Origin of the sequence: Bradyrhizobium mercantei, from assembly GCF_001982635.1 — a bacterium.
GTDB classification, from domain to species: Bacteria; Pseudomonadota; Alphaproteobacteria; order Rhizobiales; family Xanthobacteraceae; genus Bradyrhizobium; species Bradyrhizobium mercantei.
Window position 1 is genome coordinate 1,200,792 of the sequence record NZ_MKFI01000002.1, and the last position, 57,671, is coordinate 1,258,462.

The 57,671-nt window shown below is 59.3% G+C and carries 47 protein-coding genes and 8 pseudogenes (2 of these 55 cut by a window edge); 17 read left to right on the forward strand and 38 right to left on the reverse strand.

The genetic code is table 11. The annotated features are described in order from the left end of the window. The 15 genes and pseudogenes from istB (BI327_RS13175) to BI327_RS13255 all read right to left on the reverse strand — a co-directional run. Positions 1–377, reverse strand: a pseudogene (gene istB / locus BI327_RS13175) (IS21-like element helper ATPase IstB); it reaches 458 nt to the left of the window's first position. A 5-nt stretch (positions 378–382) separates the two neighbouring features. Continuing rightward, positions 383–1,264, reverse strand: a pseudogene (locus tag BI327_RS13180) (Mu transposase domain-containing protein); the annotation flags it as partial. A gap of 157 nt (positions 1,265–1,421) precedes the next feature. Beyond that, positions 1,422–2,783, reverse strand: a complete 1,362-nt coding sequence (locus tag BI327_RS13185) for an O-antigen ligase family protein (RefSeq protein WP_083742045.1) — start codon at positions 2,781–2,783, stop codon at positions 1,422–1,424. Further along, complete coding sequence (locus BI327_RS13190) at positions 2,770–2,952, reverse strand: NAD-dependent epimerase/dehydratase family protein (RefSeq protein WP_143271593.1); 183 nt, start codon at positions 2,950–2,952, stop codon at positions 2,770–2,772. Before BI327_RS13190 ends, BI327_RS13185 begins: the two co-directional genes overlap by 14 nt. 78 nt (positions 2,953–3,030) lie before the next feature. After that, the gene (locus BI327_RS13195; RefSeq protein ID WP_210191189.1) at positions 3,031–3,999 is read right to left on the reverse strand and encodes an NAD-dependent epimerase/dehydratase family protein; all 969 of its coding nucleotides are present in this window, start codon (positions 3,997–3,999) and stop codon (positions 3,031–3,033) included. Between the two features lie 113 nt (positions 4,000–4,112). Further along, positions 4,113–5,096, reverse strand: a complete 984-nt coding sequence (locus tag BI327_RS13200) for a GHMP family kinase ATP-binding protein (protein WP_076860625.1) — start codon at positions 5,094–5,096, stop codon at positions 4,113–4,115. After that, complete coding sequence (locus BI327_RS13205; protein ID WP_076860626.1) at positions 5,093–6,403, reverse strand: HAD-IIIA family hydrolase; 1,311 nt, start codon at positions 6,401–6,403, stop codon at positions 5,093–5,095. Before BI327_RS13205 ends, BI327_RS13200 begins: the two co-directional genes overlap by 4 nt. Then, positions 6,394–7,017, reverse strand: coding sequence for a D-sedoheptulose-7-phosphate isomerase (locus BI327_RS13210; protein WP_083742046.1), 624 nt, complete (start codon positions 7,015–7,017; stop codon positions 6,394–6,396). Before BI327_RS13210 ends, BI327_RS13205 begins: the two co-directional genes overlap by 10 nt. A 122-nt stretch (positions 7,018–7,139) precedes the next feature. Then, positions 7,140–8,078 carry a glycosyltransferase family 2 protein gene (locus tag BI327_RS13215; RefSeq protein WP_076860627.1) on the reverse strand — a complete coding sequence of 313 codons (939 nt, stop codon included), beginning with the start codon at positions 8,076–8,078 and terminating at the stop codon, positions 7,140–7,142. Positions 8,079–8,314: 236 nt separating this feature from the next. After that, positions 8,315–9,136, reverse strand: a complete 822-nt coding sequence (locus BI327_RS13220) for a WecB/TagA/CpsF family glycosyltransferase (RefSeq protein ID WP_210191190.1) — start codon at positions 9,134–9,136, stop codon at positions 8,315–8,317. Beyond that, entirely contained in the window at positions 9,133–10,332 is a 1,200-nt protein-coding gene (locus BI327_RS13225; RefSeq protein WP_083742047.1) for a glycosyltransferase family 4 protein, read from the reverse strand. Before BI327_RS13225 ends, BI327_RS13220 begins: the two co-directional genes overlap by 4 nt. After that, positions 10,329–11,474, reverse strand: coding sequence for an NAD-dependent epimerase/dehydratase family protein (locus tag BI327_RS13230; RefSeq protein ID WP_083742048.1), 1,146 nt, complete (start codon positions 11,472–11,474; stop codon positions 10,329–10,331). Before BI327_RS13230 ends, BI327_RS13225 begins: the two co-directional genes overlap by 4 nt. Positions 11,475–12,127: 653 nt before the next feature. Further along, a complete protein-coding gene (locus BI327_RS13240; protein WP_245334785.1) occupies positions 12,128–13,354 on the reverse strand; it encodes a glycosyltransferase family protein in 1,227 nt (408 codons plus the stop codon). 278 nt (positions 13,355–13,632) lie between these two features. Next, a pseudogene (locus tag BI327_RS13250) lies at positions 13,633–13,909 on the reverse strand (transposase); the annotation flags it as partial. Between the two features lie 64 nt (positions 13,910–13,973). Next, positions 13,974–15,473: a lipopolysaccharide biosynthesis protein gene (locus tag BI327_RS13255; protein ID WP_076860629.1), complete on the reverse strand. Its 1,500-nt coding sequence runs from the start codon at positions 15,471–15,473 to the stop codon at positions 13,974–13,976. A 281-nt stretch (positions 15,474–15,754) separates the two neighbouring features. Between BI327_RS13255 and BI327_RS13260 the strand changes: the two genes are divergently transcribed. Beyond that, positions 15,755–16,825 (forward strand): hypothetical protein, encoded by a 1,071-nt coding sequence (locus BI327_RS13260; protein WP_076860630.1) that lies wholly within the window; start codon positions 15,755–15,757, stop codon positions 16,823–16,825. A 38-nt stretch (positions 16,826–16,863) separates the two neighbouring features. On the opposite strand, the pseudogene BI327_RS13265 reads toward BI327_RS13260, so the two are convergent. The 4 genes and pseudogenes from BI327_RS13265 to BI327_RS13280 all read right to left on the reverse strand — a co-directional run. Continuing rightward, positions 16,864–17,133 (reverse strand): annotated as a pseudogene (locus BI327_RS13265) (DDE-type integrase/transposase/recombinase); the annotation flags it as partial. 106 nt (positions 17,134–17,239) lie between these two features. Beyond that, on the reverse strand, positions 17,240–17,893 hold the full coding sequence (locus tag BI327_RS13270; protein ID WP_076860800.1) for a PIG-L deacetylase family protein: 654 nt from the start codon (positions 17,891–17,893) through the stop codon (positions 17,240–17,242). Then, positions 17,890–18,690, reverse strand: a complete 801-nt coding sequence (locus BI327_RS13275) for a glucose-1-phosphate cytidylyltransferase (RefSeq protein ID WP_076860632.1) — start codon at positions 18,688–18,690, stop codon at positions 17,890–17,892. The genes BI327_RS13270 and BI327_RS13275 overlap by 4 nt, the downstream gene beginning before the upstream one ends. Beyond that, the gene (locus BI327_RS13280; RefSeq protein WP_076860633.1) at positions 18,687–19,982 is read right to left on the reverse strand and encodes a class I SAM-dependent methyltransferase; all 1,296 of its coding nucleotides are present in this window, start codon (positions 19,980–19,982) and stop codon (positions 18,687–18,689) included. Before BI327_RS13280 ends, BI327_RS13275 begins: the two co-directional genes overlap by 4 nt. Positions 19,983–20,291: 309 nt before the next feature. On the opposite strand from BI327_RS13280, the gene BI327_RS13285 reads away from it, so the two are divergent. From BI327_RS13285 to BI327_RS13300, 4 genes are all read left to right on the forward strand, one after another. After that, on the forward strand, positions 20,292–21,242 hold the full coding sequence (locus tag BI327_RS13285) for a hypothetical protein (protein ID WP_076860634.1): 951 nt from the start codon (positions 20,292–20,294) through the stop codon (positions 21,240–21,242). Between the two features lie 114 nt (positions 21,243–21,356). Then, positions 21,357–22,079 carry an SDR family NAD(P)-dependent oxidoreductase gene (locus tag BI327_RS13290; RefSeq protein WP_076860635.1) on the forward strand — a complete coding sequence of 241 codons (723 nt, stop codon included), beginning with the start codon at positions 21,357–21,359 and terminating at the stop codon, positions 22,077–22,079. Positions 22,080–22,163: 84 nt separating this feature from the next. After that, positions 22,164–22,703 (forward strand): dTDP-4-dehydrorhamnose 3,5-epimerase, encoded by a 540-nt coding sequence (gene rfbC, locus BI327_RS13295; protein WP_076860636.1) that lies wholly within the window; start codon positions 22,164–22,166, stop codon positions 22,701–22,703. Positions 22,704–22,820: 117 nt separating this feature from the next. Then, positions 22,821–23,573 carry an apiosidase-like domain-containing protein gene (locus tag BI327_RS13300; protein ID WP_076860637.1) on the forward strand — a complete coding sequence of 251 codons (753 nt, stop codon included), beginning with the start codon at positions 22,821–22,823 and terminating at the stop codon, positions 23,571–23,573. On the opposite strand, the gene BI327_RS13305 is transcribed toward BI327_RS13300, so the two are convergent. Together BI327_RS13305 and BI327_RS13310 are read right to left on the reverse strand one after the other, a co-directional pair. Beyond that, a complete protein-coding gene (locus BI327_RS13305; protein WP_083742050.1) occupies positions 23,521–24,903 on the reverse strand; it encodes a DUF4910 domain-containing protein in 1,383 nt (460 codons plus the stop codon). The genes BI327_RS13300 and BI327_RS13305 overlap by 53 nt on opposite strands. A 6-nt stretch (positions 24,904–24,909) precedes the next feature. After that, positions 24,910–25,962 carry an NAD-dependent epimerase/dehydratase family protein gene (locus tag BI327_RS13310; RefSeq protein ID WP_076860638.1) on the reverse strand — a complete coding sequence of 351 codons (1,053 nt, stop codon included), beginning with the start codon at positions 25,960–25,962 and terminating at the stop codon, positions 24,910–24,912. 682 nt (positions 25,963–26,644) lie between these two features. On the opposite strand from BI327_RS13310, the gene BI327_RS13315 reads away from it, so the two are divergent. Next, entirely contained in the window at positions 26,645–28,321 is a 1,677-nt protein-coding gene (locus tag BI327_RS13315) for a polysaccharide biosynthesis tyrosine autokinase (protein WP_143271594.1), read from the forward strand. 82 nt (positions 28,322–28,403) lie between these two features. Beyond that, positions 28,404–29,642, forward strand: coding sequence for a polysaccharide biosynthesis/export family protein (locus BI327_RS13320; protein WP_076860640.1), 1,239 nt, complete (start codon positions 28,404–28,406; stop codon positions 29,640–29,642). A gap of 175 nt (positions 29,643–29,817) precedes the next feature. Here the strand turns inward: BI327_RS13320 and BI327_RS13325 are convergent, their stop codons facing one another. Next, entirely contained in the window at positions 29,818–30,150 is a 333-nt protein-coding gene (locus BI327_RS13325) for an H-NS histone family protein (protein ID WP_076860802.1), read from the reverse strand. Between the two features lie 702 nt (positions 30,151–30,852). On the opposite strand from BI327_RS13325, the gene BI327_RS13330 reads away from it, so the two are divergent. Continuing rightward, positions 30,853–31,236, forward strand: coding sequence for an H-NS histone family protein (locus BI327_RS13330; RefSeq protein ID WP_076860641.1), 384 nt, complete (start codon positions 30,853–30,855; stop codon positions 31,234–31,236). A 421-nt stretch (positions 31,237–31,657) separates the two neighbouring features. Here the strand turns inward: BI327_RS13330 and BI327_RS13340 are convergent, their stop codons facing one another. Next, positions 31,658–33,052, reverse strand: coding sequence for an undecaprenyl-phosphate glucose phosphotransferase (locus BI327_RS13340; RefSeq protein WP_245334786.1), 1,395 nt, complete (start codon positions 33,050–33,052; stop codon positions 31,658–31,660). Positions 33,053–33,512: 460 nt separating this feature from the next. Here BI327_RS13340 and BI327_RS43100 point away from each other — a divergent pair, with 460 nt between their 5' ends. From BI327_RS43100 to BI327_RS13350, 3 genes and pseudogenes are all read left to right on the forward strand, one after another. Then, positions 33,513–33,908: a hypothetical protein gene (locus BI327_RS43100; RefSeq protein WP_245334787.1), complete on the forward strand. Its 396-nt coding sequence runs from the start codon at positions 33,513–33,515 to the stop codon at positions 33,906–33,908. Between the two features lie 50 nt (positions 33,909–33,958). After that, on the forward strand, positions 33,959–34,831 hold the full coding sequence (locus BI327_RS43105; RefSeq protein ID WP_245334788.1) for a hypothetical protein: 873 nt from the start codon (positions 33,959–33,961) through the stop codon (positions 34,829–34,831). Between the two features lies 1 nt (position 34,832). Continuing rightward, a pseudogene (locus BI327_RS13350) lies at positions 34,833–35,774 on the forward strand (UDP-glucuronic acid decarboxylase family protein); the annotation flags it as partial. Between the two features lie 454 nt (positions 35,775–36,228). On the opposite strand, the pseudogene istB (BI327_RS13355) reads toward BI327_RS13350, so the two are convergent. Continuing rightward, positions 36,229–37,016: pseudogene (gene istB / locus BI327_RS13355) on the reverse strand (IS21-like element helper ATPase IstB); the annotation flags it as partial. On the opposite strand from istB (BI327_RS13355), the pseudogene BI327_RS13360 reads away from it, so the two are divergent. Beyond that, positions 37,011–37,656 (forward strand): annotated as a pseudogene (locus BI327_RS13360) (cupin domain-containing protein); the annotation flags it as partial. The pseudogenes istB (BI327_RS13355) and BI327_RS13360 sit on opposite strands and share 6 nt — an antisense overlap. Before the next feature lie 691 nt (positions 37,657–38,347). Further along, positions 38,348–38,584, forward strand: a complete 237-nt coding sequence (locus tag BI327_RS13365) for a hypothetical protein (RefSeq protein ID WP_076860803.1) — start codon at positions 38,348–38,350, stop codon at positions 38,582–38,584. A 689-nt stretch (positions 38,585–39,273) separates the two neighbouring features. On the opposite strand, the pseudogene BI327_RS13375 reads toward BI327_RS13365, so the two are convergent. Both BI327_RS13375 and BI327_RS13380 read right to left on the reverse strand, forming a co-directional pair. Further along, positions 39,274–39,471 (reverse strand): annotated as a pseudogene (locus BI327_RS13375) (transposase); the annotation flags it as partial. Positions 39,472–39,706: 235 nt separating this feature from the next. Then, complete coding sequence (locus tag BI327_RS13380) at positions 39,707–40,771, reverse strand: hypothetical protein (protein WP_143271595.1); 1,065 nt, start codon at positions 40,769–40,771, stop codon at positions 39,707–39,709. Here BI327_RS13380 and BI327_RS41050 point away from each other — a divergent pair. Then, positions 40,758–41,576, forward strand: a complete 819-nt coding sequence (locus BI327_RS41050; RefSeq protein ID WP_159450442.1) for an SGNH/GDSL hydrolase family protein — start codon at positions 40,758–40,760, stop codon at positions 41,574–41,576. The two genes, BI327_RS13380 and BI327_RS41050, sit on opposite strands and share 14 nt — an antisense overlap. A gap of 20 nt (positions 41,577–41,596) precedes the next feature. Here BI327_RS41050 and BI327_RS13390 read toward each other — a convergent pair whose 3' ends face one another. Together BI327_RS13390 and dinB are read right to left on the reverse strand one after the other, a co-directional pair. Next, positions 41,597–41,806, reverse strand: coding sequence for a hypothetical protein (locus BI327_RS13390; protein ID WP_076860647.1), 210 nt, complete (start codon positions 41,804–41,806; stop codon positions 41,597–41,599). Between the two features lie 189 nt (positions 41,807–41,995). Next, the gene (gene dinB / locus BI327_RS13395; protein WP_076860648.1) at positions 41,996–43,243 is read right to left on the reverse strand and encodes a DNA polymerase IV; all 1,248 of its coding nucleotides are present in this window, start codon (positions 43,241–43,243) and stop codon (positions 41,996–41,998) included. A 433-nt stretch (positions 43,244–43,676) separates the two neighbouring features. Between dinB and BI327_RS13400 the strand changes: the two genes are divergently transcribed. The 3 genes from BI327_RS13400 to BI327_RS13410 all read left to right on the forward strand — a co-directional run bounded on the left by BI327_RS13400 (position 43,677) and on the right by BI327_RS13410 (position 47,760). Then, complete coding sequence (locus BI327_RS13400) at positions 43,677–43,943, forward strand: hypothetical protein (protein WP_076860649.1); 267 nt, start codon at positions 43,677–43,679, stop codon at positions 43,941–43,943. A gap of 178 nt (positions 43,944–44,121) precedes the next feature. Next, entirely contained in the window at positions 44,122–45,255 is a 1,134-nt protein-coding gene (locus BI327_RS13405) for a hypothetical protein (RefSeq protein WP_143271596.1), read from the forward strand. A gap of 255 nt (positions 45,256–45,510) precedes the next feature. After that, positions 45,511–47,760, forward strand: coding sequence for a fused MFS/spermidine synthase (locus BI327_RS13410; RefSeq protein ID WP_083742054.1), 2,250 nt, complete (start codon positions 45,511–45,513; stop codon positions 47,758–47,760). Between the two features lie 60 nt (positions 47,761–47,820). Here the strand turns inward: BI327_RS13410 and BI327_RS13415 are convergent, their stop codons facing one another. The 10 genes from BI327_RS13415 to BI327_RS13460 all read right to left on the reverse strand — a co-directional run. Next, on the reverse strand, positions 47,821–48,483 hold the full coding sequence (locus BI327_RS13415; RefSeq protein ID WP_245334790.1) for a tetratricopeptide repeat protein: 663 nt from the start codon (positions 48,481–48,483) through the stop codon (positions 47,821–47,823). A gap of 47 nt (positions 48,484–48,530) precedes the next feature. Beyond that, entirely contained in the window at positions 48,531–48,929 is a 399-nt protein-coding gene (locus tag BI327_RS13420; protein ID WP_076860651.1) for a hypothetical protein, read from the reverse strand. A 12-nt stretch (positions 48,930–48,941) separates the two neighbouring features. Next, on the reverse strand, positions 48,942–50,609 hold the full coding sequence (locus BI327_RS13425) for a type II and III secretion system protein family protein (protein WP_076860652.1): 1,668 nt from the start codon (positions 50,607–50,609) through the stop codon (positions 48,942–48,944). A gap of 420 nt (positions 50,610–51,029) precedes the next feature. Further along, the gene (locus BI327_RS13430; RefSeq protein WP_394329849.1) at positions 51,030–51,428 is read right to left on the reverse strand and encodes a TadE family protein; all 399 of its coding nucleotides are present in this window, start codon (positions 51,426–51,428) and stop codon (positions 51,030–51,032) included. Positions 51,429–51,448: 20 nt separating this feature from the next. Beyond that, complete coding sequence (locus BI327_RS13435) at positions 51,449–52,777, reverse strand: pilus assembly protein TadG-related protein (protein ID WP_159450443.1); 1,329 nt, start codon at positions 52,775–52,777, stop codon at positions 51,449–51,451. Between the two features lie 8 nt (positions 52,778–52,785). Further along, the gene (locus BI327_RS42285; protein WP_076860806.1) at positions 52,786–53,190 is read right to left on the reverse strand and encodes a hypothetical protein; all 405 of its coding nucleotides are present in this window, start codon (positions 53,188–53,190) and stop codon (positions 52,786–52,788) included. Between the two features lie 130 nt (positions 53,191–53,320). Beyond that, the gene (locus tag BI327_RS13445; RefSeq protein WP_076860655.1) at positions 53,321–54,232 is read right to left on the reverse strand and encodes a type II secretion system F family protein; all 912 of its coding nucleotides are present in this window, start codon (positions 54,230–54,232) and stop codon (positions 53,321–53,323) included. After that, on the reverse strand, positions 54,229–55,155 hold the full coding sequence (locus tag BI327_RS13450; protein ID WP_076860656.1) for a type II secretion system F family protein: 927 nt from the start codon (positions 55,153–55,155) through the stop codon (positions 54,229–54,231). Before BI327_RS13450 ends, BI327_RS13445 begins: the two co-directional genes overlap by 4 nt. Beyond that, positions 55,155–56,597, reverse strand: a complete 1,443-nt coding sequence (locus tag BI327_RS13455) for a CpaF family protein (RefSeq protein ID WP_076860657.1) — start codon at positions 56,595–56,597, stop codon at positions 55,155–55,157. The genes BI327_RS13450 and BI327_RS13455 overlap by 1 nt, the downstream gene beginning before the upstream one ends. Then, a protein-coding gene (locus BI327_RS13460; protein WP_245334791.1) for an AAA family ATPase crosses the window boundary here: on the reverse strand, positions 56,594–57,671 show its 3' portion. It continues 131 nt past the right edge of the window; the window shows 1,078 of its 1,209 coding nt (coding positions 132–1,209); its start codon lies off the right edge, out of view; the stop codon is at positions 56,594–56,596. Before BI327_RS13460 ends, BI327_RS13455 begins: the two co-directional genes overlap by 4 nt.

Genomic DNA, 57,671 nt, shown 5'->3' on the forward strand with positions numbered 1-57,671 from the left:
CCGGATCGGATGCAGCTTCTGGCGATGGCAATGGCCAGGTGGGTCTTGCCTGTGCCGGTGCCGCCAACCAGCACGACGTTGCGTTGTTGGGCGATGAAGCCGCCGCTAGCGAGATCATTGACGAGAGTCTGATTGATCGGCGTGCCGTCGAACTGGAAGTCGGCGATGTCCTTGACAAGCGGCAGCTTGGCAATGGTGAGCTGGCACTTGATCGAGCGGGCCCGCTTCTCGTTGATCTCGGCGTTGAGCAGGTCGCCGACAATGCGCTGGGGTTCGTGCTGGCGCTTGATCGCAGTCGCCATGATCTCGTCGAAGGCGGCCTTCATGCCGTAGAGCTTGAGTTCGCCCATGAGGTCGAAGATTTGGGTTCGTTCCATCAGATGGCCCTCCGGAGGTTGTCGTAGCGGGCACAATCGGCGATTGGCGCATGGCGGAGCGTCAGTGCGGCCGGCGTCATGATGTTGGCCGGTGGGGCGGGTTCGCGTTGCCGGGCCAGGATGTTGAGCACAACATCGGCGGAATGGACGCCGTGACCGAGCGCTTCGGCACAAGCGGCTTCCACCGCCGGCAGACCATCGGACAGAACTGCGTTGAGGATGTCGACCATCTGCCGGTTACCGTCATCGGTGCTGGCTTGCGTCGGATCCGCTCGATCGCGGCCGGCAGCACCCAGTCTTTGAAGGGAGCACCGTTGCGCAAGGCGCCGGGTTTGCGGGCGAGCACCGGCACATAATGCCAGGGTCGTAGACGGTATCGCCGCGGCCAAAGGATGCGGGTGCTCGGCTACGATGCGTCCATCCTGACGGATCACGATGCGATCGGCATAGGCTTGAACCTCGACCGGTCGTCCGACTGCGCTGGCTGCGACCGAGTACTTGTTGTTGTCGAAGCGCACCAGGCAGGTCTTCGAGACCGATGCCGTCACCGCATGGAAGCCGTCGAAGCGACCGGCATAGGGAACGAGTTTGGGGCGTTCGGCTCCGAACACCTCCCAGATCGTCTGATCGACCAACACCGGATGGCGATGCGCCTTGGCGTAGGCGATGCATTTGTCGAGCAGCCAGGCGTTTAACTCGTCGAGGTTTTTGAACCGCAGCCGCGGCGTGAAGAAGTCTTCCCTGACCAGCCCGACCTGGTTCTCGACCTGCCCCTTCTCCCAGCCCGACGCTGGCGTGCAGGCGACCGGATCCACCAGATAGTGGCTGCACATCTGCAGGAAGCGGCGATTATAGAGACGCCCTTTACCGACGAAGATCGCCTCCACCATCGCTGGATGATCTTTGGGGCTCAGGTCAGCTATGCCATGTCGAGGCGCATCGCTCTCCAGCGCTTCCTGAGCGACGGCCGCATAGAGATCGACTCCAACATCGTCTGGCGTTGTCCCTCAATGGGACCATTACAAGCGAGAGATCTTCTCTTTGCTATGAATAAGACGGTCTACTCTCTGGCCGAGACCGCTCCACCAAGCCCCGCCGTTGTGTCAGATAATTCTGCCGCCGCACTGCTCCCATTGCTCTTTCGCACATGAGCCAGAATACGAAGAAGAGAATTGTCCAAGCGCTGGCAAAGTCCATCAAAACCCACTCTGTCACTCCAGTGATTACGATGGCACCGTTGCACAACAATGATGATGTTCCGAGTTCCCTGGCTGACGTTCGCAAGCAGCGGTAGGCCAGCCATACGCTTCTTAAGAAGATGACGGAGATCAAGGTCGTGCCTAACACGCCTACCTCCAACAACATCTCCAATAATCCATTGTGGGCGTGTGCAACACGCCAGCCCAACCGAGCAAAAATCACATTTGCATCTGGATTGGCCACCCCCCAGAATGCGTAATAACCCCAGCCCGCGACTGGCCGCTCATAGATGTTATCTACCACCACAGGCCACAGTTCTGTACGACCTGTTAGCGTTGCGTCTTTTCCGAGTATTTCTATTAACGGATCTGGGAACAGAGCCAAAGCCAGGGCGATCGCTCCCGAAAGAACTGCCAAAGATGTACCCAGAACCCGTGTAAGTCCGCCCCTTCTGTAGAGACAGATGAAAAACGATACTACACACAAATACAGGGTTACCGAGATCGAAGTTGAAGATCTGCTGGCAAGCACCATCACTAGGAACACTATCAAACTAACAACGCCCCAAAATCGCGCCTGCCTGCTCGCCCCGACCCGCAGGAGATGCATGCTAGCAAGTGCACCTGCGGCCACCACTTGACCAAGGATATTTTTTTGGGGGAAGATTCCTCGTAACGCGAGCGTGACCTCGGGCGAGGCCACGAAAGAATCGAACGAATCGGGGAGCGCGAGCGCGCTGCTCGGATAAACGGCCAGCAACACGAGCGAAGCAACGGCCGATAGCAAGCAGGCCGCGCTCATCAAACCCGTGAATTCACGATCAGTCAGACGGGCCGCCATGCCGATCACGCCAAGAACAAAGAACACATATAATCCCCCCCGTCGCGCTGTGGTCCAGGGGTCGACTGACCAAGCGGTTGAGAGCAAGAAAAGCGAGACCAAGGAAATAGCAAGGAGCTCCCCGGTGCTAATATTCTTGGTCGTGCGGAATCTGCCCCAAAACAGCGCAAGACAGGCCACCACGGATCCAAGATTCAAGGCCGCTGCCAATGCCGTCGTGGTCGCGCCGCCGTCTTGAAACTCGCCGTAATACAGCCGAGATAAAATGCCAAACGCGCCAACCGTGTGCAGCACGAAGAAGGCCGATGCTAGATCTGTATAGTTCCATCGGAACGCATAAGTTCCAGATCTTCTAATTGAGCTCATAACTGGCACCGCGAGGCTGACGGTGGAGATGCTCCAAATTACGTTTGGCGCCCGTGACCAGGTTATCAACGTATGGCACTTCGTGCCCCTGCTCCAATAAACGATCGATCAGATGGGAGCCAAGAAACCCAGTGCCGCCTGTAACGACAATGCGTCTGCGGCTTGTCATATAGTCTCGGCATCATCATCTCCTCGGTGCTGCTGCTGCTGCGCCAACACCCGCCATTTGACATTCCGACGCCGGCAGCTACGTGCTTCGTTCCAGCAACTGCGGATGCGCTTGCAGGTAGCGCACCGTATTGCGGATGCCCCGCTCGATAGATACCTGCGGTCGCCAACCAAGCGCCTTGAGCTTGGTCGTGTCGAGATGAACGAATGGCGCGTCGCCAAGCCAACCGCGCTCGCCTCCGGTCGTGACATATTGAACCCGCTTTAGGTTGAGCTGGTCGACAACAATGTCCGCTAGATCCAGGACATTCATAAACGCGTCGTGGCCGAGATTGAAGACGTTCTTGGGGTCGTTAGAGTGTTCAAGCACGTAGAAAATACCGTCAACGCCATCGACCACATCAAGATACGACTTGCGTTGTTTTCCGTCTCCCAACACTTCAAGCATTTGGCTGTTATTTTTAAGCTTTTTGACGAAGTCGAATACGACGCCGTGGGAATAGCGTTCTCCGACCCACGACACGAAGCGGAAGATGTAGCATCTGATGCCAAAGTATTCGGCGTACGCTTGAATCATAGCCTCGCATGCGAGCTTGCTGGCTCCGTAGAGGCTGGTCTGAATCGGCGCATAGGTCTCCGGCGTAGGGAAGATGTCCGGCTCACCATAAACCGTGGCACTACTTGCAAATACAATGTGCTTAACTTCATTGATTCGCATTGCCTCCAAGACATTCCACGTTGCAATGGTATTTTGGTCAAGGTCGATTCGTGTTCGCGTTGCGCCTCCGCGCACGTCGGCATTCGCTTGAAAGTGGAACACACAGTCACAGCCTACCATCTCATTCTTGAGTCGTTCATTATCAAGAACGTCGGCACGCACGACCCGGATCTTCGGGTTCTCAGCATGGTGGCTGATGAACTGCTCCTGACCAGTGCTGAAATTGTCGTAGATAGTTATGTTGGTAGCCGTCTGGGCAAGCCGATCAACAATATGGCTCCCGATAAAACCGGCGCCACCAGTCACGAATGCTCGGTGCTTGTCAGTCAAATTCATAATTCCACCGAAGATTAGGTGCACCAACTGATGAAATTCATCGCCTAGTTCAGAACTGTTGGGGGAGGCCTTTGTACCGAAAGGGGGCAGCGTCTCCCCTCACCTATCTATTCATCCGAAAAGTGAATAATTCGCGAGCCACTGAAGTCGAAACGGAACGAAACACGCCTGAGCCCGCTCATTGCTGCTAGAAAAGAGCTTTGGGCCGGCGGCGGGCAATAGAACAATAGAAACCCGCCCCCCCCGGCACCAACCAACTTCCCGCCCAACGCGCCAGCTTCGAGCCCTCGCTCATAGTGGGCATCGATGGCCCCGTCTGAAATCATTGAGGCCAAGGTTCTCTTCAGCATCCAGGCCTCGTGAAGCAGCCGCCCAAAGCCATCCAAGTCGCCGTCCCGCAAGAGCTGCTTGCCGATCTCAACTTGGGCAACCATAGCCGTTTGCGTCTTGAACATGTTCGTGTCGGATAAATTGCGCGCCTGCTCGTGAAGAATCGTCGAGGCCGAACGCGATGTGCCGAGGTGCAACAGGAATAGAGAGTCTTCCAGTCGCTTGATCGTTTCAGCGGCAAGAAAAATCTTCTCGACCGTTGTCCGGCCATCAGAATGGAAGGTAAAGTGATTAAGACCACCGAAAGCAGCAGCATATTGGTCTTGCTTGCCGATGGGCTCCTTTAGAATATCAATTTCGATATGACACGCGTCCTCGGCCAAGCGGGCCGGTGGAAGAAATCGCTGAAGGCGCGCGTTGAGATTCTGAATTAGTCCAACGGTGAAAGCCGACGACGACCCAAGGCCTGTGCCCCCTGGAATATCAGCGATTGACGCAACTTCTATGCCGCCCTTTGGTGCCAATTCACGAAGAACGGCGCGCAGAATTGGATGCTCGATCTGGTCGACCGAGGGTACAAGCTCGGTCTTTGAATACTTGAGGTGTATGGCGCTCTGATCAAAGTAGGGATGGGTTGTAAGATACATGCTCCGGTTAATCGCAGCGCTGAGCACCGCGCCTGGATGGCGGCCGTAAAAGCCGCGTAAATCGGAGCCCCCACCGAGGAAGCTGATTCGAAAAGGCGTCTGCGTCGTGATCATGGTTGCTCTCTGCCACCGGACGCTAGAATGATGTCCACGGCCTCCCCTAAATCGTCCACGAGCCAATCCGGTGAATCGAGGGCGTCGCAATCGCGGCAGCCGCTACCCGTCTTGACCCCGATCGCGGCGATCCCCATTCGACGCGCCGCCATGACGTCCCTACGGCTGTCTCCAATGCCGTATGAGCCTGCCAGCGAGATATTCCAGTCCCGTATCGCCTGCTCGAACATGCCGGCCTTCGGCTTGCGGCACCCGCAATCGAATTTCAGTTCTGGAACTTCGCCTGCAAAGCCCTTATCCGGGTGGTGGGGGCAGAAATAGAGAGCGTCGATCCAGGCGTGCTCCCGTCCCAGGAGTGTCTCCATCTTGTTGTGAATGAGCCGCAGCGCGTCCAGACTGCACTCGCCGCGCGCGACGACAGGCTGATTCGTCACAACAATGGCCAGATATCCCGCCTCGTTTAGCCGCCGAATGGACTCGGCTGAGCCAGGAATTAGCTCCATCTGCGCTGGATCTGAAAGATGCGCGACCTCTTTGTTAATGACACCATCTCTGTCGAGGAAGACTGCAGGACGCGAGTGGCCTCGACTGAGGCGTGCGGTCTTGCCGCTATCATAGTCCAGACGTACGCGCACCAGCCGGTCAGGCGTCCCGAAATCCTTGAAGTATTCGGACGAGTGATAAGCCCTAAGCCTGCCATCGCGAGCTAAGGCTGGAAAGATGTCTCTTGCGAGATCAAGGTGTTGCCCGGACGGAATCATCGCGAGGATCTTGCGTTCGATCACTGCCACGCCGGCGTTGACTTTATTCGGCAAATATTGATCTTCCGGCCTCGGCTTCGGATAGATAGCGGATATCGTTCCATCCGCGTCGGCATCGACGAGATCGCTGTCGTCTGGATGGTCGTTGGGATGAACGACCAGCGTGGCTAGCGCAGGATTACCTGCATGGTACGCCCAAAGCCGTGCAAGATCGCACTCGCTGAAAACGTCTCCGTAGAGAACGAGGAAGCGGTCCTGCAAAAGTTCGCGCGCATGGTGCAGAGCCCCCGCCGTGCCAAGCGGCGGATCTTCAGCGCAATATGAAATTTCCAAGCCGAAGCGTTTGCCGCAACCGAAATGCGATTCGATGCGATCGGCAAGATGCGAAACCAGTAGGAGAACACTCGTGAAGCCGTAGCGCCGGGCCAGCAGAATCTGATGCTCCAGATTGGGCCGCCCGCCAATAGTCACCATCGGCTTAGGGATCGTTTGCGTATGCTCGCTAAGTCGTGTGCCCCGCCCACCCGCCAAAATAACTACTTGCACGCTACACTCCGACCATAGATATACTGCGCAATGTTGTGCATCAGAATTTGATGACAGTCCTCGACGACACCATAGTTGTGAGCGGCGACGTGAAGGTTGATGTCGGCAAGTCGTGCCGAGTCACCACCGCCAAACCCGGTGAGGGCGATCGTCTTCAAACCCATCGAGCTTGCCTTGCGCAACGCCGCCAAAATGTTTGCGCTGTTTCCTGACGAGGAGATGCAGACCAAAAGGTCGCCGGGTTGGGCCTGCATCTCGATCTGACGCTCGAAACTAACGTCGTAGCCAAAATCGTTGGCGCATGCCGTGAGCAAGGCAACATTGGACACGAGCGAATGAACATGAATGGGCGCCTGGGAGGCAGTGAATGTGCCCTTGACCCAGTCGCACAACAGATGATCTGCGATCGCGGCCGACCCGCCGTTTCCAGCAACCCATAGCCGCGCGCGGCGCTTGCGAGCGCTTTCAATTTCTGAGATGGCACGGTCGAGTTGGTGCCAATCGATCGAAAGCAACGCAGTGCATATAGCGTCCGCATAGGCGCTGACGTGCGCTCCGATGCTCTCAAGGCTAAATTGGCAGTTGAAACGGCGAGGATCTTCGCGCGTAGTCATATCAGTTCCTCTTGGCCAATAATGATTTTACGATAAACGCGGATCGCGGGCACTCCTGACCTCGCTCGAGCGCCTCTCTGCGAACTGCGGATGAGCTGCGCTGGATTGGCATCAACAGACTCCTAGCCGGTCTGAAGGCGCTGCGTGCGTCGCGGCCCGCGGACGAAGCTACGCAGTTGCGAGTGGGCGTCCTGGGAAATTAGCCAATAAGCGAGAAAACGCAGGACTTGCCACACTCCAGGGGAGCCGTTCCGGAACGCACGGTACAGGAGCCTGGGAAAAGCACTGTAAGCTCTCTCCTGAGCCGCGCGAGATCCAACCACGCTCAGACAAAATCCGCTGTAGCCACGCCGGGTGATCATCGGCCCAAAGTCGTCGAGCCATCCGAGCGAAGCCGACCAGGAGGACGTTCTTTTGGTGAGGGAAGGCCGCGGCTCTTCAAAATAAAGCACGACCAGCACCTCTGGCACGGTCTCTATCCTGGCTCCTACCTGTTTCGACAGCCGCAGGAGAAACGCCCAATCGTCATGGCGGCTCTCATTGTCGAACCGTACCTTGTCAAACAGCTGGCGCGGCAGCAGATAGCTGGATGTTTGGATAAAGCCGGTTCCACCGAACAATGAGCGTCGATCGAAAAGGTACTCATCGATCGGTGTAGAATTATCATAGGTCACCTGAGGACAAATATAGCGGTCGGTCGGCGTCACCACTCGACTGAGACAGCTTACAAGCGCCGGAGGCCGACCGGATGTGAAAGCGATCTGTCGTTCCAGCTTGTTCGGCAGCCACTCATCATCGTCGTCAAGAAACGCGATCCATTCGCCTGTTGCGTGATCGGCGCCGGTATTGCGCGCACCGCCCGCCGTCAAAGAGTATGAATTTACGACGAGCCGTACGCGAGGATCATTCACCGATTGAATCGCGGAGATGATATCCCCGCTTGGCCGATCAACAACCACGATAACTTCAATATCCTGATGGGTCTGCCTGAGCACGCTATCAATTGCGCGCAACAGCAATCTCGGCCGATCGAGGGTGGGTATCACAACAGAGACCAGCATGCTCAGTTCTCCAAGAGCTCATGCGCCAGCGGGGAAACCTGATCCTGCTTGATCGTGAGACATGGAGATCGACGATCGAACCTATCTAACTGGATCGGCGGGGGCTGTTCAGTTGGCTTCTGTTTCATCTTCGGCTCTGCTCGCAATAATATGCGTCTCGATGCTGCACACCGTTCCCGGCACTGTTTTTTTTGCCCCGACGGTCGCGATCTTTTCCGAGATGCAGCGCGCAGGGTTTACCAATCTTGAGCGTAGGACTTCCACCCGGCAAGCTGTTGAAACGCCCGGACGACAAAGATGGAGTTGTATACGAGGTAGCGGTGGGCGAGCCGCCGAGGCTCCGTCATGAGACGGAATACCCACTCCAAACCTGAACGCTGCATCCATAACGGCGCCTGAGGCTTCGTGCCCGCGGCGAAATCGAAAGCCGCCCCCACGCCAAGTAACGCAGCGGCCTCAATTTTGCCGACATGGCGCACAATCCATTTGTCTTGCTTCGGCATTCCGAGCCCGACCCAGACGTAGTCGGGACGGGCGTCGTTGATGGCCTGGATGTCGGCGGCGCCTTCTTCCGGCGTGAGCGGCCGGAACGGAGGGGACCGGTAACCAGCGATCGTCAGGCCCGGGAAGCGCGCTACAAGGCGCGAAACCATCGCCTGCACGACATGAGGACTACTTCCGTAAAAATAGTGTCGGTGGCCAGTCTGGGGTGCCCTTGCGCACATCGCCAGAAGCAGATCAGGTCCATAGACGCGGCCAGCATTCGGATAGCCGCCGCGTCGGCACCACCAGACCAGAGGCATCCCGTCTTCCGTCGTCAGACCGGACCGGTTCAGAGCGCTTCGAATCTCAGGATCTTTCTGCGCTTCCACAATGCCGTGAACCGAAGTGCAAAGGACGTATTTGCGGCGCCCTTCAGCTTGCCATTTTTCGAGTATCCCAACAGTCTGTGCAAGATTCACCGGCGTGACACCAACGCCAAGAATGTTCACCCTGGGAATCTCATCCGAAACATTCGCCAGCTGGTTGTTTTCGCGCATATCCGCCGAGTGCTTCACGATATCAGCCCTTTCCCCACCAGCTCCGGGTGGTCAGTTTGGGGCGCAAATAGATTAGCGTGGACCTGCTCCAGTCGAGCAGCATAGCGGCGGACATCGAACCCCTCGAGGAAGCGGTTGCGTGCGCCCCTCGCAAGCCGGCTCCGAAGGCTCTCGTCTTCGATCACGCGGGCCAATGCGTCCGCGAGCGCCGTGACGTCTCCGGGTGGCACCAAGATTCCGGACACTTCCGGCTCGATCACTTCCAAATGCGCGCCGACGGGAGTCGTGACCACAGCGAGCCCATGCGACAGGCCCTCCAGCACTGACATTGCCAATCCCTCGGCATATGAGGGAAGAACAAGGACGTCCGAATTGGCGCATAACTCGCTCACGCCGACCTCGTCGAGCCAGCCGGGAAAGCTAACTTTGTTTAGAATGCCGAGGTCCTTGGCAAGCTTGCGGAACTCGTCAATTCGACCGCCGCCAGCGAGCGTCGCTCGCCAGTGCAGATGCTTCAGGGTGGGGCTTGCGAGGGCGCGCAGTAGCTCCGGTACGCCTTTTCGAGCGCTGAGGTCTCCAAGAAAGAGGAGATGACATGGCTTTCCCAAGACTCGCCGTCTATCGAGATCCGGCTCGGGATCCGCGACGGCGTTGTGCAGGACCGTCACGCGGTCCCTGTCCACTTGGAGCAATTGGGCAACCACTTCCAAGTCTCGCCGCCCAAGCACTATCACCGCCGCCGCGCCACGAAACGTCGTTGCAATCAGCCTTTTGAGAAACGTGCCCCGGCTCCTGTAATATTCACCATAATCGCAGTCGTGGAGATGCAGGACGCAGCGCAGCCCAAGTGCTCGGGCCACGTTCAAAAGAATGATCTTACGAATGGTGCTGCCGCGGCCTGCGATGTTGAAATGCGCCACACAGGGCGACGAAAGACGCACGCGAAACAATGCAAGCATTGTGCGGGCAAGAAAAATAACGGCGCTGGGAACATGCCGTGGTGAAGAGCCAAGGTGCCGCGGGCCACGCGAATCGACGACTCGGTACCGCAGTCTTTGCTCGGTGTGTTGATAGGCCCGGAGGAAATAGCCCATCTGGCGGCCGATACCACCGCCATGCTCCAGTCCGCCCGGGGTGACAATAAGAACGGTGCGCGTCCGCAGAGCGTCAGTCTCAGTGTCGTCGCGCTTCGCGAAAACCGATTTGGAATTCACTGACGTGTTCCCGCCGGTTCAGTCTGTAAGTTATGCAATTCGCCTTTGTTGCGTGCTGACGCGCCACCAGCCGTAGATTCGGCTTGCTTAAGGCTGAATCCCATTCCGACCAAGTGTTCTGCGTTGCGCGGGGCTGGAACACCAGTATCGAGGGGTTTGGCGTCTTTTCCGGCTTGAGGAGCGTTTCTCATAACTTGGGCCGCAATCCACTGGTAAGTCGATTCGAGCCCTGCGCGGAGCGATTGGCTCGGGTCCCAGCCGAGCTTCTCCCTGATCAGGCGGTTGTCGGAGTTCCGACCACGCACGCCCTGCGGTCCGGGCACGTGGTTCTTGCCAATCCGCTTGCCGGCGATATCCGCCACCAGGTCCACAAGCTGGTTGATGGTGACCATTTCTTCCGAACCAATGTTGACCGGGCCGGAGAAGTTCGAGCGCATCAGCCGCACGGTGCCCTCGATACATTCGTCGATGTAAAGGAAAGAGCGGGTTTGCTCGCCGTCGCCCCACACTTCGACATCCTCGCCGTTGCGCGCCATGGCGACTTTGCGACAGACCGCGGCTGGGGCCTTTTCGCGGCCTCCGGTCCACGTGCCCTCTGGTCCAAAGATATTATGATAGCGCGCGATGTGGGTCTGCATCCCGTAGTTTCGCCGATAAGCCAGATACAGGCGCTCGCTGAACAGCTTTTCCCAACCGTACTCGCTGTCAGGCGCGGCTGGATAAGCCGAGTCCTCCGAGCACTTCGGGTTTTTCGGATCTTCCTGGTTATAGGCCGGATACATGCAGGCCGACGACGAATAGAAAATCTTTCTGACGCCGCGCTTGTGACAAGCGTCGAGCACGCTCGAATTGATCGTGACTGAGTTATGCATGACGTTGGCGTCATGCTCGCCGGTGAAAATATAGCCGGCGCCGCCCATGTCGGCGGCGAGTTGATAGACTTCATCAAATCGGCGGTCCACGACGGCGCGACAAAATCCCTGATCCCGCAGGTCGCCGATGACGAAATCGTCGGCGTGGGTCTCGGAGAACTCATGAAACTTCAGGTCGGCCCCGCGAACCCAAAATCCGTCCTTTTTTAATCGCTTGACAAGATGGCCGGCGATAAATCCGCCGGCTCCGCAGACCAGGGCATATTTCATAATTCTCTACCCTTATTCATTGCGTCGAAGTCAAACGAACTGGGACGCCAACAATTAAATCAATAACCTCGGCAGAACACAATAGCGCAAATAAATTAAATATCAACAATTAATGCGTATTAAATACCACGGTTTCTAGCATGAAGCGCGTCAGCTGCGGCAGCTAGGCACACGACAACACCTCGGCCGCTGCCACCTCAAAGCCGCGAAAGGTGATGCCGCCAACGTCATTCTCTCCGCCCTCGGCCGCAATCTGCTGTTGCGCGCCTATTTCGAAGGGCCATCGCGTTAACAAGACGGCGGAGGTCGATGGGCAGCCTCGATAATCCCGTTGCCGGCCGCCGGTCGGATATGCCTCGCGACCGGCCATAGCGTCGCTGGCCTTGCAGGTTCAGGAGATCTTGCATCGCAACCCGCTCAGCGGCCACCTGTCTTGCTTCCGGGTCGTCGCGGCAATCTGCTGAAGGCGAAACCGATGAAGCCCGCGCCGCCTTTCACCAATGATATCACGGCCAAGGCGCCCGACTGTTCACCAAGCGCCTGGAGCGTGGCTGCTTTATTTGGCCGAACCTGGCCGACGGTGTGGTGACGATCTCGTCTGCAATTCGCTTATCTGTTGTCCGGCACATCTGCAGGAGACGTTGCGGCCGATATCAGTCGGGTGAAGCTGATTGTGCTGCCTGTGAGGCGATCTGCTCGAGCCGTTCCGCGCGAGCCTGCATTTTGCAAGTTGGCGCAAGCCCGATAGTATCGAACACGACGCGAATTCGATATAGCCAGTCGTGCCTTCGCGCGGCCTCCCGAACATTGTTGCGCCGAATCGCTCGCAATCGCTCGGGGTCGCCATTCAGGTCCGCAAGGATGTGGACAATATCCGGAGAATCGAAGGGCACTTGGATCACCGCATCCGACCAATCGAACTGCTGTTTGAATTCCTCCGTGCGCGGCGCCTCGCCGATCATTACCGTGCCCGCCGCGGCGCCCTCGTAGAACCGCGCGGAGATTAGATCGCCGCCCGTCGTATCCGGTATATTCACATAGCCGCGATTGGCGATGAAGTAGCGGCTGTGTTTGAGCAATGTCGCAAGCATTCGGCGGTGTTCGTGCGGGCTGTCGACGCGGAAGGTACGGTGCTTCAGGTCCGCGCCACTCGCAGCCACAGTGTCGTAGTAGTAGAAGCTTTGCCGCTGTTCGGCGTCATCGAGCAGCGCCTGATGCGTGACCGGCGAGCGCCGCCCGATGTTGCAGACGTCGATCGGGCGCGGTCGATCAAGCGATGCGGGCGTGAAACGCGGCACGTCAACGGCGAGCGGCAGGTAGGTGCACGGTCGACCGGTGATGCGCGCTACGTCCTTAAGGCTGTGACTGGACCCAATGAAGATGTGGTCAAAAGCTGATAAGAGCTCGAAGAAATACACCGGCAACGAATCCGACGGGACTTCGGTGATAAAGCACGCCGCCTTGCGGCAGCGCTGACGCCAGTTGGGAATCATCGCGAGCGAGTACAATTCGTGGCTAAGGGTGAAAATCGGAAAAAAGAGCTCGAAATCACGCTCCAGGATCACTTTGTTGCGTGGATAAGGCGCGAGCTGGCGCGCAAGCCTGGGCGATCCGGATGCCAGGCGCGCGAGTTTGTAGGCGCGCCGGGAGAACTTCAGAGCCGGCAGGTCGGTCGCGTCGATTCGCTGAGCCTCCGTAACAGCTGCAAAAACGTCCTCAAATTCGTACGCGAGACAATAGGCAACGACATCAGCGATCCGTCGCTGCGACAATAACAATACATTACCTTGCACGAGGTCCGCGCCTCCAACCAATTCAACGTTCAGGATGCAGCACGTTTCGCTCACGGCGACAATATACTCGCCTTTTATCTCCGCCAAGTGCGCTTTCCGATTTGGAAGGATGGCCCGGCGCGTACTTTAGGATAGCTGAACTCCTTCAGCACCTCCGGTGTCGATACCGATCATTCTGGCGACCAGCCGCACCATCGCATGCGGCCCTGTCTTCGGTGCTCGCTCGAGCCGCTCGGCACGTGTCTTTTCGATCGATCTGATCTGCTCACGGACTAGGTGTTTAGTCCCGGCATTTGCTGGAGCGGATTGAATTTGAATCGTTCTGGCTGGGCAGTCCAGCATTTGCAGATGTATTCGCAAGGTGTGACGGCAGCGCGCTTGGCGGCGGGCCCTACCATTTTTTGAAAGGAGCTCGCGAAGGGCAGCCGCATCGAGCATCTGCTCGGCCAGAAGCTTCTTCAGCTTCGCATTCTCCTCCTCCAACGCCTTCGGTCGCTTGGCCTCGGAGACATCCACGCCGCCGAATTTGGCCTTCCAGTTGTGGATTGTCGCTTCGGAGATCCCATGCTTGCGAGCCAGGTCGGCTGTCTTCGCCCTAGCCTCATACTCCTTCAACACAGCGATAACCAGCGCTCGCACCAATCGTTGCCACCTGCGAAAATGGCCGAGCGAACCTACCGTTGCGCGCACCCACTTCGTCCCGCCGCTATCGATTCCTCAGTAGATCCTGCACGACCGAGCCCGCAATCTTAATCGGCTCGGTAAGCCGGAACAGGCCCACAACTATGATTAGGTAAATGCAGATACAGAAGCCCGCCGACAAGAAGATGCGGACGAAGCCGGAACAATCGGTGAGAGCGTTCGTTTGCAGCCACCAGCCCCCAGCCGCCGTGCTGATTGCGCCGATCAGCTGCGGGCCTACGGCCCGAACTACGAGTGTGGCGCCAATGCCTATCGGGCGGCCCGCATAACTGATCGAGGGTACGGCAATGAGGATGCTTGCGATGACGCCCGCGACGGCGACCCCCATAGCGCCAAACGGCAGACCTCCGAGAACCGCCGCGACCTGGACAACGAGCGAAACGACCCCCCAGTTTCGCCAGCGGTCCACCCTGCCAATGGAAAGATGCAGCCAGCCCTGTGAGAGTTCAACGGCATGGAAAATTCCGCGCAAGGCAATAATAGTCAGGAGTGAACCGGTCGCTTGCCACTTTTCCCCCAACAATATAACCGTCAGGTCTTCGGCCGTCACCGACAAGATCGCCGCCATGGGCATGACGAAGAACGCTACTCCAGACAATGCCGTTTCGTACTTTTGCGCAAGGGCAGCTGGATTGGATTGAAATTTGCTAAGGCCCGCGCTTCCGACCGCGTGCAACTGACCGAGCGCCGTTAAGATAGAGTTCTCATAAAGTGTCACTGCGTTTTGATAATAGCCCACCACATCGGGCCGGTAGAACAAGCCCAGCGCAATCCGGTCGACCGCTTTGGCCATAGCATACGTGACTGAAAAGCCGACCACGTGCAGCCCAAAACGGACCATTGACTTCACTTCATCGTCAAAGATGGGAAATCCGGGCCTCCATCGGCAGGCGAGCCACGCTCCGATGGCCACGCATAGCGTGTTCACAATCGGGCGGAGCACCAGCGCCCAGTAACCGTAACCGCAATATGCGATAAGGATGGCAACGGCAATTCCTGCCAGAGTGCCGAGAAACTGTATTTTGGCAACTGTGCCAAATTGCATGGTTCGTCGCAAAAGCGCTAGGTGCTGATTTGACACCCCCCACAGCACGAAGGTAAGCGCAGTACACAGTGCGATAGGCTCTAGCCTAGGTTCGCGATAGATCCATGCAATCAGCGGGCTGCAGGCAGCCACCACCAACGCAATTGCCAACCCAATCGCACTGCTAAGCCAAAAAAGGCTGCTGACCTGGCTTCGAGTTATCTTGCTTCTTTGTATTGTAGCATCTCCAAGGCCAAAATCGATTAGCAATGGCGCAAAGCTCGTCAGAACGGTGACGATCGCAACGAGTCCAAAATCCGCCGGCGCCAAGAGCCGTGCCAAGACGATCGCTGCGGCTATTTGGAGAGCGCCGCTACCGTATTGCATCGCGACCGATGCGATACCGCCGCGCAAAGCTAGCCGCCCCAGATCCCCCGATTCCTTGTGGTCCTCGAAATAAGTTCCCGCGCCTTCGGCCATGCTCGGTCAATCATCCTCGGTCAGCCAGGAAAATGGATGCATACCGCACCTGCTTGCGGAGCCCACTGCAATTTTACGTATATTAATTCCAGCGCAGCACATTTAACTATTGAAAACATCGTATGTCGAGCTACAATTAAAATAAATTAAATGGACATAAAACTCCAAATGATTGGCCTCTATCGAAGCAGGTGGGCTCCTAGCCGCGAGCCGCCCTCCCAGGATACGCGGGTAGATGTGTTTGCGGCGCAACGCTCGGGCCTAGCCCAAGGGGGACGTGTATGACACTGCAAGCAGGGGATTGGGTGGAGGTCCGAAGCAAGGAGGAAATCTTGCGGTCACTCGACAGGAACGGCCGCTTGGAAGGGATGCCCTTTATGCCGCAAATGCTTGAATATTGCGGCCGGCGCTTCAAAGTGTACAAGCGTGCGCACAAGACTTGCGATACGATTAATCCTATTGCAGGTCGGCGGCTTGCCAACTCAGTGCATCTCGAAACGCGTTGCAACGGCAAAGCGTACGGCGGTTGTCAGGCCGAGTGCCTGATATTCTGGAAGGAGGCTTGGCTCAAGCCGATAGAGGAAAAAGCCAGTTCTAATCACGTTTCGAGCGACAGAAACGCGCTTGAACTTGAGGCGCAGATCAATGGGATCGGCTGCTCGGCAGACGACGTGTGGCAGGCTACATGCGTCCGCGGGCGGCAAGATGACGATACAAGATACATGTGCCAAGCGACGGAACTGCCAGTCTTCACGACCCCCCTTTCATGGTGGGACGTCAGGCAATACATGGAGGATTACGTTTCGGGAAACGTCAGCTTGGGCACGATACTTCGTGGTTTCGCATATCTCAGCTACTATCATTTGACACTGGCGAAGAGGGGTAGGTTGGGCCGTCCCGCTCGTTGGCTTTATGATAAGGTTCAAGGGCGCGTCGGCGGGGTGCCCTTCCCGCGAAGGAGCGGAAGCCTTGCGGGTGGCCAGCCTACCCCGGTAGTCGATCTAAATCTGCAGCCCGGGGAATTAGTTCGAATCAAATCGCACAAGGAGATCCTGTCGACTCTCAACGGAAGTATGAATCGAGGCTTGCTCTTCGAGGCTGAACTAGTTCCGTACTGTGGCGGCGTTTATCGGGTCCGAACCCGGGTCACGAAATTTATAAATGAAGCGACAGGAAAGATGTCGACAATGAAAACCCCGGCAGTCATTTTGGACGGGGTATGGTGCCGGTCGCGCTACGCCAATTGCCGAATGTTCTGCCCAAGAAGCATTTATTCTTGGTGGCGCGAAGCCTGGCTGGAGAGAGTCTCTGAAGAGCCCGCGGTCGAAATGAAGTGCGGTGCCAAGAATTAGCTGCGAGCTTTTCGGCCAGCAGAGACGTTTTGGCATCCTCAAATGCCGGGCCAGAGTTCGAAAGAGGTCCGGATTCCAACATTTGCCCTACAAATCTTCGTCGGATCCCCGCCAAAATGCGCCCGCGCCTCCTGCGGCGCCGCGACGCAGAACGAGGTGTCCATCATGTTCGACAGCCGCCACGCCAGCACCGCCCGGCTCGCCCAGTCCATGATCGCCACGAGATAGAGGAAGGCGCGCCCGATCGGAATGTAGGTGATGTCTGCACACCAGACTTCGTCCGGCCGCCCGATCGTGAGACCGCGCAAGAAAATATCCTGTGTCCAGGCACCGGCCTGGCCGTCTCCTCAGATGAAAACCGGAGTTCACCACTAATGCATGAGCCCGCTCGCATGAGCTTGAGCACTGGACCGTTCAACCCAATGCGAGTTTTCTTGCCACAAAAGCCTCCGCATAACCCTCTGGCGCTCGGCATTCCATTCCCCGAAGTCGCGCTAGTCCGCGGAAGACTTCGGGATCGAACCATTGTTTGGACCGCTGGCTTCCGAAGCGCGAAATCAAGAGATCAATTTTGCGCTCTAGCGCCCGAGCCGAAACGGGCGCGTAGAAGTTCGGCTGCCCCAGATCCCCATCCCATTTGGGGATCTCGTATTCCAGGATGAAATGATCGCGGAATGTGTTCCAGGTCAGGCGAGATACCTGTCGATGGTCCTGATGCGCGTCTTCGCTTCGATGCGTGAGAATTAGATCCGGCCGAACGCGCTCCTTTAGGGTCTCGAACCAACCCTTGATCTGCTCGCCCTGCTCCGGAAAGAAGCCATCTCGAAAGTTCATTGTCTCGACTCGAACGCTAGCTGCTTCGGACAGAAACTCCGCCGCGGAAGCCCTCGCCTCGCCCTCGCGCTCGCCCGCCGCACTGAGAACACACCAGTGCACATCGAGGCGAACGCCACGCCCGAGCAGACTCAGGACCGTCGCTCCTGCGCCTATTTCGATGTCATCCGAATGGGCGCCCAGGCAAAGCACGGAAAGGCGGTCTCCGGGTGCGATAAGCCGCAAGCCTTTCATGGCGCCGCCACGGCCCTCGCGCTGACGTCGTCGAGCCGCCAAGGCATTTGTCCACGTTCGATCATCTCCTCGAGCACTTGCTTGTCCCTCAGAGTATCCATCGCACGCCAGAAGCTCTCATGCTTATAGGCCATCAGCTGTCCGCGTTCGATCAGCCGCTTGAACGGCTCAACAACCAGTTCGTCGCCCTCCCGGATGAAATCGAAGATCTCCTTGCGAAAGATGAAATATCCGCCATTTATCCATATATCGGATTCCTGGCTGGCACGAAGCCGCCGCACGGCGCCTTGCTCGTCAAACTCGGCAAGATGAAAACTAACCGGCGGGTGGACGGCGATGAAGGAGGCAATCTTGCCGCTCTTCCTGAAGCGGTCGATCATGTCCGGCAGGTAGGCGTCCGTCAGACCGTCGCTGTAGTTGGCCAGGAATATGTCCTCGTCCTCGACGAGGTGACGGACCGCCATCAACCGCTGTCCGATATTGCGCCAAATTCCGGTGTCGACGAGTGAAACACGCCAGTCCGGCGGCCGCTCACCCAGGATCTCGATCTGCTTGCCGAAGTTCGAAACCAGACAATCGCTGTTTGCGGTCTGCTTGTAGTTTAGGAAGTAATCCTTGACGACGTTCGCCTTGTAGCCAAGGCAAAGAATGAAATCCCGGTGTCCGTACTGACTATAGTACTGCATAACGTGCCACAGGATCGGCTGTTGGCCGATCGGCACCATGGGCTTCGGGACGCTCTCAGAGTATTCACGAATGCGGGTACCAAGCCCGCCGCAGAATAGGACGACTTTCATGGCGCAAAGTCCTGAGGGGAGATGACATCAACGTCGGGGATGGGCACGATCATCTTGCATCCCCACGAGCCGACATGGCGCATTTGCTCGACGATCTCACGCTTCAGATTCCAAGGTAGGATCAGTAGGAAATCCGGCCGGACCTCATCAATCACGGATACTGGATAAATTGGGATGTGCATCCCCGGCGTATACCGCCCGTGCTTGTAGGGATTGCGATCAACTGTGAACTCGAGAAAGTCGGTGCCGATGCCGCAGTAGTTTAGCAGCGTATTGCCTTTGCCCGGCGCACCATACCCGCATATCTTAGCGCCATTCTCCCTGCACTCGATTAGGAATGACAGAAGCTGGCGCTTCGTGCGATGGACTTGCGCGGCGAACCGCGTGTAGCTCATGATATCCTCAAATCCGATTTCCCTTTCATGGGCCAGGAGCGCGTTCACACGCGTGGACGGCTTATGTGCCGCGTCAGCGTGGCACAGATACACACGCAACGATCCGCCATGCGTGCTGAACTGCTCAACATCGAATATTCTGAGATGGTGCCGTCGGGCGAGGCGATCAATCGTGAGCAGAGAAAAGTAGGAGAAATGCTCATGGTAGATGGTATCGAACTGATTCTCGACCATGAGCCGCTCAAGATGGGGGACTTCCAGCGTAATGACTCCTTCCGGTGCCAACAGAAGGGCCATGCCGGCCGCAAAATCATTGAGATCGGGCACCTGCGCCAGGACGTTGTTGCCGATGATGAGGTCGGCCCGCCTGCCCTCCGATACGAGACGACGTGCCAACGCAGATCCGAAAAACTCAACCAGGGTCGGTACGCCTTTTGAGCGGGCCGCTTCGGCCACATTGGCTGCAGGCTCGATTCCAACCACGGGTACACCGAGTGGAAGGAAATGCTGGAGCAGATAACCATCATTGCTCGCGATCTCGAACACTTCGCTGCCTGCTCCGAGCCCGAATCGCGCTACGACCATGTCGCAATAGCGGCGCGCATGCTCGACCCATGACGTCGAATACGACGAGAAATACGCGTACTCGCTGAAGATGTGCTCCGGCTGCACATACGCCCGGAGCTGCACCAGAAAGCACTCCCCGCAAGCCAGCGCGTGGAGCGGAAAGTAAGGCTCCATCTTGTCGATTTCGCTGGCCGGCAAGAAGCTCTCGCAGAGCGGCGACATGCCGAGGTTCACGAAAGTCGTTGCCAGCGGCGCGCCGCATAGCCGGCAGCAACCAAAGCTGGGCGCTCCACGGCGCGCGATCGTCCCTTCTTTAAGAATTGCGTGCATGGGCTCGTCCGGTTCCCGCTGAAAAACACGTCGTTAAGCCGCTCCCCGCACGAGTCTTTCTATGGGAATTTCGGCCACGCTATTTTATAATAAATACAGGTTTTAAATCAACAACTAAATGATGATGGCGATTAAAACAATCCCGAGAGCATTGATTTCTCGTCGCTATTTTCGTTCGCCCAAAAACACCGCGCCGCCACTACATCGCACGCGCCAATTGCACCCCATCTTATTTAGCTATATATATTACGGGCCCTGAATTATAATTAAATAATCAAGACAGAGCAAACGGGAAAACCGGGTGCCCCCATGAGTAACACTGTCTTCCATGACTCGAACGTTTCAGACGATATCCGTCGTCAACGCCTCTACGATGGACAGCTATTCGTCTATTCGACGCGGCCAAGCGTGATCGCTCTCGCCAAATTCGCGAGAGCGATGATCGAAGATGCTTTTGCCGGACTCGACCCCAGAACCGCGCAAAATACCATGGAGGTCGAACGTTATGCCGATCTACTCAGCAAGTTGAAGCCACAATTCATTCATCATCCCGAATCCAAACGTCATCTTCAATCGATCATCGAGGACTTCGGATGCGATCCGGAGAAGACCTATTTCGATGTGCCTAGGATGCGCAGTTCGACGAGCGACAACTATCTCACCACGGGTATCGCGTTCGCATGGCACCCTCACCGGGACACCTGGTACTCTGCCCCAGCGTGCCAGATCAATTGGTGGCTGCCGATCTATGAGATCGAATCGGACAACGCGATGGCCTTCCACCCACGCTACTGGAGCCAGCCAGTGAGAAACAGCTCCTCCGAATACAATTATTATGTTTGGAACAAGCTGCATCGCGGAGAAAGCGTTGCAAAGCTGATTAAGAATGACCCACGCCCGCTGCCGCGCGCTACTGAACCACTCGAGTTGGATCCGCAACTGCGACTCATTTGCCCTGTAGGCGGCCTGATACTGTTCTCCGCTGCGCAAATGCACTCAAGCGTGCCCAACACGTCGGGCGTCACTCGCTTCAGTATCGACTTCCGGACCGTTCATCTAGATGACGCCGCCACAAGGCACGGCGCGCCAAACATCGATTCAGCCTGCAGCGGCACCGTCATGCGCGACTATCTCCGTTGCTCGGACTTGTCAGGAATACCCGAGGAGGTCATTTCGCTCTATGACGATGGCACCGAGAGCGGCGGAGAGCTGCTCTATGTGCCGAAGCCCGCCCGCGAAGAGAATCCACAGGCTTCGTAGAGACAGCGGATATTCCACTCCGCCAGCCGAAGCCGAGCCCTTGCGATCGGCGCTCCAGCCGATAGTTGGTCGGTTTCGGCATATTGAGTTTCTTAACCGCCGGACGATCCGACGATGAGCAGAGAATGGAAAGCGGCGATCACCGGTGCCAGTTCCAGAATCGGCACGGCGATAGCCGCCGCGATCGCTTCTGAAGGCAGCTCTGTCTGTCTAATTGGTCGCGATCTGGCGCGGTTAGAGGCTGTAGCCGGTCTGTCATCCGCGACCGCTCGGGCGGTGTTAGTGCATGAGGCAGATCTAAATGTCGATGGCGCCGTCAAGGAACTGGGGCAACGCCTCAGGGACGAATTCGGGGCACTCGACGTCTTGGTCCACTGCGCTGGGGCCTTCACGACCGGAAGTGTCGAGAAAACGCCGGTGCAACAACTCGACTTGCTCTATCGGATGAATGTCCGAATGCCATTCTTGCTTACACAGGAATTACTACCGCTTCTCAAAGCCCGACAAGGTCAGATTGTGTTTGTCAATTCGTCCCAAGGCCTTCACCCCAAGGCCAATAGCGGACCGTTCGCGGCAACTCAGCACGCGTTGAAAGCGATCACTGATAGTCTGCGCCAAGAAATCAATGTTGACGGGATCCGAGTGCTGAGCATCTATCCGGGACGCACCGCGACCCCAAGAATGAAGGCGCTCTACAAAATTGAGCACCGGAGCTATCAGCCGGAGCTGCTACTTCAGGCAGAGGATATAGCTAAGGTCGTACTAAACTCGTTGCTCCTGCCGCGTACAGCAGAAGTTACAAATGTAGAAATTCGCCCGCATTTCAAACCGTACTAGGAACGCGACTTCATCGGAATAAGCGGAATGCTCGAGGTCGAACAAACGCGAACCGAGAGCTCCGATAATTCTCGGGGCTAGAGAATGGAATTTCGTTCAACAAACCTTGCCGGCGCCTACCTGGTTCAACTCGAGCCGCTGCATGATCACCGAGGGTTCTTTGCTCGCACGTTTTGTGTCGAAGAGTTCGCAACCCACGGACTTGAAATCGGATATCCGCAGCACAGTATCTCGTATTCAGCGCGCAAGGGGACTCTGCGCGGGATGCACCATCAGCGCGATCCACATCGAGAAGCAACACTCGTGCGCTGTACAAAGGGTGTCATTCTTGACGTCATAGTCGATATCAGACCGGATTCATCGACCTTTTGTCGTTGGCAGAAATTTGAGCTCTCGTCTGCGAACGGCCACCAGCTCTACATTCCAAAAGGCTTCGCCCACGGCTTTCAAACCCTCTGCGATGACGTTGAAGTGAGCTACCTGATCTCCACACCCTACGAGCCAGGATCTGCTGACGGCATTCGCTACGATGATCCGGCGCTTGGAATCGAATGGCCGTTGCCGATCATGGAAATTTCCGAAAAAGATCTGCATTGGCCTCCATTTGCCCACTCGGTTCTTTGAGAGCACTGAACCTTCGAGCTACCGGGAGATGACCGACACCGCCGCATTCGTACCACCCGCCGACGCACGGCGACGGGCGTTTTCAGTTCTGCGTGGCCGGAGCAATGCGCGAAGCGGATGCGCACGCAAGCTAGGGCCCTTCTCGTGGCTTGCGCGCTGCCGGCGTTCGGCGTCGACGTTCTCGCGCTTGATCTTTCGACGAAACATGATCCGAGCACAACTGCAAGCGCTCTCACGACCAACCCAGCCTTTCCACTCAAGGTCAGTGCAAACAATCGCTGCCTGGTCGACCGAGATGGCGCCCCGTTCCTCATGGCTGGCGATTCTCCGCAAAGTCTCATCGGCAATTTATCCGAAGACGAAGCGGCGGCGTACGTTGCCAACCGGGAGACGTACGGGATCAACGCTCTTTGGATAAATCTGCTGTGCAATGCTGGCAGCGGATGCGGGTCCGACGGCGCCACCGCGGACGGCCTTGTCCTGTTTACGGTGCCGGGCAATCTCTCAACTCCAAATCCGGCTTATTTTTTTCGGCGCGCCGAAGATGTGATCCGTCTTGCTGACAAGCGTGGGATGGTCGTGATCCTCGACCCTATCGAGACCGTCGGGTGCCTGGGTACTCTGAGGGCAAATGGCGTTACGAACGCATACGGATATGGCCAATACCTCGGCAACCGCTATCGAGACGTTCCGAACACCATCTGGATGCACGGCAACGATTTCCAATCCAGTCAAGACAGCGATGACCGTTCGCTGGTGCAGGTTGTCGCACGGGGAATCCGGGATGCGAACCCGAACCACCTCCACGCGGTGGAGCTCAATTTCCTGACGAGCGGGTCGCTGGAACGCAGTCTCCCCCGGATTGGCTGACTTTTTTCTCGCTGGCCTCGTCCATCGTGAGAAGGCCATGATCTTGCAGCACGAGCGCCGTCCTTCGGATCATTGAGAACGGCAACTGCGCCTTTTCTGCAATGTCCAGGAGCGAATGCTGTCCGTCGGAAAGATTCAAGACCCACAACATCGCCATGTTGGCGGCCGCAGCGTCCTTGTCTCCGCCAATGATCCCATATAGCCGCCGTCGGCCCAGTTGTGGTTCGCATCTGGCCACCATGTTGCGGTACACCGCATCGTTCTCCACGACCTCAATTGCCGAGGCGATCAGGTGGTAAGAAAGAGCCAGATGGTCTGCGCCGATGAAATCGAGATTATCGGCCGAGGTGTGATATTGCGGGATTTGGCCAAACTGGCTGCGCTGAAAGAGACCGACCGGCAGATTGAAACCCGGCGAGCAAAACTGACGCTCGTCATAACCGTAGGGAGAAAATTCGAGAATCGCGGGTGTTAGCCCGCAATGCCGAAGGCAGTGAGTGAGTACCCTATCGATCTTGGCATCGCCTCGCCTGCTCTTCTTGTATGTTGGACCCCCTCCGTCTCCGACCATAGACACAACGAGTCCATGCTTGATGTGCCTCACGTGATCCTCATTACGAGCGAGCCAAGTGATCGCACCGATCGTACCCGGTGCAAACAGGAATCGGTAACTGTATCGCGTTCGGAAGCCCGCCATCCGCTTCGCAAGATGCGTGAGCAGCGCGACACCCGAACAGTTGTCGTTGGCGAGCGAGGGGTGGCATACATGGGCCGAAAGTAGAAACTCATCCTCGATTTCGCCCCTATGCAGATACTCCCCATATGTCAGGTGTCCGTCTGCAAGGGTCGAGTCGATGACCACCTCGTAGGTTTCGTCTGCGAGCCCCTCCAACAGACGGTGAGGCATGCAGAATGCCCAGTTCTCGGCGTAGTACGACGTTCGATAGGGGATGAGGTCGGGCTGATCCGGCAACGTGTAGACGTGCTGCTTTAGCTCTTCCAGCGAGATTCGCTGTCGCACAGGCACGCTATAGCTCATGATGTGCAGGTTTGATCGAGCGAGGTCGAGGATTTTTTCGCCCCGCTCGTTCCTAATATACGCGTCGCGAATATTCCACTCGCGCGGAATGCCCCAATCGAAGACTTGCGTCCCGGTCGGCACCTCGTGCACCTCAAGCTTGATGTGCTCGCCTATCGCGCGTAGCGTCTCCCGGACTCCATGGCCGGTGATACTGCGGCAAATCGGATATATCTCCGCGACAAAGGCGAGGATTTCCTCACCGATGTCCGCGGTGACGAGTTGCTCAAAGAGATATTGCCCATCATTCATGACAATTCATGACGCCGCCTGCCGCTGCAGCTGCGAGTGGCGCAACTTGGGATCAAGAATGCCTTCAGCCAGCAACTTGCTGATGTGGGCGATGCGCTGGTACCGCGGGCCTTCAAATTCCCCCAACGTCAACCCGGATGAACGATAGGCCTTGTAAAGCTGCTCGGCACCCCCGCGCGCGTCCCACTGCGGCTTGAATTCCGGCAGTCTCGTGCGGATCTTTTCGAAACTCACCCGATACGATCGCTTGTCGGGACCGGCATCATCCGCAAACTCGATTGTGCAATTGGGCACGACGCTCGCAACGATCTCGGCTAGGTCGCGAATGCGATAGTTGTGGGCGGTCTGCCCCACATTGAAGGCCTCATTGAATACCCGCTCTGCGGGTGCTTCGAGCGCAGCTATGAAGGCGCGGGAGATATCCTCAATGTGCACGATCGGACGCCACGGCGTGCCGTCCGACTTCAAATGAATTTTTCCGATCGTAAAGGCCCAAGCGACAAGGTTGTTCAAGACAATATCGAAACGCTGCCGCGGCGACAACCCGTAGGCTGTTGCGGGCCGCAAATACACGGGACAGAAACCGTCGCCAGCCAAACGAGAGATGTCGCGTTCGGACATCACTTTCGACTCGCCGTAGGCCGTCACGGGATTGAGCGCGCCAGTCTCATCAATCATGTCCTCGCCGGCTTGACCATAGTTGCTGCAGGATGAGGCAAGCACAAACCGGCGGACGCCCGCTCTCTTCGCCAGTTCAGCTATCCGCGCGCTGGCTTGGTGATTGATCTCGTCGGTAAGATTCGCGTCGAGATCGCCAAGCGGATCATTCGAAAGCGCCGCCAAATGCAGAACTGCATCGAAACCGATAAGGTCGGTGGCCTCGACGTCCCTAACATCCTTGCGGATCGTCGGTACCTCGCAAATTTTGCCGCCCGCGAGATAGGTGCAGCGGGAATATAGATCGCTGTCGAGTCCAGTCACTTTATGACCTGCCTCGACCAGCATGGGTGTCAAAACAGTACCGATGTAACCAAAGTGTCCAGTGACAAGAACGCGCATGAGTGTTCTCCGGGCTAATTGGCAGATATGACGACGAGCAGTGCTCATTGCCTGCTACGAGCGGCTTCGGAAACGCGTGTGACACTGGCACGCCCACGATGTTCGGTCGCGCCACGCCGTTTGACCGGGCTGGCGTTTGTTCCGCGTGCGCGCCCCCCCGACTTTAAAATCCGCACAAATGCTCGACGCGCCGCATCGCTAGGACATACAAAGCCTTTTCCAGCATCTGATCCATTCCATTGGATTTTGCGTCGGCCGAGCCTCGCCATTTTAATTTTGAGCATTTGGCACATTTATCCGACATATCAAATTTAAATGCAACACGACCCGAGCCAGAATGTCAGTTTGGATTGGGCCGATCATCGTGCGGCTGGCGCGGGTGGAAGTCCGAGATCAACTGGCTGGGCGGGCGACCTGACACTTTGGAGAGAGGTTCTGCAAACTGATGGTAGCCGCCAACGTCGTCCCTCTCTGCTGTCGGCTATCTCCGCCTCGTCCTCGCCTGGCTGAGGATGCTCTTGCGCCTAATCCTGATCGCCATGTCGACCTGGGTCGACCTCCAAACGGCGATCAAATCGGCTTCTTGACGCACGATTAAATCAACCAACCTTCATTTAATTTGGACAACCATCATTTTATCCGATATATTTCTTGATGACAGACCTCGGCCGGGACTTAATTGGTGCTTACCGGACCCTATGCTGTTGACGCGGGCGGCAGCGCCATTTTGCGTGTGTCGATGTTCGCAACGCAGCAAGGCGGTGGTTTAGGAGCCGTCGACCCCGACAAGGTCTCGGCCATTGCGGCGCGCATGGGCGCGGGAGAACCATTGATGCTCGATGCGACAAAAAGCAGGCTTCTCCCTATCGACGAAGGAAATTGGCCGGATCAGCAGAGCCCTTGGCGCGAGGGGACCAGCTTCAGGACGCTCGTCGAGAAAGTTAGCCAGCGCCGGCGCATGATGATGGTTCTGACGCTGGTCGGCGCCGTCGCGGGATGGGTCTTGGTCCTCGCCTACGTTACCGTGAGGGTCCCGGCGTACTCCGCTTCATCGGAGCTATTGATTTCGAACACGACGCTGCAGTTGTCCGGCCCAGGCCCGGAGGCGGTCGTGACCCAGGTCCTGGTCGAGAATTCGCTTATCGAGAGCGCGATCGAAGTGCTGAGGTCAGGAAAAGTGCTTGAGCGCGTCATCGACAAGGTCGGATTGGACGAGGTCGCGCGCATATCACCGAGATCGTATGCGTTGCCCTGGAGCGGCCTCGATTCGGAACAAGCGACTTCGGACGCCGGCAGGAGACAGGCAGCGATCGAGTTGTTGAGGTCCAGGACGGTCGTCAAACGTGTAGGCGCAAGCCAAATCGTCTCGGTCCGCGCGAGAGCCCTGACCGCAGCGGACGCGGCGATGCTCACGAATGAGATTGCCGCGGCATTCGTTCAGGAGCTGTACCATGCAAACGCAGTCGTCACCACGAGCGCTCCATTGCGGGAGCGGATTAAGGTGCTCGGCCCGACGGCCCGAATCATTAGCGAGGCCATTCCGCCCAAATCGAAGGAATCACTGTCGGCTGCCGTTGCCATGCTGCTCGGGATCATGCTGGGTGGCGCTTTGGGAGCGGGAAGCGGCCTCGTTTTGACCGCGTTCGATCGCCGCTTGCGCGCTGCAGAACAGGTTGCCGCCGTGACTTCGGTCGAGTGTTTCGGATATATGCCTCGGATCGACCCGCAATCGTCGCTGCCCTCGGAATCCGACCACAACGATCTAGGCTCCATATTGAGGAGGTCGGTATTGCGCCGGGTGCGCTCGGCGGTGCGCGAGCGATCGACGAGGGTCCCCCACATCGTCGGCGTGACGTCCTGTAGCGCCGCTGAGGGGAAGACGACGCTTGCCACAAACCTGGCTCGGTTCATTGCGCGAGATGGCTCGCCCGTGCTTTTGATCGATGCTTCGTGCCCTGATGTGGCGAGTGGTCTGGCAAAAGCCGAGACGCCAGGCCTCCAGAGGTTGCTGCGGGGTACGGCCGCCCCGGACGACGCCATCCTGGACCATATTTGCCCCAACCTCGATTTTCTGCCAGGCGGAGAAGGACTTGGCGATCTCGACCTGATATGGGGCAATCTCGTTCATGCCGTCAACGGCGGGCACGAACGCTATGAGTGGATCCTTCTGGATCTGCCCGCACTCTCCAGCGCGATCGACGTACGCTCTGCGGGCCAGATCATCGATGACCTGATCGTTGTCGTGGAATGGTGCCGCACGTCTGAGGCCCAGCTCGGACAGGCGCTGGGCGCGCTAGGCCCAGTGCGCGACAGGCTTCTCGGCACGGTCATTAACAAAGTTCCGTTGGAGTTCACTTGAGCCCGAAACGGTCAGCCCCACTCAGCTGGCAGGTCGGGCCCTATGATCAGCAATCAGTGATCGCGGTACACGAAGAACAGCCATGACCAAGAGAAAGTCTCGTAAGATTGTTGCGGCCCTGAGCCTCGCGATGGTTGTCGCCGTGGCGCCGGCTACCGTTCTGGCTGGCGATTACAAGCTCGGCACATCCGATAGGGTGAAGATCAAGGTGCAGGAATGGCCGGATCTCACCGGCGAGTATACGGTCAATCCCGACGGTGTCGTTTCGTTGCCCCTGATCGGGAACATCAACGTGGTTGGCCTAAATCTAAACGATCTAGCGCGCGAGATCTCCGACCGCTTGCAGCGACGTTCCGGGGGGACAGAGCGGGCTTTCGCTGCGGTCGAAATCGCTCAGTACCGCTCCTTCGCAATCCTGGGAGACGTTCAAAAGCCCGGTCAATATCCGTATCGGCCGGGTCTTTCGGTGCTTGAGGCGATCAGCGTCGCGGGCGGGTATTATCGACCCGAGTTGGGGATTCTCCGGCTTGGCGCGAGCAGCGACATCACCAGTCAATCAGCCAAGCTGAACCGGCTGACCGCCCGCGAGGCGCGACTGCGCGCAGCGATCGATGGACGCGAGGATATTCCCCTGCCGCCGGAATTCGCGAAGAAGAACGATCCTGAGATCGCAGCGATCATGAAAAGTGAGCAAGCCGCACTCGCGCTGGAGGCCGAGACGAAGCGCATTGAACAGGCGGGATTGGAGACGATCAGGTCGCTGTATCAAAACGAGATGGGATCGCTTCGCGGGCAGGTGGAGGCTCTCACACAGGAGAAGGAAAGTATTGGGACGCAGCTCAACCAGCTGCGGGCGATGGCCGCAAAAGGCCTCGCGCTTTCCCCGACAATGTTCGCCCTCGAGCGATCGTTTGCCCAAGTTTCGAATGAGCAGATGAGCGCAGAAACGGCCATTGTGAAAGCTAAAGAGAACATCTCGTTGGCCGAACAGCGTGTCAACGAGCTTCAGCAACAGAGGCGCCGCGCCGCAACAGGGGAGCTGGAGAAGACAAGAGATGATCTTGTCGACGCGCGCGCAAAACTCATGGCGGCAACGCAGGTGCTTGGCATAGCTCAGACCAGCACGGCCGGCGATGCGCGTGAGCGATCGTCACAGCAGCCCAGTTTCACTATCCTGCGAAAAGAGGGCGAGGCAATGCGGGAGATCGTGGCGGACGAAATGACGCTTGTGGCCCCGGACGATGTCATCAAGATCCCAACTTTCCGCCCTGTTCAAAGTAGCTTCGTCAACATCTCGCGGGCAGCCCCACCGGAACGCTAGGCCGCGGCGACCGCTCCCGTGAATCCTGGAGCCTTTTCCGCTCCGATTGAATCGGAACGGACGCTAGATGGTCTCCAGCACTACAGTTGCATCATTTCGTGAAATGAGCGCGGCCAGCATCGGCTTGGTGAGTCCGCCGCCAGAGCGACCCGCTGGATGAAAATTCAGTGGCAGGTCAGATCCGAAATTCTTCGATTTTGCGTCCCGACTTCTTCGCGGCAACCAACCAGCGGGGAAGTTTGCCGCGGCCGGACCAGGTTTCGGAGGTTTGGGGATTGCGATATTTCGGGAGCACCCGCGGATACTTGCGGCGCCGTTTCGCGTCGCTCAACTGGGCCTCCCCCGGTTGAACGATGGCGCCCACTCCGCGATCAAGGACGGCCAGACGCTTCTCCAACTCCTGCTTTTCCGCCTTGATCCGGTCGGTCAAGATCGCGCTGATCTTCTCGTGGAGCGACCAGAGGTCATCTAACGACATAGACTCGAGTTCGAGCTTCTTCTTCGACAACATTCCGATGCCCTCTAGAATCAATTCGGGTTTCAATATTGCCGCACCCGCGAATAATCAAGAGGGCACAGATTATTACCAACAAAAACAAGAGTAGTATTTGGGTTGGCGACCGGAACCTCAACTTCAACGAGCTGTCCGGAGCAAGCTCTCCAAAACTCGGGTGCGCTTCCACATCGAAGGCGGCTGGCCCCTCGCTCAGCTATATCGATGACGGGTGTGGCCGATGGGTGATCGAGCCCCCGCGGTTGGCGGCTCTTGCGGTATTGCTGCCGGCTTTCGCAACGCATGAACGGCCGCAACTGGCGCCGAATGATCTCGATATCTGTCAGGGCCCGCTGCCGGAGCTCGATCTGCGCCTCGAGAGAGGGCACGTCACAAGGCGCGGTCGACAACAAAACAACTCACAGATTTCTGAAGGCGACACAGAGAGGACTCAATAAAATCCACCTCAATCTCCGAACGCAAAAAAAACCTTTAATAACAATAATCTACCTAAAATATTTCCTATTCCATAAAAAATTCAATTTGGACAAGGGTCAAAAATTCAAAAATAATCATTCCGTTAATATTATAAATAAATTATATAATTTATCCGCGGAATTTTTAATTGGCAGGCCGTGTTTATCCCGCTTCCACCCCGAGGCACGCATAGCATTGAGGCAACCCCGACCAAAATCTCAACCTAAATGGGTGGCGAGAATGCGCAAATTAGATCTGGACGCCATGGATTTTGATGAACTCTGGCTCCTGCACGAGCAGCTCGCGCAAATCCTCTCGGAAAAAATCCGTGCAGAAAAGCTCGAACTTGAAAAGCGTCTCGCACAGCTCAACAGGCCCGAGCCGATCGGCGAGACCAAGAGTCCCTCGGCCGAGAAGCAGACCGACCGGCCTCCACGACGCAGATATCCAAAAGTTCTACCGAAATACTGTAACCCGGCGGATCCGGAGGAAACCTGGTCCGGTCGCGGGAAGCAACCGCGCTGGCTCGTCGCGGCGCTCCAACCTGGGCGCCGGCTTGAGGAGTTCCGGATATCCGATCCCGATCAGCCGCCCAAGGATGAGACCGACCACGGCCAATCCTGAAACGCGCCGCTCATAGTGGGCATTAGATCAAAGCCAGTGGAGGCTCGCGGGTGCGCCGGAAATCCTTGGCAAGGCTACTGCGAATGCCTGAAATCTCGCCAAGGAGAATGTCACAGAGCTCGATTCGCGTGGTGAGCACATTCGCCGTTGTGGTCACGTCTGTCAGGGCATGAAGCCGGACGTGGGTCTGCCTAATAATGCTTAGGGAATCGCGAACCGGACAGCTAGACGACGTCCCCAAATCGCTGATCCTTGTCATGAACACCTCCTCAATCTGTTCCTCAAATAGCTTTCGATCGCTCTCTGCGCCCCTCGCCGAGGTGAGGCGCAAGACGCCAGGTGCGACACGAAGGATGCCCAAGTCCAACACGCCCAGCGATTCACCAATCGGCGAGCAGAAGATGCTGCAGGCGCAGCCGCGCTAATAAGCATTCCAGTACGCCTTTCTGGAAAACAAGGTCATGACGATAATTTTGAGATCGAGAAGGAGTGACCAGTTGTCGATATAGTGCAGATCATGCTCCAGACGGCGCTGCATCTTCTCGAGGGTATCGGTGTCGCCGCGGTACCCATTGACCTGAGCCCAGCCCGTAATGCCAGGCTTGACGTTGTGACGACGGTAAAATGACGAAATCAGCTCAGCGAAGGTCTCATTTTGCGCGGTTGGATGTGGACGGGGCCCGACCATTGACATGTCGCCGCCCAGGACATTGAACAACTGCGGAAGCTCATCGATGTTGGTTTGACGCAAAACGCGTCCCAGACGGGTCACACGTGGATCGTGTCGAGCGACTGGTCTGAAATTGTCGCCCTCCTCCATCACGGACATCGATCGGAATTTCAGCACGCGAATGGGCTCGTTGTTGTAACCGTGCCGCGTCTGCCGAAAAAACACCGGCCCACGGGAGTCAAGTTTGATTGCGAGCGGAACGATGACGAAGAGCGGGCTAGCCAAAATAAGACCAACGATTGCGGCGACGATGTCGAGTGCTCGCTTGATAGCCCGATTGAATGGAGTAAGGGGGGACTGGAAGATGCGCATCGTCACCATGTTGCCGAACTGAGTGATCCGCGACACGGCCATCAGATCGATGGATCCTACAGGAACGACGTGAACATCAACTGGCAGGTCTGATAGGACGCTGGCAAGCGCGAGAGCAGAACGAACATCCGATTCCGAAGTCAAAATGACAATGTCATTCGCTCGAAGGGGGCGGCACTCTGTGGCCAGTTGGAGGACATCAGGTAGCGCTTGGACCGCACCGGGACGCACCCGTCCCGAGCAGTCTTCGCGAACCACCGGAAAGTCGAAGCAGCGGATGGTCCGAATTCCGGTGGCCATTGCACGAGCGGAAAACTGCAGGCAGTGATCCGGATCTCCGATAAGAATGATGCGCCTCGCGTCGATCAGCCCTGACGCAATGGCGGGCTGTAGTAGTGAGTACCATATTGTCCGTGTGCACAGGACCGCGAGCGTGACACTTGCGGCTTGGACGATGACAATTGCGCGCGAGTAGTCTGCGGAGATTTTCAAAAGGAATATCGTCGAAAGCAAGAAGGAGAATACGAGGAAGACGCCGCTGGCGCCGCTCCACAGGAATGCGTGGCGGGGCTGCGTCTGAATCCGCGAATAGTGCCGGAGTCCTATTGATACAAGCAACTGCAATGTGGAAATCAGAAGGGATTCCTGGATGTACAGGGCGGCATCCGGCGAGTGCAGCAGGATCAGCCGATAATAAAGTACGGCAGCGAAATAAGCCGCGCCGGCCACGAGCAGGAATTCGGTACTTGCTGCCAATACCAATAGGGCGGCCAATCTGCCCCTTCCAACGCCTGCTGGGGCTGCCCTGCCGCCACCCACCGAGTGTGCCGGAAGCCTGGTAGAGTCCGGCAAATTGGTTAAGGGCACATAACTCATAGCACTCAGCCACCCAGTCACTTCGGCTCCTTGGCTGAATCAGTACATTCCCGGTCACTGGATGGAATTGCTAAGAACGGGATGGAATTGGCGAAAAGTGGGTAACTACGATGGCCCCATTGAGCCGCGGCAGTGCGTGGCTAAAGTTCGAGCGGCAATCCCGCTCGAGTGCCCATCCCATGGCTCTGATGGGAATGCGAATTGAAAATCAATATGGAAACCCGATGAATCGAACATAGCCAGGAAGGCACTGAACGGCTCCGCGCAAATGAGGAAACAGAACGTCAGTTTTACGGACCGCCTGTCTGGACGGTTGCTCGGGCGCAGGCGAGTTGACGTGTTGGAAGGATCTCACGCGGTGACCGCGTTCAATATCGACCTTGGCTGTTGCTTCAAATGGGGCCTGGTAACAGTTGGCCTGACATTTCCCGTCATTTTGTTGCCACTGGTCGGAATGCTTCCAGTGGCCGGCCTGCCCTTTCCGCAGATCCAAGCCAACATCGCGGCCGCACTGGCGAGCAAGATGTATCGATACAGAATGCCGGACGGCCGTGAGGCCGTCATCGTGATTGACGCAGATGAGGTTACGGCGATCGTGGCGGAATACAGGCCCATATGCGTAAACGGGGACGTGTCGAAGCCGGGTGGTTTCCCTTGTCGTCCGTCTGTCGCCGCACGCCAGCTTGTCGCTGTGGCGGGCAGCTACGACATGATGCGCATCAGAATGAATAACCCATCGAGTCAGCGGACTTGAGAAGCAAGTATGGATCCCTTTGGACCGAATTCGCCAAGGAGCAGGCGCGCATGTGGCGCATCAACAGTGAGTTCGGAGAGGGGGCGCAGATCAATCCAGGCGCTCTGACGGACATGCCCATAGCTCGATCGGCGATTTCGGAAATCGTCAACGCAGAAACGGAATATTTGAAGACGAAGCAGAGTGACAACCAGCAGGAGAAGGCGTTCCTTCAGCGCGGCGTCCGCCAGGGAGACGACGAGGTCCGCGTGCTTTCAGAGCAGAAGAGAGATGAAGAGGGACTTCAGTCAGACCTCGAAGACCTGCAGAAAACCACCGAGCTCTTCGGCAAGGGTTCCTTGATCAGTTCTCGCGTTACGGATACGCGTCGCGCCGTGCTGCTGTCATCAACCCGGAAGCTGCAAACCTCCGCGCAACTACTGCAGGTCAAGAAGCAGCAGGGCGAATTCGTCAGAAAGCTGGCAGAGCTCGACGACCAGCGTAGGCTCGACCTGCTCCGTGAGCCGCAAGACACTAGCGTCAAGCTCAACCAAATTCGCGAGAAGCTGCAGAGCGTCGGCGAGCTTCAGTACACCGCGATGGTTCGATCGCAACTCGCGCGAGGAGCCAGCAGTAAGCCGGACATTGCCATCATCAGAAAGGGCGGGAAAGGACAGGAGCGGATTATCGCAAGCGAAGATACCGAGCTGCAGCCGAGTGACGCCGTCGAGGTCACCCTGCGATACCAGGACGGGCCTGATGCCCCTCCCCGAAGGCAAACCAGTTCCTTAACTCTCCCATCAGTGATGGGCCGCGCCGATACGGCCGGGGGGCGATTCGCTGCGCGAAATGGCCCCGGAACGGAAGGGCGCTACGTCTGGGAGGTGAGTGGCGACGCTGCTGACACAATGCAGCGTCGGCCTATTATTTCGAACGGAGAATAACATGCGACGCAATTATGATACTTGCAAACGCGTTTTGGTCACCGGAGGAGCCGGCTTCTTGGGCTCCCATTTAATCGATCGACTGCTCTCCGACGGCCATGAGGTTGTCTGCGTAGACAATCTCTTCACCGGAACCAAGCACAACATTGAGCATTTGCACGCACACCCGCGCTTTGAATTTTTGCGCCACGACATCACCTTTCCCCTGCACGTCGAAGTCGATGAGATCTACAACTTGGCCTGCCCCGCGTCGCCGGTCCAATACCAGCACGATCCGGTGCAGACCACAAAAACATCGGTGCATGGCGCGATAAATATGTTGGGCCTCGCCAAGCGGCTGAAATGTCGAATTCTGCAGGCTTCGACAAGCGAAGTTTATGGCGATCCGGCGGTTCATCCTCAACGCGAGGATTATTGGGGCCATGTGAATCCCATCGGTCCTCGGTCTTGCTATGATGAGGGAAAGCGTTGCGCCGAGACCCTGTTCTTCGATTATCACCGACAGTGCGGCGTCGAAATCAAGGTTGCTCGCATCTTCAACACATACGGCCCGCGGATGCATCGAGCTGACGGTCGAGTGGTTTCGAATTTCATCATTCAGGCACTCAGCGGCGAGCCGATCACGCTCTACGGTGAGGGCAATCAGACTCGTTCGTTCTGCTACGTGGATGACTTGATTGATGGTCTCGTGCGCCTGATGGAGAGCCGCGCTTCGTTCACCGGACCGGTCAATATTGGAAATGTTGGAGAATTCAGCATTCGAGAGCTCGCGGAACTGGTGCTTGCTGAAACCGGCTCCTCTTCAAAACTCGTCAATTTACCGTTGCCCCGCGACGATCCATGGCAACGTCGACCCGATATTTCCCTCGCCAAGGCCGAATTGGGCTGGCAACCGACCATAAGGCTGCAAGACGGATTGAAGCCGACCGTTGCATATTTCCGCCGCGATCAGGCGCGTCGATCGTGCAAGCCGGAGGAGCAATATATCCGATCGCCGTCGACGAACGGGATTAATGGATCAATTCCATCGCGTGCGACATCCTCGAAGCTGAATGATCGCTCGCACATCGTGGAGGTTTCGGCCGTTCCAAATATCGACCGAACCCCGGCCCAGCACCACGGGGGCGACGTTTGACGCGATCCGGGAATGGTGCGGCGGCCGTCAGGCCGCCGCCATACATCGGACGATTCAGTGCCCGACCTAGGCTAGCTAAGCTCGTGCGCCCCCAAGGCTAAAAAGCTGGCAATCTCGAATGCCGTTGGCCGAGAAAGGCGTGGAGGTAAGCCGGCGAACGCTGCAACGCGCCGTGCAGCCCTATTGTCAACGGGCAGCGAACTTTCCGCGAGAATGAGCTTCCAAATTTCCCTAGGTGACGGCGATTGTGGTTCGGGGATCGGCCGCTATCGTGATCGTCATTGGTCCTTCCAGGCGGGCGGCCGCGGCGCTTGGGCGGCGGCGGGTTTGTGAGCGCGCGCGAGCGGACGTTTTCCGGTACGAGGGCGGCGTGCTGGCGGAGCCGATAGCTCGATCCCTCGATTTGGATAACAACGGCGTGGTGAAGCAGACGATCAAGCAATGCTGTGGCGACGACGGCATCACCAAAGACCTCGCCCCATTCGGCAAAGCCGCGGTTCGAAGTGAGGATCGTCGCACCTTTTTCGTAGCGGGCGTTGACCAACTGGAAGAACAGATTGCCGCCGCCGGGCACGACCGGGAGGTAACCGATCTCGTCGACGACAAGGAGGGAGGCACGGGCGAGGAACCGCAGGCGCTCGCGCAAAGTGCCTTCGCGTTCGGCTTTTGCGAGGGTGGTGACGATGTCGGCGAGCGTGGCGAACGCGACGCTCTTTCCAGCCTTCACGGCCTCGACCGCGAGCGCCGTCGCGAGATGGCTCTTGCCGGTGCCGGGCGGCCAAAGCAGATGGACCACCTCAGCGCGGTCGATGAACTTCAATTCGGCAAGCGCCAGGATGCGATTGCGATCGAGCGAGGGCTGGAACGCGAAGTCGAAGCCGGCGAGGGTTTTGACGGTGGTCAGGCGAGACATTCTCAGCGCGGTGCTGACACGGCGATTGTCGCGTAGCGTCAGCTCCTCGATAAGCAGCGGATCGAGCGCCTCAATCCAGGTGACCTCACCTGTTCGACTAGCCGGAGCGTAGTGTCCAGTATTTCCAGCGCACGTGGCTTGCCGCGGTGGTGCCGGTGGCGTGCGGCTGGTCCGACATCGGCTCGTGGCGTCAGGTCTGGGAGCTGTCCGACAAGGATGGCCTCGGCAACGCGGCGCGCGGCACCGCGGTGTTCGAGGATTCCCGCAATTGCAACGTCTCGACCGACCGGGCGCTGGTTGCGCTCGAGGGCGTCGACGACCTCGTCGTGGTCGCAACCCAGGACGCCGTGCTGGTGTCACGCCAGAAGGACGCCAACGGGCTGAAGCGGCTGGTCGCGAAATTGAAGGTTTCCGCACCCGCGGTGACCGAGAACCATATCAAGGTGCACCGTCCCTGGGGCTCCTATCAGTCGGTCGACAATGGCGACCGCCACCAGGTCAAGCGCATCGTCGTCAAGCCGGGCGGGCGGCTGTCGTTGCAGAAGCACCATCACCGCTCCGAGCACTGGATCGTCGTGCGCGGGACCGCGCAGGTCACCGTCAACGAGCTGATCAAGACGGTGCACGAGAACGAATCGATCTACATCCCGATCGGCGCGGTGCATCGGCTGGAGAATCCCGGCAAGATTCAGCTCGAGTTGATCGAGGTGCAGACCGGCAGCTATCTCGGCGAGGACGACATTTATTCGCATCGAGGACGACTATCGACGCGCCTAGTCGCGTGGGTTCCAGTGGAGGCTCGCCACCGGCCAATCCGTATCTGAGTACGGAACGCCGCGATGCCGTGAGCTTCTTCCGGAAGGGTGCGCATGAAATGGCAATCCCGAACTCCTTGTTAGGAAGGTCGCCTTTTCCGCCGGGCGCACTGTCGGCGCCGTCTCATGATCTTCGCTACCCGGATAGGCCAAGATCTGATTGAGAGGCATGGTGGTAGCTCGAGTTCATCTTGACTGGGGTGGCTGAGCCACAGCCCTAACCACATTTTACGTTCGACAGAATACCTCGGAATTTCCAGGCAGCTCTCTGCAAAGAAGAGTAACTATTCCACGCTCGCTTCATTGCAGCGAGATTGGATTGTGCATTGCTAGTCTTCGATCGGCCGCAAGATGCGGACGACGACATTTACTTCATACTACGGGAGGTCTTTTGATCTTGGATAGGCGGTCGGTGCGAAACCGGTGAGAATGCGATCACTTATTGCGAGATGCTGATCCGCGGCTTTCCGTTCGAAACTACAGATCGTCGCCTTCAAGACTGCCCAGGGATGGTTGCATAAAATCACGGCCGAAGTCCTCGCTGGGTTGAAGCGGCGCAGAGACAGCTGCAAAATTATCCCCGGCTCTCTGCAATTTTTTTTGAAAATGGCCGGGAGATATCAGCCTATTTCCGGCCCCGCCAGGAGATGAAGATGACCGACGAGCAGTTGATGCGCCTGAAAGTTTACGGCAACAATGTCCAGCGCTATCGCCGATTGCTCAATGGCAACCTGACCGAACAAGAGCGTCAGTTCGTCGAAAGGCGCCTCACGGAAGAACAGTTGGCGATCCAGAGCCTGACGGGCGATGGCCTCCCACTCTGCACGTCAAAGGCTTATGTGAAGAGGTCGCCTTCTTCACCCAGACGCCGTCCGCGTGGTGAAGCATGAACGAGCGGGCAGATGCCGAAGGCCGCCGCACGAGCCGCAGGCTTCTGCCCGCGGATAACAACGAGGGCTTGAACGATTTCGTTGCGGGGTTTGAAGGGACTAACGAATGACTTTTCACGGTCACGTCGTCCACATTGGCCGAACAGCGCAGATCTTCATCGATCGCAGCTCTCGGCGGCCGGCGCATCAGGAGACAAGCAGGTCGCCGAGGAGGTCAGAGGATCACCCCGTGCTGCGGAGCCTACGTCCGCAAGTAAAGACACCGGAAACCCTGATCGGACGAGCGTGAGCGAATTGTTCCGCGAGCAATTAGTCAAATGTGCGGAGAGCGCTTCGGTTATCGTTGGGAGGCTCGGGGCACTTCAAAGCGAAGGCAAACAAGAGAAGCGCCGTGTGACGCTCCCTTAGAGCACAAAACGCCTGTTTCAGCCTTGAGGTGGCTAAAGTCCGTCGCCTTGGGTGAGCGGGCCTACCCGCGAGCCTACGACACCTCAGACCAGCGTGCCAAAAACCTGCCAATCTGGCTTCATCACTACAATTGGCATCGATCGCACGGTAGTCTGCAAGCCAAACCATCCATCAGCCGCCTCCGCCTCCCGGAGGACGACCTTTTGAGATTCCACAGTTAGCGGCTCCCGCTACCAATTTTTGCGATTGCCCAGCCCTGACACATAGGTAACGGATCGTACCTAAGACGTGGGTGACAGCGTGGTGCCGAACGGGTTGTCGAGGGGTTGCAAGGCTTTCTGCTCCAGGTCGACGTATCCCCGATCATAGTGCATGAAGCTGACGAGCCAAATGCCGTGGTCGACTTCCTTGATGCCGAGGTTTTGGCCGACCAATACGTTGGAGATATTGATCCGCTTGACCCGACCACACACCGACACAGAAGGCCTGCTCACATTGGTTATCGTCGGATTTTTCTTGACCTCCCGGTACACACGGCGAGCACACGGCGCCTTCTAATAGTCGAGAAACCTGAACTCTCGCTTCAATCCACCACCAAGCCACAACTGGATTTATCCATTTTCATATCTTAACCGCGTCATTCGATGCCCGTCAGAGGTTAGAGCATTGCGTTCCTGAAGCGGGCATTCGCCATTCGCTGGCACCCCCGCCCCATCAATCAGGCATCCACCTGATGGAAGCCGGGTTGGTGGGCCGCGTGGTCGTGTACGTGATCAGATCGTAGCCGCGCTCGACGACGAGATCGGCGACTTCGATGAAGCCTTCGTCATTGTCGTCCTTCGAGCTATGAAGGGTAACGTCGCTGATGGGAACGTTCTGGTTGGTCAGAGACAGCTTGACGAACCCCTGATGATCTCGAATTGGCTTGCAGATCGGAATCAGCCTCGCCTCGAAGTTCGTCGGGTGATAGGGCTTGAGGCGCAGGTTCTTGTGGAAGGTCCTGTCTCCCTCAATCGACAGCACGCTCTTGCAAGCCGCCGAATTGACCATCATGCCGCGGATCGATGCATCCGACCCGATGTAGACCGGATAGGTTTCTCCGCGCCCGAACCTGACGCCGGAGAAACTTATCAGTCTCGATGAGTATTCAACCGGCGTGCCCGGCACTTGATCCCTGAGCGGAACGCGTTCGTAAGCAGTGAATGCAAACGTGCGTTTGCACTTTGTCGTCGCGGTCGTTCTTATCTTAGTCAAGAAATTGCCAAGGTGCGTCGCTATCACCCCCGAGAGGAGTTCGGCCGGATGACTGCCGTCTGCGTAGAGTTCCTTCGCGTCAACGTTGTTGGACTTGGCGACGGCAGCAATGACGTCTCGCACATCAAGGTAGTACCAGTCCTGCTTCTGGCAGACTGAAATGCAGGCAGAAATGATCGTCCTTGATGCGTTGATGTCGCTCACCGGTATGCAGACAAAGACCGGTTCGCAATTTGCGCGCTTGGCGGAATGGCCAATCCACTCAACCCACTTCACAACATCGTAGTAATCGATGGCATTGGCCGACAGCAGCGAGAAATCGATGACGCACGTATCGACGATGCAGAACTCCGAGCCCTGAAAAAAGTCGCCCTGGGCGAAGTAAGGACCGAGCAAGGACGGCGACGCCCCGATCCTTCCCGCTGATTTCACGGTGATCGTGTCGTCGGCATCCAGAAACTTCTGAAAGAACCCCGCCTTCAAGATGCTGTTTGACTGTCCCAGGATCGAAATGTTCAGCGACATCGGATTGACCGCCCTCAGATGGAACCGCTCAATGACATCGAAAACACCCGATGGAGAACTTCGCCACACCGCGTCAACGACATCGATGGTCTGTGTCGCGGCGACGTTATCAATTGTCGCGGCGCTCTGTCTACCATCCGCGGACCGCGCGCAGCAGAGCCCGAGATCCGCATGCGACAAGACCGACACGCAATTCGCCGTATCACCGTCGGTGCCCGACAACGCGGATGCGCTCCGCAAGTATGAAAGAAATGTGTCCGGACTAACCAGTGACGTCTCAACGGTGATGCTTGGCGACTCGCTCGTCGAGGCATGGCCGAAAGATTTGTCGGCGACGCTCGGCGCCGGACCCGTGGCCAATCTCGGCGTCGGACGCGACAGGATTCAAAACACGCTCTGGTTCATCGAACACAACCGCGAGCGACTGCGACAGATCAAGCCGAAGACAGTTATCGTGCTGGTCGGGACCAACAACATCTATCTCGATAAGCCGTGCGGAGTGATGGAATCGTATCAGAAGCTGTTTGGAGAGATCAGGTCGATCTGGCAGAACGGCAGGATCTACAGCATCCACATTCTGCCGCGAGGCGAACAAATGAAGGGAGCGGCCGAGAACATTGCATATGTCAATTCCGAACTCAGCAGGAGAAGCAAGGAGCTCGGAATCAGAACGATCGACGCCTCTGACATCGCATGCGGAAAGACGACGCCATGCGCCAATTACAAGGGCGATCTCCTGCACCTGACGCCTCCGGGATACGAAATCCTCACCAGGATCACCCGGGCCAGCATTGGCGCACCATAGCGTGCGCGCGAGCCGATCTGCTAGGTAAGCATCGAGATGATCGATTGCAGCTGATCGGAGGCCGACGACACGAGGCCGTCGAACGACGTCTGGCCGTGGGCCGCCGCGCGCAGGATCGTTTCGGCAACGGCGGCCTTGAGACCGAACACGGATTGATCCGGTGGTACGCTTGCCATGACCGCGTCCAACGCATCGCGCATGGTCTGGATCAGCTCGGAGCTGTACTTCATGGCTTGTCCTCCGCATCTCCAGAATAAGCGGCGTGCGCGCGGTCACCACTCACAAGGCCGCGATTCCAGATTGCCTTTTCTTAATGCGCTAAAGCGCGATGGGATCGGTTTGAATCGTCATCGCGCTTTAGATTCTTGTTTTAGCATGATCTTTTCGGAAAACCGCTTCGCACTTTTCCGGATCATGCTCTAGAGATCCTTCTCGGCAAGCTCGCGAAATGCGTCGGGCACCGAGCGAGGCGCCTCCAGCGCGGCCGAGCCGTATCCGATCGCCTCCCAGCCAAAGCGATCGCGGATCCTGTCGATCGCGCAATCCGCCGCAAAGCGCGCCATCCCTGTCGGACTTCCCGGGCGAAGCGCCTCATCCGCCAGCCCAAGCGGAAGCTCCAGCGCAAGATCCCAATGCTCCTCGAGATGCGACACCGAGATCGCCAGCAGCGAGATGATCTTCTCGCGGGGATATTCAGCCAGGATCGCGCGCACAAGACCGTCGGCGAGCCGCGCGAGAATCATTGTCGAGCAGACCGGCGCGTCGAGCGTGATCGCGCGCGTCACCGACTTCAGATCGGCGAAACGAACACGCACCGTCACGGTTCGTCCGGGCCGGGATTTCGCCCGAAGCCGCGTGGCGACGCGGTCGGCAAGATGAAGCAGCGTTGGCCGGATGACCTGCTCGGTCGCAGGCGTTCGGCCGAGCGCCGATTGCGCTCCTGCCGAGCGCGCACGCCGGTGCGGCTTGAGTTGTCGCGGATCGCGATTCCAGGCCAGCGCGGCGAGCTTCTCGCCCGCCGCCGGACCGAGCAGGCGCGCCAGCGAGCGTTCCGACAATCTGGCGAGCTGGCCGATCGTCGCGACGCCGATCGCCTCCAGCCGTGTCCTTGTGACCGGCCCTACTCCCCACATCAACTCAACGGGCAATTCGTGCAGGAAGCCGAGCTCGGCGCCGGGATCGACGACGACGAGACCGTCGGGCTTTGCAACCTGCGACGCGATCTTCGCCAGATGCTTGGTGCGCGCGACGCCCACCGAGATCGGAAGGCCGAGCTCGCTGCGCACGCGCCGCCGGATCGTCGCGGCGATTTCGGCGGGCGTCCCGAACAGATGCGTGCAGCCGGCAACGTCCGCAAATGCCTCGTCGATCGAAATGCGTTCGACCAGCGGCGTGAAGTCGCCGATCACCTTGATCGCTGCGTCACCCAGCCGCTTGTAGTCACTGAAATGGCCGCCGACAAAGATCAGTTGCGGACACAGCCGGCGTGCATCCCGTCCCGACATGCCGCCGCGCACGCCGAACGCCTTGGCCTCGTAGGACGCGGCAAGCACGACCCCGCCGCCGACGGCAATCGGCTTGCCTCGCAGCGACGGCGCGAGCAGCTGCTCGACCGACGCGTAAAAGGCATCCAGGTCCGCGTGAAGGATGGTGGCTGCGACTGCCATCTCAACCCGTTCGTCCCTCACCCCCGACCGAAGCCGCGCGTCCTCGGGCGCTGTAATTGATCCTAGAACAGAACAAGAACATACTCAACCTGTCTTTGCCGTCTCAGCCGCCGGCGCCGCGAACGACGCCTGGCCGTCACCGAGCGTTGCCGATCCTGCGCGCTCGCGGCGCGAACGTGCGCGGCCCCGACGTCCGCGACGCGCTGCTCAAGCTAGGCAGCAGGCGTAGCGAGTACTGCGCGCGACCTTCCCTCACCGTCACCCTGAGGAGGCCGCAGCGCGGCCGTCTCGAAGGGTCGACGGCCCAGCTGGCGGCCGTGCATCCTTCGAGACGCGCTACGCGCTCCTCAGGATGACGGGTCCTCGCATCGTGCCCAGCCCGCTGATGGCCGGCTTGCTTTGACGGACAGGCTTTTTCGGATAGAAATCTGGAATGACCGACCACTCTCATCAGGTGGACTTCCAAGCCGCGGCCTACCTCTACAAATGGCCCTCTCTCAACAACTCCAGGCGAGAGGATCGCGCGCCCTATATGGTCGTCGACGGAACGCTCGACCAATGTATCAGGGATTTCATGGGCAAGCCCGAGAGGACGCGCCATCTGTACGAGATCCGCACCAAATCGCAGCCTCCCCTCGTCCCCGACGTGCTGTCGCCCGAGCACGTGATCGAGCTTTCCAGGCTTCGCGAGTTCCTCTGAGCCGCTGCGGTTTGACGTCGCGTCTCGTTCGCGCGCGGACTTATCCATCTGTCGTAGGCCAGGAGCCGGATTGTTTGCCTGCAACAGAGCCGTTACATTCGCGTGACTCTCTGTCTGCACGAGCGGCCGATGGGGCATCGAGAGGCGCCGCATGAGATTCAATCTGGCGATCCTGAGTGTGCTGGCCGCAAGGCCCGAGCAGCGGATCCCGCTTGATGAGGTCAGTCGCGAAGTCAAACGCATGATCGCGGCGGGCGATGCAGCCACGAAGCTGAAGCGATCGTCCGAGCTTGGCGATGCCGACGTCTTTCAATCCGGATGGGCTTCCATCAACGAGTCCGGCCTCCAGATCACGGAGACCGGGCTCGCGCTCTGGAGCTCGCTTGAAGCCTCCCGCGCCGAACAGGAACTGATCGCGCAGGAGCTCGGCGAGCAGGAGCTCATCGACCAGAAACTTAGCGAACGGCAAGCCCAGCCCCTGGAGGTTGTCGTTGCCGCTCCCTCCGATGCGATCAGCAACGCCGTTGTCGACCGGCCCAGCGGAATCGATGGGCAATTGCCGCGCGTGACGGGCGACGGCCTTGCCGATCGCATGATTTCGAGGCCAAGCCACGCACCCGCAGCGCTCGATCTGTCCGCGCAAATCCCGCTGATCCCTGAGCCGGCATTCGGCTCGATTCACGCTGCGGACCCGAACGATTCCCGGCTCTCGCGACTCGCGAAATTGCTCGGCAGCAGCATGCCGGGATTTGCCCGGACGCGGCGTCGGCGTTCGCCGGCAGACGCGCCGGATCGGAAAACCGTCAATCGCGTCGGAATGACGGGGCTGGCCGTTGCATGTCTCAGCCTGATTTCGGTCGTCGCCTGCGTTGCCGCAGCGATCGCACTCGGCCAGAACTCCTCCCTGAAATCGGATATCGTCATGCTGCACCGGGAGCTCGTGCCGCTGCGGGAGCGCCTTGCAAAGCTCGAGCAGGACGCAGCGAGGCGCGAAGCCGCGCAACGGGAAGAAGCGCAAGACAGGGCCGAGGCGGAAAAGAGGGCGGCGATCATCGAGCAGGCCGCACTCAATCTCTCGCGAGAAGAGATTCAATTGATCAGGGAGTATATCAAGGCCGCGCCCATGCCCGGCGCAGCTGCAACGCCGGTCAATGTCGGCGATCCCGTCACCGGCGGAATGATTCCGCTGCCATCGCCGCTGACCGAAAAAATTCCGAGGCTGGTCGGTGCAAGATTTTCCATCCGCAACGGCGCCATCATCATCAGCGCACGCAACAGCCGCCGCATCGATGCCGTGCTGATGCCGAATTAGCTCGGCACGGGCAGCCTTGATGCACCGCGCATACGACCCGGCGCAGCCCCACGATGGGCTCCGGGCGATGCTTGCCCCCGATTAACCGTAATAGCCGGCCGTTTCCAGAACCCGCCGGTTGATGCTATCCTGATGCTTATTCCCGTTCGGATGCATCACGCATCCCGCCTATTGCACCGCTTTATCGATTTCCGTTGTCGCCGATTTTTTCGATGTTGATTTGGCACCGCGTGCCGCAAGCGATTTCAGAACGCCATGCATATTGATGACCAGGTCAATCTTCGGACCATCTCCGCACCGGCCTTGCGCTTCGCGCCCGTGATCTATCCCGCGGCGCTTTTCCTTTCGGCGCTGCTGCTGTTTGCGATCGAGCCGATGTTTGCAAAGATGGTGCTGCCGCGGCTCGGCGGTGCGGCGGCCATCTGGTCCGTCGCGATGGTCTTCTTCCAGTCGGCACTGCTGCTCGGCTATGCTTACGCCCATCTGCTCAGCCGCACGCTGTCGCCGGGACCATCGGCCCTCGTCCATCTCGCGCTGCTGGCGGTTGCCGCCGCGACGCTGCCGGTCGGCATCGCCCACGGCTTCGAGGTCGCGCCGCAGCAAGGGATCGAGCTCTGGCTGCTGGCCTTGTTTGCCGCATCGATCGGCCTGCCCTTCGTCGCGCTCGCTGCGACCGCTCCCCTGCTGCAAAACTGGTTCGCGGTGAGCGGTCATCCGCAGGCAGCCAATCCCTATTTGCTGTATGCGGCATCAAATCTGGGATCGTTCGTCGGGCTCCTGACCTATCCTTTCGTGGTCGAGCCGCTGTCTACGCTACACACGCAGATTCTGATGTGGTCGCTCGGCTATTTGCTTTTGACCGCGCTGATCGTGGCTGCGGCGGTCATCGTCGCCGGCGCCGGCAAGCCTTCCATCAGCCAGGCAAGCGCGGGCGCGGCCACTGCTCCGACGATCGCCGAACGGACGATGTGGACCGTGCTCGCCGCGATTCCGGCCGGTCTCGTGGTCGCCGTCACCGCGGCGATCTCGGTCGACCTGGCGGCAGCACCGTTCCTCTGGGTGCTGCCGCTGTCGCTCTACCTTCTGACCTTCGTGGCGATCTTCCGCGAGCGCGCCTGGGTGGCGCACGGGCTTGTGCTGAAGCTCGTGCCGTTCGCCGCGGTCGCGCTGGTCGCAACCGCTTCGACGCTGGCGCGGCCGTATTTCGGCACCCTGCTCGCGGTGCATCTCGCGTGCTTTCTGGTGATCGCGCTCGCTTGTCACGGCGAGCTCTATCGCCGCCGGCCGCAGCCGGCGCGTCTGACCGAATTCTATCTGTGGACCTCGTTCGGCGGCATGGTTGGCGGATTGTTCGCCGGGCTGATCGCACCGCACATCTTCAACGGCGTCGCCGAATATCCCATCCTGGTGCTGGCCGCCTTGTTGGCAATGCCCGGCGCGTTTGACGGCGGGCCGGGCCGGTTCCTGCGGCAAAGTGCCGCCGGTCTGGCGTTGGCCGCGCTGATCCTCGGCATCATGTGGCTGCGCGTGCGCATGCCGGCCAGCGCCGGGCTGCCGATCGATATCGCGCTGATTGTGCTGGCCGGCGCCATGGTGCTGGTGCGCCGGCAACCGGCCTGGTTCTTCGGCCTCGCGGTGCTCGGCTTCGCGATCGCCAGGCTCGATCCCCTGTTCACGCCGATCGAGCAGGTCCGCAGCTTCTTCGGCGTGCATCGCGTGGTCGAGGACCGCTCCGGGCAATTTCGCCTGCTGATGCATGGAACGACACTGCATGGAGCGGAACGCGTTCGTAATCCGGATGGAACGCCGGTCAGCGGCCGCCCCGAACTGACCACCTATTATTATGTCGGCGGGCCGATCAGCGACGCCGTAGCGGCGGCCCGCAGCGCGCAAGGACGGCTGGAGCGGGTCGCGGTCGTCGGGCTCGGCACCGGCAGCCTCGCCTGCCATCGCCAGATCGGCGAGGCGTGGACGTTCTTCGAGCTCGATCCGCAAGTGGCCCGCATCGCACGCGATCCGGCCCTGTTCCGATTCCTCGGGGAATGCGGACCGGATATCCGCATCGTGCTCGGGGATGCGCGGCTGACCTTGACCGCATCGGCGGAGCGCTACGATCTCATCGTGCTCGACGCGTTCTCCTCCGACTCGATTCCCGTGCACCTGATGACGCGCGAGGCGTTCGCCGGATATCTGTCGCACCTCACCGCCCACGGCATGATCGTTCTGCATATCTCGAACCGGCACATGGCGTTGCGGGGACCGGCCGCTGCGGTCGGTCTGGCAGAAGGTCTGGTCGCCTTCGGCAAGCTTCAGTTTCCCCCGGCGACGAGCGAAAACGACATTCGGACCGCATCCGACGTGGTGGTGTTCGCCCGCGATGTGAAGGATCTCGGCGATTTGCCGGCGCAGGGATGGACGCGCCTCGATCCCGGCGCGCGGGTCGCCTGGACGGACGACTATGCCGATATCCTCGGCGCCGTGCTCGACGTGAAGCTCGGGCGCTGATCAGGTGCTTTTTGCACTGCGGCCCGGAAGCACCCACGCGACCGGGGCGAAGTCATCAGCCTACGGCTGATTGTTCGGCGGCCGCTCGATGAACTTCCGGCTGCCGTTGAGAAGCTCGAGGTTGTTGGCGATCACAGGGTTGCCCGGATCGAGCGAATACGCCTTCTCGAACTTCCGCCGCGCGCCGCTCAGATTGCCGCGCAGCATGAGGGAGTAGCCCTGGTCGTTGAGGATCTGGACGGTCTCGCCGCCGATCCGGATCGCCTGCGCATAGGCCTGGTCGGCGAGATCGAAGCGGCGGATCTTGTCGTAGCTCGCCGCGAGCCCGACCCAGGCCGTCACGTCTTTCGGTGCCTTCTCGACCGCATCCTTGAAATAGCGCTGCGCGATTCCGTAATTGCCGCGGTTGTATTGCTCGAGGCCCATCCGCACCGGCTCATCGGAGGGATAGTATTTGACGTCGGTCGGCTCCTGCACCGGATCGCCGCCCGGCGGATCCACGGGCGCGACGATCGCAGCTTCCCGCGTCGTGTAGTCACAGGCTCCAAGGCCGGTCGCCAGGCAGCAACAGATCAACGCCGGCGCGAGACGATGCAATCCTCGCCCCGTTCCCCAAGTCCAGCGCATCGCTTGCCCCATTCGAAACACCATCGCGAAACTACCTACGATAAACAGACGGCACGACCGAAACACCGAGGCCAGCGCCAGAAACCAACGTCGCATGTCCCTTCCAAGTCCCCGCCCCGGCACCCGGCCGCGCGGCAAGGATATTACTTGGGGCCGCCTACCCCGACGGCCACCGATCCACCGGTGCCCGCGCCCAATCCGGTCGTGTTGACATTCTGAATCGTGGTGACGGGCGGCGGCTGGCCCATCGCCTTGGTCGGATCGCCCATATCGGGCAGCTGATCGACCGGTCGCCCTGTGACGCCGTAGCGCTTCACCGCCTCGCCTGTCCGCCGCGCGTCATACGCGATCCGGCGATCGCCGACATAGGCCGGCCACGGGTGGATCGTGTGGGTGGCGGCGTTGACGTCCTTGGCATTGCCGGCACTCATCGTGATGGTGTCGGAACGCTGGACGTAACGGTCCATCTCGTCATGCCCGTAAACGCCGTAGCAGCCGCCGAGCAGGAAGGGAGCGAGCAGTGCCAGGTATCTGATGGTCATCCCTCGCCTCCTCTAATTCAGGGTCTTCACGACCGGCTGGTTGGCAACGGCCGCCGGCTGCGGTGCGGGAACGACCGCGTCAGGCGCGATGATGTGGCCATAGGGTCCCTTCACGTCGCCGCCGGAATTGACATAGTCGTTGTAGCGCTTGCGGACTTCCATCTGGCCATTGAGGAAGAAGTCGACGTCATTGGCCGGCAGGCGGGAGTCGAGCGGCGATGCCAGTTGCTGGCCGGGCACCGCCGGCGCGACCAGGCGCGGCGTCACGATGATGACCAGGTCGGTTTCCTGCTGCTGGTAGGACTTGCTGCTGAACAGGGATCCGAGCACCGGCACCGAGCCGATCCACGGCAGTTGCGAGACGTCCTGCGTGTTGCGGGTCTGCAGCAGGCCGGCGATGGCGAAGCTCTGGCCGTCGCGCAGCTCGACCGTGGTGCGCGCGTCGCGGCGGGTCAGTGCCGGGATCGTGGTGCCGGCGATTGTCACCGCGTTGTTGAAATCGAGCTCGCTGACCGAGGGCTCGACGCGGAGGTTGATCACGCCGCGTGACAGCACGGTGGGTACGAAGGCCAGCTCGACGCCGAACTTCTTGTAATCGATGGTCACGGTCGGCAGCGCGCCCGCGGCCACCGTCGAGGCGACCGGCACCGGGAACTCGCCGCCTGCCAGGAAGCGCGCAGCGTCGCCGGACAGCGTGGTCAAATTCGGCTCCGCAAGCCTGCGCGCCAGTCCCTTGGTTTCCAATGCGGTGATCAGCAGGTCCACCGAACTGCCGTTGCTGGTCCTCAGAATGCTGGTCAGCAGGCTTCCGAACGGAGGCGTCACCACGCCGCCGACGGAGCCCGCGAGCGTTCCGAGCGTCCCGAGCACGGGAAGGCTGCCTGTGGGAGGAGCACCGACAGGACTGCCACCGGCACCCAAGGGGCCGTTGTTGGTATTGATGCCGCCGATCGGGGTCCGGCCAGCCGCAGTGACCCCTCCCAATCCCGTGTTCGCGATATTGGTGCCGTTGGCGTTGGCCGCCATCAGGTTCACACCGAGGTCACGCCCTGCCTGACGATTGACCTCGAGGAAGCGCACCTCGAGCATCACCTGCTGCGGCGCAGCGACGCTCATCGCGTTGACGACGATGCCGCCCTGGGGAACCATGCCCTGGGCAATCGTCATCGCCCGCTCCGCGGAGACAGCATCGGCCGCCGTTCCGCTCAGCACCACCTGGCCTTCGGATGAAGACACGCGAATGCCGCGCGTGCCGGTGCCGGTCTGGATGTTTTGCTGCAAATTGCCGATATCGATGGTCACCTCGACGTCGAGGATGCCGATCTGCTTCATCGAGCCGTCGAACAGGATGACGTTGGTGGTGCCGGTCTTCTTGCCCTGCACGTAGATCAGATGGTCGCTCAGCGACTTGACGTCGGCGATATCGGGCGAGCCCGCGACGATCGACGAGAACGCCGTGTCGACCCTGAAGGTGCGCGACTTGTTGACGGTCACCCGGACGCGCTGGACGTCGCTCATCTCGCTGACGAAGACGCCGCTGCTGCTTGACGACGGGGCCCGCCGGTCCGCGGCCGCGGCAGGATCGGCGAAATGAAACAGGGTAATCGCAGCGCCAAACGCCATCGCGCTCAAGGCGACCAGTCCAAGCCCCGCATCACTCGAAACGCGACTTCCCATCATGCCAATCCCCTTCGCCGCGTTTCCGCGACGACCTCCGTAGATCTACGGCCTCGGCGTCCCGATCACTCCCGTTGCACCACGCCGTAGAGCTTACAGTCTGTCCGACTACAAATCGTTACTTGCGAATTCCCATTCCCCGGCGCGCTGAGTTGAAGAAAAAACGCAACTCAGTTTAAACGCATCCCCACACGCCGGGCCGCAAATGGCGGCAGGGAGATCATCCCCCGCCACGCGCCTTGATTGCAAGGAAAGAGCCCCACCGGCCTGCGCCAAGCCCTGAGAAAACTTGCCGATGTTGCCACCGCGCACCACTTCCGTAGCCCGCTTGGGTTATCCGCGCGCCTGCCCAGCCGGCACGGGCAGCTCCGGCGGCTGCCGGCCCCCGGACAGCCCCCGGATCGCTCGACGATTCGGGTCTTCTCAGTATGGAATATTGGTCGACGCGCTCGGCGCGTTGAACGTCGAGCCCCAGATCGGCACCAGCATGGTGAAGCCTGTCTGCCTTGCCGTCACGACAAGCGCATTTCCTCCCGCGGTCGCGGTCGCCGCCGTGCTCACCGTCGGCGTGAGTCCGGCGCCATACAGGAACGGAGCGATGGTCTGCTTGTCTGCATCCGCCAGATAGTCACCGGTGCACGTGGATGGTGAGTTGGATGCTATTACAGCGGGCGTGTAGCATTTGATCATGTTCGCCCGCGCGCTGGCGTCGGCAAGCATACGCAACGACTGGATCGTGATCGTGTAGCGCCCGAAATCAAGGATCGCGAAGATCAGGGTGAACAGAGGCACGGCAGCGAGGCAAAACTCCAGGGCCGCCACGCCACGCTGGTCGAGCCGTCTCATGACGCCACCAGAAAGACGTTCTGAACGTTAGGCCTTGCTGCCCCATCTCCCTGACAGGTGGAATTGTCCAGCCTCGTATTGCCTTTGAATGTCACAGCGGCGGCTATGACCTGGTAGCAGCCGGAGCTGGGCGCGCCCGAGGCGTTGCCGCCATACTGAACGGTGCTGTTCGGAACATAGACCGTGCCGTTGAAATAGCTGGTTGAGCTGCCGGTGACGTTGACGGTGCTGTTCTTCTCATCGTCATAGATGAGAACATCCTTCAACAGAGCCTTTGCCGATGCCGACAATGCGGACGGCCCCGCAGGCGACTTCACAGCCGTCAATTGGATGTTCGGGTTTCCGGTGATCGTGAGCGATCCTCCGCCGAAAATGATGAAGGTAGCCGTTCCCGTTATGGTTGGACTGCCATTGATCCTGAGGTTTCCCGTAAGATAGTACGTGCCGTTCAGCGGAGAGGCAGGCAGCGACGGGTTGCCGTTGGTATTCACGCACTGGCCGACTTCATAAGAAACGAGTGTCGAGCCGCCGCACGATCTGTTCGGAAAATCATTCGGCACCTTCAACGCCCCGATCGCAGTGGCCAATCCGGCTAACGGATCGGGGATCGGTTGCTGATAGGTTTTCACGTTCGTGCACTGGCTTCCCCCCGTCTGGGAGCAACCGCCGACGGTATAGCTCGGCGCATTCACCTGGATGCCGGAATTGCCCTTGAAGCCGATCGCGTTAGACGCCGTGCTGTCCGACGAAATGCCGCAGGTTGGCGACGTTACGGTCGGGCTGCCCTGGAACGTAACGGAGCCTGTAATCGCCAGCACGCACGGGGGTTGCGCCAAACTGCTGACCTGGGCGACGCCCGTCGCGGTCACCGTGACCGTCGACAGACCAAGGATCGCAGCCAGATAGACCGGCTGCTGCTGGGTAACGACGGCCTGGACGAAAGTGCCCGCGGCTCCGTTCCACGTCGCCGGCGACGTGATCTGGACGGTCTGCGTGATGGTGTTCGGGAGGCTCGTCGAACAATTGGTGCCGGGGTAGGACGTGTCGTTCGCATTGCAGAATCCATTCTGGGCAGCAGCCTGTTTACCGCGCCAATCGTACAGCTGCGCATTGTCGCAGGTCACCCCGGGCTGCGCAGCGCTGCCGCACGCCACCCGCAGGGCACCCGCATAGGCGGCAGCATCGGCCGCGCCTTGGGCGCGCTGCTTGACCGCGTACCACGACGCGGCCTCACCGCCGAGCGCCATCATTCCGATCATCGGCACCAGCGCAACGACGGTTGCGAAAGCGGCTGAACCTCGACGGCAACGGAGCATGTTACGCATGGAAGCACCTATTGAAACCGTTCCGAGTAATACAGCGTGAACGCACAGGGATTGCTGGTGCTGCCGCTGTTGCACAGCGCCGTCCGCAGCACCATCGGCGTCAACGTGATCGTTGTCGAATAGCGAAAATACTTCGGCTTGGAGGGATCGGAGTTGGTGTTGTCGCAGACGGCATAGGTGTCGCCGCACATGAACTGGAGGCTGTTGATCGGGAAACGAGGATCGGCCTTGGCGATCGCCGTCGTCACCCAACTGCTGCTCGAGTTCGTGACGTCGGGTGGCGTGGAATACTGGATGGATTGCCCGAACGCCCGCAGTGCCGCGTGCGCCGATACGTACTGGAAGCCCGCCAGCGCGAGGTCGGCCAGCGGCAGCAGGACCGCCATGAACAGGAAAAGGAAGATGATGGGCATCTCGACCGCAACAGCGCCGCGCTGATCCGCGATCAGCGAGCGATGGCGTCTCTTCCATTTCCGACAGGGCAAAGAATGCTGCACGTCGGCACCTTCACGCTACGATTGGACGGATGCTGGTTCTCATGGCTCACTTCATACCGATGTTGGCGAATGTCCGGATGAGATGCATGAACGGGCTCGCGCCCAGGATGACGAACATCGCCGGCAGCAGGAACAACACCATCGGAACGGTGAGCTTGGCGCCCAGTTTGTGCGCCCGCTCCTCCAGCTTGGTGATGCGCTCGCGGCGCAGGTCGACCGCGATGCTGCGCAGCGCCTGACTGAGCGGCGTGCCGTATTGCAGGCTCTGGCTGACCATGGTGCCGAACCGGCGGAGGCCTTCCGACGTCATCGCCAGCTTCTCGAATGCGTCGGCGCGGTTCGGCAGGATCCGCAGATCGTTGAGCAAATCGTGCAACACATGGGCGATCGCCGGATTAGCCTCCCTCATCTCGTCCGCCACGCGTTCGATCGCGCTCTCCAGACCCATGCCCGCCTCGCTGCACACGACGAGCAGATCGATGGTGTCGGGCGTGCCGGTCCGGATCGCCTTGTCGAAGCGCCGCTTCAGGACGAACAGGATCAGCCGCGGCAACATGATTCCCATCGCGACGCCGAGCAACGTGAGGATGATCACGTCACCAAACGAACCGCCGACGATTTGCGAGAGCGTAAAGGCCGCGGCCGGGAACGCAAACGTGCTCACGGTCTTGAAGCCGATCCAGATCGGCAGCGTGCGGTGGTGATTGAACCCGGCCGATTGCAGAATCAGCCGCAGGTCGTCGAGATTTTCCTGGCCGTAAAAGCGCCTGTAACGCTCACCGACCGACGAGAGCCAGCCGATCAAATCCTTCGACGCGGCCCTCTGGTCGGGAATGCCCAGCACCGCGTTCGACACACGCGTGTCCAGCGCCCGAAGGTGGACTTCGCGGATGATCAACAGGAAGGTCGCGGCCGCCGCCACGACGGCCAGGGCGGCCAGACTGACAGCAGCCGTCATAGCGTCGTCTCCCTTCTGATCATCCAGCGGATCACGAAGTGCCCCGACAGGACCGAGCACACCACGAAGGCGAGCAGCATGTGCCCAACCGGATCGTACAACAGCAGATCGACCGATGGCGGATTGATCATATAGAGCAGCCCACCGACGATCAGCGGTGCCGCCGTGAGCGCACGCGATGAAAAGATGACCTCACCCGCCAACGCCTTGGCACGCTGCGCCAGCGCAACTCGCTGCCTCACCGTCTCGCCCAGCGTCGCCAACGTCTCGGCAAGGCTGCCTCCGGTCTTCAGTTGCACCGCAAGCGTGACCGCGAACATCGCAAACTCCGCCACGCCCGTTCGCCGGTAAACGGCTTCCACGGCTTCCTCCGGCGACCTGCCGAAATTCAGTTCGCTGCAGACGATCGCGAATTGCCCGGCCGTCGGTTGCGGCATTTCCTTGGCGATGGTGCGAAACGCTTCGTGGACAGGCAGCCCCGATCGAACGGTGCTGGTCACCAGCTGCACGGCATCGGGAAGCTGACGGAACAGGAGATCGGTGAAGCGGCGCTGCTGCCACCCGAACAGGCCACGCACCGTCAGGAGGGCCACAACTCCGGCTGCGATGGCGGCATATTCTCCAGGAAACTTCAGGATCCCGTTGGCATAGATGATCATCACCACCGGCAGGCACGCCGCAAGCAGCACATAGACCGGCCGCACCAAATACACGATATCGGGACGGTAATTGACGAAGCGTTGCAGCAGGTGCCAACGCGACGTCTGCGCCCGGCGACGGATCGACACCAGCGCCTCTGCTTCAGCGATCGGCAGCGCGACCTCGAGGTGCCGTTCCATCCGCCGCTGGCGCGCATCGAGCCACAGCGTGTTGGCCGCCGCACACACCAGAAGCACCAGAACAATGACCAGGGGCCACGACATCAGATCTGCCTCATCGCATCCGCCCAGGCCCGATCGAGCCCATAGTAAACCAGCCGGCTCTTGAATTTCGGGACCGCATTGGTCGACCTGTAGGTGCCCGAAATCCGGCCGTGAACGTCCTCTTCCTTGTATTCGAACAGCGCGATGTCGTTGGTGGTGATCACCTCGCCTTCCAGGCCGATCACCTCGCTGACCTGCACGATGCGACGCTGGCCGTCCCGCATGCGCTCGACCTGCACGATGATATCCAGGGCAGCGACGATCTGGGCGCGGATCGCACGCGACGGCAGATTGACCTGGCCCATCTGCACCATGTTTTCGACGCGGGTCAGCGCGTCGCGCGTGCTGTTGGCGTGCACGGTCGAGACCGATCCGTCATGGCCGGTGTTCATCGCCTGCAGCATGTCGAATGCCTCGGCGCCGCGCACCTCGCCGACGACGATGCGGTCGGGGCGCATGCGCAGCGCGTTCCACAGCAGATCGCGCTGGGTGACCTGCCCGGTTCCCTCGAGGCTGGGCGGCCGCGTCTCCAGGCTGATCACATGCGGTTGCTGGAGCTGCAACTCCGCGGCGTCCTCGATCGTGACGATGCGCTCGCTGTTGTCGATGAACTGGCTGAGAGCGTTCAAGAGTGTCGTCTTGCCCGAGCCCGTGCCGCCGGAAACCAGGACGTTGAGCCGGCAGCGCGAGGCAATCTCCAACAGCTGTCCGAGCGCGGGGGTCATCGTGCCGTTCTCGATCATCCCAGCGATATTGAGACGCCGGCTCGGGAACTTTCGGATCGAGATGCAAGGGCTATGAATTGCCAGCGGCGGCAGGATGATGTTGACGCGGCTGCCGTCGGGTAGACGGCAGTCCACCATCGGGCTGGACTCGTCGACGCGCCGTCCGACCTGCGAAGCAATCTTCTGCGCGACGGAGACGATGTGATCGTTGTCGCGAAACCGGACCGCGACCCGCTCGAGCTTGCCGCTGCGCTCGACATAGACGTTGCTCGGCCCGTTGATCATGATGTCGTTGATCGACTCATCCAGCAGCAGCGGACGCAGCGGTCCGTAGCCGGTCATGTCGTCGGCGATTTCCTCCGCCAGGAAGAGCTGCTCGCGGCCCGACAATTCGAGCCGCTCCTGGTTGGCGATGCCGTGAATGATCTCCTCGATCTGCCGCCGCAGGACGTCGCGCGGCACGGTGGTGGCCACCGACGGCTCGATCTGCTCGATGACGCGCTCGCGCAGCGATGCGGACATCACCGGATGGTGCGTCGTGGGCTCTTCATGCTTCGGCGTCGGTGCAAACAGGCTCAGCGCCGGTGACGCCGTACCCGGCTCCTCCGGCAAGGGAGGCGGCACCGGCCGCACCGTTGCCATCGCTGCCGGCACGTCCGGCACCGCTCCGGGCATCCGCACCGGCATCTCGTCTGCGCGCCTGCCGAACTTTTTCATAGCCCGAGCCACCTCTTCCAGCCGGCCTTTTTCATGGAGCCGACACCAGTGATCTCTCGTACGATCGGGGCGAGGTGACGCCGAAGCTTGGATACGTGCTTGAGCGCGGGAACGCCAAGGTTGACCGCCTGGGTCATTCCCTTGCCGAGATCTGGTATCACCATGTCGGGCTCCGCGCCGAGCGCCTTGACGATTGTCGCCCTGGGCAACCCGCCGGCGCGGTCGGCACGATTGAGCAGGGTAAACACCCGATCCTTGCCGGCGATGTTGGTGACGGCATTGCGAAGCGCATGGGCGTTGCGCAGGCCGGTCACTTCGGCTTCCAGCAGCACCAGCACGTGACGCGACATCTGAATCACGGGATAGATCGATGCAGGGAACGGCACCGGCACGTCGACGACGACGTAGTTGAATCGCTGCCGGAGCAGACCCAGCACGTGCCGCACACCGGCTTCGGTGATGTCGAGCTTGGCATCGAGATCTTCGTCGCCGGAAATCAGGCAGACCCGGTCGTTCACCTCGATCGCCGCGCGCTCGAGGAACAACGTGTCGGCCCGCATCGGGTTTTCAAGCGCAATGCGCAAGCCTGGTCCGGGGCGAACGCCGAGCATCACCGCCGTCTCGCCGCCCTGCAGATGCAGGTCGAGCAGCGCGACCTTGGCCTTGGTGGTCTCGGCCAGTTGCAGCGCGAGGTTGATCGCGACGCTGGTCGCGCCGGCGCCACCCTGCGCACCGCAGATCGACACCACATGCCCGCCGCGATCGCGGTCACTTTGAGTGGGCGCGGTGTCGCCAAGCAGCTTCGGACGCAGCTGGTCGAGCACCATATCCCGGGTGATCGGCGTCGGAAGATATTCGGTAAGGCCGATCTCCATCAGTTCGCGGTAGAAGGTGATCTCCCGGTTGTCACCGATCAGGGCGACCTTCACATCGGGCGGACAGACACTGGCCAGCCGTTCGAGCTCGGTGAAGGGGTCATCGACCCCGCTGATATCGGTCACCAGCCCGGACAGCTCGGTGTCGGTCTCCAGCATGCGCGTGGCATGACGGATGGTGCCCCGCCGGATCACCAGG

Bases quoted from the DNA above. Each gene is read 5' to 3' on its own strand.
- BI327_RS13415 (WP_245334790.1), bottom strand. From the start codon at position 48,483: ATGCGACGTTGGTTTCTGGCGCTGGCCTCGGTGTTTCGGTCGTGCCGT.
- BI327_RS13270 (WP_076860800.1), bottom strand. From the start codon at position 17,893: ATGAAAGGCTTGCGGCTTATCGCACCCGGAGACCGCCTTTCCGTGCTT.
- rfbC (WP_076860636.1), top strand. From the start codon at position 22,164: ATGGAATTTCGTTCAACAAACCTTGCCGGCGCCTACCTGGTTCAACTC.
- BI327_RS13420 (WP_076860651.1), bottom strand. From the start codon at position 48,929: ATGACCATCAGATACCTGGCACTGCTCGCTCCCTTCCTGCTCGGCGGC.
- BI327_RS13285 (WP_076860634.1), top strand. From the start codon at position 20,292: ATGAGTAACACTGTCTTCCATGACTCGAACGTTTCAGACGATATCCGT.
- BI327_RS13185 (WP_083742045.1), bottom strand. From the start codon at position 2,783: ATGAGCTCAATTAGAAGATCTGGAACTTATGCGTTCCGATGGAACTAT.
- BI327_RS13305 (WP_083742050.1), bottom strand. From the start codon at position 24,903: ATGAATGATGGGCAATATCTCTTTGAGCAACTCGTCACCGCGGACATC.
- BI327_RS13275 (WP_076860632.1), bottom strand. From the start codon at position 18,690: ATGAAAGTCGTCCTATTCTGCGGCGGGCTTGGTACCCGCATTCGTGAA.
- BI327_RS13290 (WP_076860635.1), top strand. From the start codon at position 21,357: ATGAGCAGAGAATGGAAAGCGGCGATCACCGGTGCCAGTTCCAGAATC.
- BI327_RS13190 (WP_143271593.1), bottom strand. From the start codon at position 2,952: ATGACAAGCCGCAGACGCATTGTCGTTACAGGCGGCACTGGGTTTCTT.
- BI327_RS13330 (WP_076860641.1), top strand. From the start codon at position 30,853: ATGCGCAAATTAGATCTGGACGCCATGGATTTTGATGAACTCTGGCTC.
- BI327_RS13280 (WP_076860633.1), bottom strand. From the start codon at position 19,982: ATGCACGCAATTCTTAAAGAAGGGACGATCGCGCGCCGTGGAGCGCCC.
- BI327_RS13300 (WP_076860637.1), top strand. From the start codon at position 22,821: ATGCGCACGCAAGCTAGGGCCCTTCTCGTGGCTTGCGCGCTGCCGGCG.
- BI327_RS13230 (WP_083742048.1), bottom strand. From the start codon at position 11,474: ATGAAATATGCCCTGGTCTGCGGAGCCGGCGGATTTATCGCCGGCCAT.
- BI327_RS43105 (WP_245334788.1), top strand. From the start codon at position 33,959: ATGTGGCGCATCAACAGTGAGTTCGGAGAGGGGGCGCAGATCAATCCA.
- BI327_RS42285 (WP_076860806.1), bottom strand. From the start codon at position 53,190: ATGCCCATCATCTTCCTTTTCCTGTTCATGGCGGTCCTGCTGCCGCTG.
- BI327_RS13365 (WP_076860803.1), top strand. From the start codon at position 38,348: ATGACCGACGAGCAGTTGATGCGCCTGAAAGTTTACGGCAACAATGTC.
- BI327_RS13215 (WP_076860627.1), bottom strand. From the start codon at position 8,078: ATGCTGGTCTCTGTTGTGATACCCACCCTCGATCGGCCGAGATTGCTG.
- BI327_RS13400 (WP_076860649.1), top strand. From the start codon at position 43,677: ATGACCGACCACTCTCATCAGGTGGACTTCCAAGCCGCGGCCTACCTC.
- BI327_RS41050 (WP_159450442.1), top strand. From the start codon at position 40,758: ATGTTCAGCGACATCGGATTGACCGCCCTCAGATGGAACCGCTCAATG.
- BI327_RS13255 (WP_076860629.1), bottom strand. From the start codon at position 15,473: ATGGCCGAAGGCGCGGGAACTTATTTCGAGGACCACAAGGAATCGGGG.
- BI327_RS13390 (WP_076860647.1), bottom strand. From the start codon at position 41,806: ATGAAGTACAGCTCCGAGCTGATCCAGACCATGCGCGATGCGTTGGAC.
- dinB (WP_076860648.1), bottom strand. From the start codon at position 43,243: ATGGCAGTCGCAGCCACCATCCTTCACGCGGACCTGGATGCCTTTTAC.
- BI327_RS13310 (WP_076860638.1), bottom strand. From the start codon at position 25,962: ATGCGCGTTCTTGTCACTGGACACTTTGGTTACATCGGTACTGTTTTG.
- BI327_RS13260 (WP_076860630.1), top strand. From the start codon at position 15,755: ATGACACTGCAAGCAGGGGATTGGGTGGAGGTCCGAAGCAAGGAGGAA.
- BI327_RS13320 (WP_076860640.1), top strand. From the start codon at position 28,404: ATGACCAAGAGAAAGTCTCGTAAGATTGTTGCGGCCCTGAGCCTCGCG.
- BI327_RS13435 (WP_159450443.1), bottom strand. From the start codon at position 52,777: ATGCGTAACATGCTCCGTTGCCGTCGAGGTTCAGCCGCTTTCGCAACC.
- BI327_RS13410 (WP_083742054.1), top strand. From the start codon at position 45,511: ATGCATATTGATGACCAGGTCAATCTTCGGACCATCTCCGCACCGGCC.
- BI327_RS13425 (WP_076860652.1), bottom strand. From the start codon at position 50,609: ATGATGGGAAGTCGCGTTTCGAGTGATGCGGGGCTTGGACTGGTCGCC.
- BI327_RS13455 (WP_076860657.1), bottom strand. From the start codon at position 56,597: ATGAAAAAGTTCGGCAGGCGCGCAGACGAGATGCCGGTGCGGATGCCC.
- BI327_RS13445 (WP_076860655.1), bottom strand. From the start codon at position 54,232: ATGACGGCTGCTGTCAGTCTGGCCGCCCTGGCCGTCGTGGCGGCGGCC.
- BI327_RS13200 (WP_076860625.1), bottom strand. From the start codon at position 5,096: ATGATCACGACGCAGACGCCTTTTCGAATCAGCTTCCTCGGTGGGGGC.
- BI327_RS13380 (WP_143271595.1), bottom strand. From the start codon at position 40,771: ATGTCGCTGAACATTTCGATCCTGGGACAGTCAAACAGCATCTTGAAG.
- BI327_RS13450 (WP_076860656.1), bottom strand. From the start codon at position 55,155: ATGTCGTGGCCCCTGGTCATTGTTCTGGTGCTTCTGGTGTGTGCGGCG.
- BI327_RS13210 (WP_083742046.1), bottom strand. From the start codon at position 7,017: ATGACTACGCGCGAAGATCCTCGCCGTTTCAACTGCCAATTTAGCCTT.